At 68.3% G+C, this 56428-nt stretch carries 50 protein-coding genes and 2 riboswitches (1 of these 52 cut by a window edge); of the genes, 19 read left to right on the top strand and 31 right to left on the bottom strand.

Annotated elements, in window-relative coordinates:
• The 3 genes from AC1D1W_RS04060 to AC1D1W_RS04050 form a co-directional block, all read left to right on the top strand.
• Positions 1-225: the final stretch of a DUF1295 domain-containing protein gene (locus AC1D1W_RS04060; RefSeq protein ID WP_476943006.1), read on the top strand. The gene continues 588 nt to the left of window position 1, outside the view; 225 of the gene's 813 nt are visible here — the last part of the coding sequence; its start codon lies off the left edge, out of view; it ends in the stop codon at positions 223-225.
• Positions 226-271: 46 nt separating this feature from the next.
• Positions 272-1129, top strand: a complete 858-nt coding sequence (locus AC1D1W_RS04055) for a lysophospholipid acyltransferase family protein (protein ID WP_476943030.1) — start codon at positions 272-274, stop codon at positions 1127-1129.
• A 70-nt stretch (positions 1130-1199) separates the two neighbouring features.
• Entirely contained in the window at positions 1200-2639 is a 1440-nt protein-coding gene (locus AC1D1W_RS04050; RefSeq protein WP_476943005.1) for a short-chain fatty acid transporter, read from the top strand.
• Between the two features lie 98 nt (positions 2640-2737).
• Here AC1D1W_RS04050 and AC1D1W_RS04045 read toward each other — a convergent pair whose 3' ends face one another.
• The 3 genes from AC1D1W_RS04045 to AC1D1W_RS04035 form a co-directional block, all read right to left on the bottom strand.
• Positions 2738-3754, bottom strand: coding sequence for a GNAT family N-acetyltransferase (locus tag AC1D1W_RS04045; protein WP_243179641.1), 1017 nt, complete (start codon positions 3752-3754; stop codon positions 2738-2740).
• A gap of 2 nt (positions 3755-3756) precedes the next feature.
• Positions 3757-5142 (bottom strand): glycine--tRNA ligase, encoded by a 1386-nt coding sequence (locus AC1D1W_RS04040; RefSeq protein ID WP_028278290.1) that lies wholly within the window; start codon positions 5140-5142, stop codon positions 3757-3759.
• A gap of 150 nt (positions 5143-5292) precedes the next feature.
• Complete coding sequence (locus tag AC1D1W_RS04035) at positions 5293-6258, bottom strand: DMT family transporter (protein WP_028278291.1); 966 nt, start codon at positions 6256-6258, stop codon at positions 5293-5295.
• Positions 6259-6291: 33 nt separating this feature from the next.
• On the opposite strand from AC1D1W_RS04035, the gene AC1D1W_RS04030 reads away from it, so the two are divergent.
• Positions 6292-6528: an RNA-binding S4 domain-containing protein gene (locus tag AC1D1W_RS04030; RefSeq protein ID WP_018774572.1), complete on the top strand. Its 237-nt coding sequence runs from the start codon at positions 6292-6294 to the stop codon at positions 6526-6528.
• A gap of 45 nt (positions 6529-6573) precedes the next feature.
• Here AC1D1W_RS04030 and AC1D1W_RS04025 read toward each other — a convergent pair whose 3' ends face one another.
• Positions 6574-7230: an alpha/beta hydrolase gene (locus tag AC1D1W_RS04025; protein WP_476943004.1), complete on the bottom strand. Its 657-nt coding sequence runs from the start codon at positions 7228-7230 to the stop codon at positions 6574-6576.
• A 110-nt stretch (positions 7231-7340) separates the two neighbouring features.
• Here AC1D1W_RS04025 and AC1D1W_RS04020 point away from each other — a divergent pair, with 110 nt between their 5' ends.
• Positions 7341-8213: an SGNH/GDSL hydrolase family protein gene (locus AC1D1W_RS04020; RefSeq protein WP_043437127.1), complete on the top strand. Its 873-nt coding sequence runs from the start codon at positions 7341-7343 to the stop codon at positions 8211-8213.
• Positions 8214-8326: 113 nt separating this feature from the next.
• The gene (locus tag AC1D1W_RS04015) at positions 8327-8935 is read left to right on the top strand and encodes a hypothetical protein (protein ID WP_476943029.1); all 609 of its coding nucleotides are present in this window, start codon (positions 8327-8329) and stop codon (positions 8933-8935) included.
• On the opposite strand, the gene AC1D1W_RS04010 is transcribed toward AC1D1W_RS04015, so the two are convergent.
• The 3 genes from AC1D1W_RS04010 to mmsB form a co-directional block, all read right to left on the bottom strand.
• Complete coding sequence (locus tag AC1D1W_RS04010) at positions 8932-9498, bottom strand: isochorismatase family protein (protein ID WP_028278295.1); 567 nt, start codon at positions 9496-9498, stop codon at positions 8932-8934. The genes AC1D1W_RS04015 and AC1D1W_RS04010 overlap by 4 nt on opposite strands.
• A gap of 132 nt (positions 9499-9630) precedes the next feature.
• Positions 9631-11115 carry a CoA-acylating methylmalonate-semialdehyde dehydrogenase gene (locus AC1D1W_RS04005; protein ID WP_476943003.1) on the bottom strand — a complete coding sequence of 495 codons (1485 nt, stop codon included), beginning with the start codon at positions 11113-11115 and terminating at the stop codon, positions 9631-9633.
• Positions 11116-11198: 83 nt separating this feature from the next.
• Positions 11199-12101: a 3-hydroxyisobutyrate dehydrogenase gene (gene mmsB, locus AC1D1W_RS04000; protein WP_243179644.1), complete on the bottom strand. Its 903-nt coding sequence runs from the start codon at positions 12099-12101 to the stop codon at positions 11199-11201.
• A 200-nt stretch (positions 12102-12301) separates the two neighbouring features.
• On the opposite strand from mmsB, the gene AC1D1W_RS03995 reads away from it, so the two are divergent.
• Positions 12302-13201 (top strand): LysR family transcriptional regulator, encoded by a 900-nt coding sequence (locus AC1D1W_RS03995; RefSeq protein WP_459385970.1) that lies wholly within the window; start codon positions 12302-12304, stop codon positions 13199-13201.
• A gap of 106 nt (positions 13202-13307) precedes the next feature.
• Here AC1D1W_RS03995 and AC1D1W_RS03990 read toward each other — a convergent pair whose 3' ends face one another.
• From AC1D1W_RS03990 to AC1D1W_RS03980, 3 genes are all read right to left on the bottom strand, one after another.
• On the bottom strand, positions 13308-14687 hold the full coding sequence (locus AC1D1W_RS03990; RefSeq protein WP_476943002.1) for an MFS transporter: 1380 nt from the start codon (positions 14685-14687) through the stop codon (positions 13308-13310).
• Between the two features lie 166 nt (positions 14688-14853).
• Complete coding sequence (metX, locus tag AC1D1W_RS03985; RefSeq protein ID WP_243179646.1) at positions 14854-15993, bottom strand: homoserine O-acetyltransferase MetX; 1140 nt, start codon at positions 15991-15993, stop codon at positions 14854-14856.
• A gap of 11 nt (positions 15994-16004) precedes the next feature.
• Positions 16005-16120, bottom strand: a riboswitch (SAM riboswitch).
• 182 nt (positions 16121-16302) lie between these two features.
• Entirely contained in the window at positions 16303-17619 is a 1317-nt protein-coding gene (locus tag AC1D1W_RS03980) for a bifunctional o-acetylhomoserine/o-acetylserine sulfhydrylase (protein WP_476943001.1), read from the bottom strand.
• Between the two features lie 61 nt (positions 17620-17680).
• Positions 17681-17796, bottom strand: a riboswitch (SAM riboswitch).
• A gap of 169 nt (positions 17797-17965) precedes the next feature.
• Here AC1D1W_RS03980 and AC1D1W_RS03975 point away from each other — a divergent pair.
• Positions 17966-18604: a VOC family protein gene (locus AC1D1W_RS03975; protein ID WP_243179648.1), complete on the top strand. Its 639-nt coding sequence runs from the start codon at positions 17966-17968 to the stop codon at positions 18602-18604.
• Positions 18605-18722: 118 nt separating this feature from the next.
• Here the strand turns inward: AC1D1W_RS03975 and AC1D1W_RS03970 are convergent, their stop codons facing one another.
• Positions 18723-19490, bottom strand: a complete 768-nt coding sequence (locus AC1D1W_RS03970) for a CPBP family intramembrane glutamic endopeptidase (protein ID WP_476943000.1) — start codon at positions 19488-19490, stop codon at positions 18723-18725.
• Positions 19491-19599: 109 nt separating this feature from the next.
• On the opposite strand from AC1D1W_RS03970, the gene AC1D1W_RS03965 reads away from it, so the two are divergent.
• Complete coding sequence (locus AC1D1W_RS03965; RefSeq protein ID WP_028278302.1) at positions 19600-20280, top strand: histidine phosphatase family protein; 681 nt, start codon at positions 19600-19602, stop codon at positions 20278-20280.
• Positions 20281-20282: 2 nt separating this feature from the next.
• On the opposite strand, the gene AC1D1W_RS03960 is transcribed toward AC1D1W_RS03965, so the two are convergent.
• The 4 genes from AC1D1W_RS03960 to tdh form a co-directional block, all read right to left on the bottom strand.
• On the bottom strand, positions 20283-21515 hold the full coding sequence (locus AC1D1W_RS03960) for an amidohydrolase family protein (RefSeq protein ID WP_476942999.1): 1233 nt from the start codon (positions 21513-21515) through the stop codon (positions 20283-20285).
• A gap of 11 nt (positions 21516-21526) precedes the next feature.
• Positions 21527-22675 (bottom strand): NAD(P)/FAD-dependent oxidoreductase, encoded by a 1149-nt coding sequence (locus tag AC1D1W_RS03955; protein WP_476942998.1) that lies wholly within the window; start codon positions 22673-22675, stop codon positions 21527-21529.
• An 802-nt stretch (positions 22676-23477) separates the two neighbouring features.
• Positions 23478-24689 carry a glycine C-acetyltransferase gene (locus AC1D1W_RS03950; RefSeq protein ID WP_243179652.1) on the bottom strand — a complete coding sequence of 404 codons (1212 nt, stop codon included), beginning with the start codon at positions 24687-24689 and terminating at the stop codon, positions 23478-23480.
• A 98-nt stretch (positions 24690-24787) separates the two neighbouring features.
• Positions 24788-25834 (bottom strand): L-threonine 3-dehydrogenase, encoded by a 1047-nt coding sequence (tdh, locus tag AC1D1W_RS03945; RefSeq protein WP_476942997.1) that lies wholly within the window; start codon positions 25832-25834, stop codon positions 24788-24790.
• A gap of 180 nt (positions 25835-26014) precedes the next feature.
• Between tdh and AC1D1W_RS03940 the strand changes: the two genes are divergently transcribed.
• Positions 26015-26923 (top strand): LysR family transcriptional regulator, encoded by a 909-nt coding sequence (locus AC1D1W_RS03940; protein ID WP_028278307.1) that lies wholly within the window; start codon positions 26015-26017, stop codon positions 26921-26923.
• A gap of 3 nt (positions 26924-26926) precedes the next feature.
• Here AC1D1W_RS03940 and gatB read toward each other — a convergent pair whose 3' ends face one another.
• The 4 genes from gatB to AC1D1W_RS03920 form a co-directional block, all read right to left on the bottom strand.
• The gene (gene gatB, locus AC1D1W_RS03935) at positions 26927-28432 is read right to left on the bottom strand and encodes an Asp-tRNA(Asn)/Glu-tRNA(Gln) amidotransferase subunit GatB (RefSeq protein WP_476942996.1); all 1506 of its coding nucleotides are present in this window, start codon (positions 28430-28432) and stop codon (positions 26927-26929) included.
• Positions 28432-29985 (bottom strand): Asp-tRNA(Asn)/Glu-tRNA(Gln) amidotransferase subunit GatA, encoded by a 1554-nt coding sequence (gatA, locus tag AC1D1W_RS03930; protein ID WP_459384250.1) that lies wholly within the window; start codon positions 29983-29985, stop codon positions 28432-28434. Before gatA ends, gatB begins: the two co-directional genes overlap by 1 nt.
• Positions 29986-29989: 4 nt before the next feature.
• Positions 29990-30286, bottom strand: coding sequence for an Asp-tRNA(Asn)/Glu-tRNA(Gln) amidotransferase subunit GatC (gene gatC / locus AC1D1W_RS03925; RefSeq protein WP_026537696.1), 297 nt, complete (start codon positions 30284-30286; stop codon positions 29990-29992).
• Between the two features lie 174 nt (positions 30287-30460).
• Positions 30461-31942 carry a CitMHS family transporter gene (locus tag AC1D1W_RS03920; RefSeq protein ID WP_243179655.1) on the bottom strand — a complete coding sequence of 494 codons (1482 nt, stop codon included), beginning with the start codon at positions 31940-31942 and terminating at the stop codon, positions 30461-30463.
• A gap of 169 nt (positions 31943-32111) precedes the next feature.
• Here AC1D1W_RS03920 and AC1D1W_RS03915 point away from each other — a divergent pair, with 169 nt between their 5' ends.
• Positions 32112-33836, top strand: a complete 1725-nt coding sequence (locus AC1D1W_RS03915) for a sensor histidine kinase (RefSeq protein ID WP_476942995.1) — start codon at positions 32112-32114, stop codon at positions 33834-33836.
• Complete coding sequence (locus tag AC1D1W_RS03910) at positions 33829-34500, top strand: response regulator (protein ID WP_223914086.1); 672 nt, start codon at positions 33829-33831, stop codon at positions 34498-34500. The genes AC1D1W_RS03915 and AC1D1W_RS03910 overlap by 8 nt, the downstream gene beginning before the upstream one ends.
• Positions 34501-34519: 19 nt before the next feature.
• Here AC1D1W_RS03910 and AC1D1W_RS03905 read toward each other — a convergent pair whose 3' ends face one another.
• From AC1D1W_RS03905 to AC1D1W_RS03860, 10 genes are all read right to left on the bottom strand, one after another.
• Positions 34520-36235, bottom strand: a complete 1716-nt coding sequence (locus tag AC1D1W_RS03905; RefSeq protein ID WP_476942994.1) for a SulP family inorganic anion transporter — start codon at positions 36233-36235, stop codon at positions 34520-34522.
• Positions 36236-36317: 82 nt separating this feature from the next.
• The gene (locus AC1D1W_RS03900) at positions 36318-36701 is read right to left on the bottom strand and encodes a RidA family protein (RefSeq protein WP_243179658.1); all 384 of its coding nucleotides are present in this window, start codon (positions 36699-36701) and stop codon (positions 36318-36320) included.
• 114 nt (positions 36702-36815) lie between these two features.
• A complete protein-coding gene (locus tag AC1D1W_RS03895; protein ID WP_243179659.1) occupies positions 36816-37319 on the bottom strand; it encodes a GNAT family N-acetyltransferase in 504 nt (167 codons plus the stop codon).
• 112 nt (positions 37320-37431) lie between these two features.
• On the bottom strand, positions 37432-38268 hold the full coding sequence (locus tag AC1D1W_RS03890; RefSeq protein WP_243179660.1) for an inositol monophosphatase family protein: 837 nt from the start codon (positions 38266-38268) through the stop codon (positions 37432-37434).
• Positions 38265-40628 (bottom strand): NAD-dependent DNA ligase LigA, encoded by a 2364-nt coding sequence (ligA, locus tag AC1D1W_RS03885; protein WP_308197236.1) that lies wholly within the window; start codon positions 40626-40628, stop codon positions 38265-38267. Before ligA ends, AC1D1W_RS03890 begins: the two co-directional genes overlap by 4 nt.
• A gap of 91 nt (positions 40629-40719) precedes the next feature.
• Positions 40720-41508 carry a PP2C family protein-serine/threonine phosphatase gene (locus tag AC1D1W_RS03880; RefSeq protein ID WP_476942993.1) on the bottom strand — a complete coding sequence of 263 codons (789 nt, stop codon included), beginning with the start codon at positions 41506-41508 and terminating at the stop codon, positions 40720-40722.
• A 153-nt stretch (positions 41509-41661) separates the two neighbouring features.
• Positions 41662-42915: an adenylate/guanylate cyclase domain-containing protein gene (locus AC1D1W_RS03875; protein ID WP_476942992.1), complete on the bottom strand. Its 1254-nt coding sequence runs from the start codon at positions 42913-42915 to the stop codon at positions 41662-41664.
• Positions 42905-43525, bottom strand: coding sequence for a PH domain-containing protein (locus tag AC1D1W_RS03870; protein WP_243179663.1), 621 nt, complete (start codon positions 43523-43525; stop codon positions 42905-42907). Before AC1D1W_RS03870 ends, AC1D1W_RS03875 begins: the two co-directional genes overlap by 11 nt.
• Positions 43518-44456, bottom strand: coding sequence for a biotin--[acetyl-CoA-carboxylase] ligase (locus AC1D1W_RS03865; protein WP_243179664.1), 939 nt, complete (start codon positions 44454-44456; stop codon positions 43518-43520). Before AC1D1W_RS03865 ends, AC1D1W_RS03870 begins: the two co-directional genes overlap by 8 nt.
• 185 nt (positions 44457-44641) lie before the next feature.
• Complete coding sequence (locus tag AC1D1W_RS03860) at positions 44642-45532, bottom strand: SDR family oxidoreductase (RefSeq protein ID WP_476942991.1); 891 nt, start codon at positions 45530-45532, stop codon at positions 44642-44644.
• Positions 45533-45736: 204 nt separating this feature from the next.
• Between AC1D1W_RS03860 and AC1D1W_RS03855 the strand changes: the two genes are divergently transcribed.
• From AC1D1W_RS03855 to AC1D1W_RS03840, 4 genes are all read left to right on the top strand, one after another.
• A complete protein-coding gene (locus AC1D1W_RS03855) occupies positions 45737-47320 on the top strand; it encodes an acyl-CoA carboxylase subunit beta (protein WP_079551557.1) in 1584 nt (527 codons plus the stop codon).
• A gap of 5 nt (positions 47321-47325) precedes the next feature.
• Complete coding sequence (locus tag AC1D1W_RS03850) at positions 47326-47571, top strand: acyl-CoA carboxylase subunit epsilon (protein ID WP_028278321.1); 246 nt, start codon at positions 47326-47328, stop codon at positions 47569-47571.
• 120 nt (positions 47572-47691) lie between these two features.
• Positions 47692-49392, top strand: coding sequence for a DUF885 domain-containing protein (locus AC1D1W_RS03845; RefSeq protein ID WP_439954112.1), 1701 nt, complete (start codon positions 47692-47694; stop codon positions 49390-49392).
• A 260-nt stretch (positions 49393-49652) separates the two neighbouring features.
• Complete coding sequence (locus AC1D1W_RS03840; protein ID WP_476942990.1) at positions 49653-51098, top strand: dicarboxylate/amino acid:cation symporter; 1446 nt, start codon at positions 49653-49655, stop codon at positions 51096-51098.
• 103 nt (positions 51099-51201) lie between these two features.
• On the opposite strand, the gene AC1D1W_RS03835 is transcribed toward AC1D1W_RS03840, so the two are convergent.
• A complete protein-coding gene (locus tag AC1D1W_RS03835) occupies positions 51202-51756 on the bottom strand; it encodes a hypothetical protein (RefSeq protein ID WP_476942989.1) in 555 nt (184 codons plus the stop codon).
• Between the two features lie 205 nt (positions 51757-51961).
• Here AC1D1W_RS03835 and AC1D1W_RS03830 point away from each other — a divergent pair, with 205 nt between their 5' ends.
• From AC1D1W_RS03830 to AC1D1W_RS03820, 3 genes are all read left to right on the top strand, one after another.
• Positions 51962-52087 (top strand): heavy metal-binding domain-containing protein, encoded by a 126-nt coding sequence (locus AC1D1W_RS03830; RefSeq protein WP_243179668.1) that lies wholly within the window; start codon positions 51962-51964, stop codon positions 52085-52087.
• A gap of 70 nt (positions 52088-52157) precedes the next feature.
• Positions 52158-52847, top strand: a complete 690-nt coding sequence (locus AC1D1W_RS03825) for a TetR/AcrR family transcriptional regulator (RefSeq protein ID WP_476942988.1) — start codon at positions 52158-52160, stop codon at positions 52845-52847.
• Between the two features lies 1 nt (position 52848).
• Entirely contained in the window at positions 52849-55395 is a 2547-nt protein-coding gene (locus AC1D1W_RS03820; protein WP_476942987.1) for an MMPL family transporter, read from the top strand.
• On the opposite strand, the gene AC1D1W_RS03815 is transcribed toward AC1D1W_RS03820, so the two are convergent.
• On the bottom strand, positions 55392-56428 hold a 1037-nt coding region (locus AC1D1W_RS03815), incomplete at its 5' end, for an HNH endonuclease (RefSeq protein WP_476942986.1). The genes AC1D1W_RS03820 and AC1D1W_RS03815 overlap by 4 nt on opposite strands.

Here is a 56428-nt window from a genome sequence, read left to right as displayed (position 1 = left end):
GGCGACGCCGCCGTCTGGGCAGGGCTGTTCCTGGTGGCGGCCGATTCCTGGCCGGGTGTCCTGACCGTGCTCTCCCCCGCCCTGATGATCTGGACGCTCGCCGGCAAGACCGGGAAGCCGCTGACGGAAAAGGCAATGTCCGCGCGTCCCGGGTACAAGGAATACATCGACTCCACCTCCGGCTTCCTGCCCTGGCCGCCCCGGCGGCGGGTGGGCGGACACTGACGTGCGCGGCCCGGCAGGTGCCCGGCACCGGCTGGGCTGGCGGCCCGTGAACTGGCGGCCGGAGCCCAGCGACCGGTTCTACCGTTTCATTGTCCGCACCGGGCTGGCGCTGCGCTGGCTGTTCCGGATTCGCGTCCTCGTCACGGGGCGGGAGCACCTGCCCCAGCCCGGGCCGCCCAATGCCTCAACCCGTGGCGCATCAACCCGCCTCCCGTCCCGCCCGGTGGTGCCCGGCCAGGGCGCCGTGGTCGCGATCACGCACTTCGGCTACCTCGACTTTGCCTTTGCCGAGATGCTGCTGTGGTGGCACAACCGGGCCCAGCTGCGTTTCCTCATCACGCAGGGCGCCGCCGACCACTGGTTTGCCGGCCCCGCGGTCAGCGCCGCCGGGCATGTGGTGGTCGGGTACGGATCGGGAGCACACGCCTACGACGCCGCCGTCGCCCGCCTGAGGGAGGGCGAATACGTCGCCGTCCTGCCAGAGGCCGGCGTGAGCCGCAGCTTCACGGTGCGCGAATGCAAGACCGGTGCGGTGCGGATGGCCGCCGAGGCCGGCGTGCCGATCATCCCGGTCTCCATCTGGGGCGCCCACCGGCTGATGACCCGCCACCATGCCTTCTCGCCGCGGCACGCCTGGCGCGCCCCGGTCCGCATCCACGTCGGCGAGCCGATCCTTCCGGGCTCGCTCCCGGACCCGGCCGACGACGCCCGGGCCGCGACGGCGCGCCTGGCCAAGACCCTGCAGGACGGGATCGACGCCGGCATTGCCGATTTCCCCCTGCGACCGGCCCCCGGGGCCTGGTGGATGCCGGCCGGTCTTGGCGGCGGCGCCCCGACCGAGGAGGAAAGACGCCGGCTCGACGAGGGCGACGGTCCCCGGCGCGCAGGTGCCAAGCGCCGATAAGCCCTACTTCCGCCATCGTCTTGACTAAACTCCGTGGGGTACAAAAAGCACTCAATGGAGAGGGACACCTGTGGCAAGCACAGTCGTGACCAAGAGCGGAACCGAAGAACGCGGTCTCGCACGGATAGCCCAACGAATGGCGGCGTGGACGGAGCGGTGGTTCCCGGACGCCTACATCTTCGCCCTCGCCGGCGTCGTCATCATCGCGGTGGCCGCACTCGCCATCGGCGCCACGCCCCAGGCAATCGCCGACTCGTTCGGCAACGGCTTCTGGGACCTGACGGCCTTTACCCTGCAGATGGCCATGGTGGTCCTCACCGGCTACGTCGTGGCCACCTCCCCGCCCGTGGCGAGACTGATCAACAGGCTGGCGCTCGTGCCGTCAACGGCGCGGACCGCGGTGAGCTTCGTGGCCGTGCTCGCCATGTCCGTGTCCTTCCTCAACTGGGGGCTCAGCCTGATCTTCGGCGGGCTGCTGGCCCGCGCGATTGCCCGCCGCAAGGACCTGACGGTGGATTACCGTGCCCTGGGTGCGGCGGCGTTCATGGGCCTCGGCGCCGTCTGGGCTCTGGGGCTGTCCTCCTCTGCCGCGCAGCTGCAGGCCACGGCCGCGTCGCTGCCGCCGGCGCTGCTGAAGATCACGGGCATCCTGGACTTCGGCACCACGATCTTTACCTGGCAGTCACTGCTGACGCTGGCCATCCTGATGGCCCTGACCACCGTGATTGCGCACTTCTCCGCGCCCCAGGGCGGCTCGATCCGCACCGCAGAGGACCTGGGCGTGGACCTGGACGACGAGCCGGCCGAGTCCGCGCCGCGTTCCCGGCCGGGCGAATGGCTCGAATACAGCCGGGTCCTGCCGATCCTGGCGGGCGTCCTCACGCTCGCCTGGCTCGTCTCGCAGTTCCTCACCAAGTCCTTCCTCAGCGTGGTCAGCAGCCTCAACGGCTACCTGCTCGTGTTCCTCATCCTGGGCCTGGTCCTGCACGGGACGCCGCGGAACTTCCTGCAGGCCGTGACGAAGGCCGTCCCGGCCACCGCGGGCATCCTCGTGCAGTTCCCGCTGTACGCGGCGATGGCGGCCATCCTGACCAAGGCCCCGGGAACCGGCGGCATGAGCCTCTCCACCCACCTCGCGGCGTTCTTCTCGGACATCGGCAGCGGCGGCGGCTTCGCCGTCGTCATTGCCCTCTACACGGCTGTACTGGGCATCCTGGTCCCCTCCGGGGGCGGAAAATGGCTGGTAGAGGCGCCCTACGTGATGCAGTCGGCCACCGACGTGCAGATGAACCTCGGCTGGACCGTGCAGATCTACAACATCGCCGAGGCGCTGCCGAACCTGGTCAACCCGTTCTTCATGCTGCCGCTGCTCGCGGTGCTGAGGCTGCGCGCCCGGGACCTGGTGGGCTTCACCTTCCTGCAGTTCGTCTTCCACCTGCCGGTGGTCCTGCTGCTCGTCTGGCTGCTGGGCATGACCTTCGACTTCGTGCCGCCGGTGATGCCCAAATAACTGCGCCGCACAATAACTGCATTAACGCAGACAGACCCGCAGCCGTGGCCGTTATCAAGCTTCATACGGCTACAGCTGCGGGTCAGTCTGGTTAAGACCTAGGCCGGGTCGGAGACGACGAGCGTTTCCGAGCCCTGGACATGGGCCTTGCCGCTCTCGAGCAGCGGTTCGACAACGGTGCGCAGGGCGGTCATGGCGTCGTCCAGTTCGAGCATGACCGGGTGCTGGTAAGCGATCAGGGCCAAAAGGTCCCGGACGGCGGCCTTGGCCTCGTCCGCGCCAAGCTTGGGCTCGTGCCCGAGGAACACCTCAGTAGGCTCAGTGGTCGAGGCCGCGCCGCCGGCACCGGCATCGGCGCCGCCGTCGGCCCCCGGAATTCCCTGGGCGTAGCTGATGGCGAACCCCTCCAGCCGGCCCTTGCGGCTGGCCGCGATGCCGTGCCCGAAGGCGCTGGCCTTGGGCGCCCGCAGCACGATCGCTCCGTGGGCGCCGCTGAGGTCATCGAGGAACAGGCGCTGCACCGCGGCGACGCTCAGCTCCCCCGGGCTGTCCCAGCCGTGCACGGCCGTGTAGTAGCGTCCCACGACGTCGCTGAGCTCCACCGAACCCGTGGCCAGGTCCTCGACCTGGTCGGTGGCCGCGGACTCCGAACCGTCGCCGAACACCGGCAGCTTGAGCGGAGCCGGGTCAACGACGACGAGGCGGGAACGCTGGATCGGGGCCAGGCCCGCGGCCTCGGCAAACGCCGCACCGGGTGTGCCCGGCTCCACTTTGCAGCGCAGTCTGGACACGCCCGACGGCGCCTGGGCGGCCTCGTGCCGCAGCATGGTCAGCAGCGTGGACCCCAGGCCGGCGCGGCGGTGGTCCCGGGCGACCTCGACATACGCCCAGAGCCGGTCCGGGTGCAGCGAGGCCTCGTGGACCACGGCGGCCGCCACCGGAATGGCGACACCGTCCACGACGTCCTCGGCCACGATGCAGCGGCGCCACGGGGAATTGCCCGAGGGCGACAGCGTCCCGCGGAACTGTCCGGCCTGGACGGTCTCAGGGCCGCCCCAGATTTCCAGCAGCGCGAGGTCGTCGCCTTCCCGCCATTCCCGGTATGCGATCGCCATGATCAGGCGCCGATCAGCCGTGCGGCCAGGTAACCCTCCACCTTGTCCAGGGAGACGCGTTCCTGGCTCATGGTGTCGCGTTCGCGGATGGTGACGGCCTGGTCCTCGAGCGTGTCGAAGTCCACGGTGATGCAGAACGGGGTGCCGATCTCGTCCTGGCGGCGGTAGCGGCGGCCGATGGCGCCGGCGTCGTCGAACTCGATGTTCCAGCTCTTGCGCAGCTGCGCTGCGAGGTCCTTGGCCTTCGGGGACAGGTCCTCGTTGCGGCTCAGCGGCAGCACGGCCGCCTTCACCGGCGCCAGGCGCGGATCGAGCTTGAGCACGGTGCGGATGTCCACCCCGCCCTTGGCGTTGGGGGCCTCGTCCTCGGTGTAGGCATCGATCATGAAGGCCATGAACGAACGGGTCAGGCCGGCCGCGGGCTCGATCACATACGGGGTGTAGCGTTCGTTGGTGGCCTGGTTGAAGTAGCTCAGGTCCGCGCCGGAGGCCTTGGCGTGGGTGGAGAGGTCAAAGTCGGTGCGGTTGGCGATGCCCTCGAGCTCGCCCCACTCCGAGCCCTGGAATCCGAAACGGTATTCGATGTCCGTGGTGCCCTTGGAGTAGTGGCTGAGCTTGTCCAGCGGGTGCTCGAAGAAGCGCAGGTTCTCTTCGCGGATGCCCAGGCCCGTGTACCAGGACATGCGTTCCTTCATCCAGTACTCGTGCCACTGTTCGTCGGTGCCGGGCTCGACGAAGAATTCCATCTCCATCTGCTCGAACTCGCGGGTGCGGAAGATGAAGTTGCCGGGCGTGATCTCGTTGCGGAAGGACTTGCCGATCTGGCCGATGCCGAAGGGCGGCTTCTTCCGCGAGGTGGTCAGGACGTTGGAAAAGTTCACGAAGATGCCCTGGGCCGTTTCGGGCCGCAGGTAGTGCAGGCCCTCTTCGCTGGCGACGGGGCCAAGGTAGGTCTTGAGCAGCCCGGAGAATTCATGGGGCTCGGTCCACTGGCCGCGGGTGCCGCAGTTGGCGCAGGCGATGTCCTTGAGGCCGTTCTCGGCGGGACGGCCCTTCTTCTCCTCGTACTCTTCCTCGAGGTGGTCCGCGCGGTAGCGCTTGTGGCAGGACAGGCACTCCACCAGCGGGTCGGAGAACACATCGACGTGGCCGGAGGCCTCCCACACCTGACGGGGCAGGATAACGGAGGAATCCAGGCCCACGACGTCGTCGCGGCCGCGGACCACGGACTGCCACCACTGGCGCTTGATGTTTTCCTTGAGCTCGGCGCCGAGCGGGCCGTAGTCCCAGGCAGAACGGGAGCCACCATAGATTTCACCGGCCTGGAAAACGAATCCCCGGCGCTTGGCGAGGGAAATGATCTGGTCGAGGACGGATTTTGCTGCCATGGGAACTCCAATTTTCTACAGGGCCGCTGGGTGCGGTCCGTGGTGTTGGCCCCGGGACGCCGGCTGGTTGCCGGCCGGGACGATACGAACAAAGCGATACGAACAATGCAATGCGAACAGTGCGATGCAAACTCCAAGCCTACCGGCCCGCTACCGCTTCAGCGCGCCCTTGGGCCAGGGCAGGGTGGCCAGGACGATGGCGCCGAGCGTCAGGATGGTGCCGAGGACCGTGGGGAGGGCGATCACCGTTCCGGGCACCGGCAATATAAGGTCCAGTCCGAGGGACCCCAGCAGCTGGCCGGCAATCATCCCGAGGCCGGTGACCAGCACGCCCAGGCTGCGGACCAGGAGGGCGCCGATGCCGATGAAGATGCAGCCGAGCGGGCCGCCAAGGTAGTACCACCACTGCGCCGGGAGGGGGTTGCCGGCCCCGGCCACGGCGAGTTTGATCAGCCAGGCCACCCACAGCAGGGCCGCTCCGGCGATGAAGTTCACGAGTGTCGCGGCGATGGGGGTGCCGTAGTGCACGGTGGCTGTGCCGTTCATGGCCTGCTGGAAACTCATCAGGAACCCGGCCAGGAGCGGAAGCATCACGGGAACCAGCAACTGCAGCCCGGATTCCCCGGCGCTGAATCTGGGCGACACCGCCCAGGCGACGGCGGCGACGGTGAGCACACTGCCGAGCACCCGGATGCCGGTAATGGGCCTCTTCCCCGCCGGTCCGATCCCCATCCGGTCCACCAGCAGGCCGCTGAGGGTCTGTCCCGTCACGGCGGCCACCGTGAAGAGGGCGACGCCGAGCAGTCCCACGGTGAAGGACTGGGCGAAGACGAAGAGGGCGCCGATGCAGCCGGCCAGGACGTAGTACGGCGGAAACTGCCGTTCGCGCACGGCGGGCAGGATCCGCGCCAGCCCTGCCCGGCCCCGGGGCAAGGCCAGGGAAATGACCGTCATGACCAGCAGTCCGGTGCTGAAGCTGACGACGGCGGCACCGATTCCGTCCTCCAGCGCCACCCCGAGGGCGCCGTTAATCCGGCCCTGGATCGGGATGAACAGTCCCGTCGCGACGGCCATGGGCAGGCCGACGATCAGCGGAAGACGGCGGTGATGGGTCATAGGTGCCACCTTAGGTCAGGCATTATTGCTTGTATGAGCAATCCGGAATTCGAAGACATCACTATCCGCGACAGCATGATCCGGCTGGGCCAGCTGCTGAAGCTTGCGAATCTGGTCGAGGACGGCGTGGAGGCCGCCGAACTGATCAAGAACGGGCTGGTGAAGGTCAACGGCGAAATCGACGAGCGCCGCGGCCGCCAGCTGCACGACGGCGACACCGTCACCGTGAACGGCCGGACCGTGCGGATCAGCGCGCCCCCGGCCGCCTAGCCGCCCGCCCGGCGCCGCTTCCCGGCGTACACTTCCCCGGCGCGCCTACTTCTTGGCGTTGAGCACCACGTGCGTGAGGAACTCCGAGACGTGGCCGATCTCCTGCTGGTTGATGCCGTGCCACATGCCCGTGTAGAGGACCTTGGTGAGCTTCACGTGCTTGCGCACCCAGCCGACGGTGTAGTCGATCTTGTCCTCGGTGATCACGGGGTCCTGCTGGTCCCGCCCCCAGAACAGCGGCACAGTGCCGTCCAGTTCGCCGTCGCGGAAGCTGGGGTCATCGCCGGCGTCGACGACAAAACCTGACAGCCCGACGACGGCGGCAAAGTCCGCCGGCCGCTGCCGCAGCAACGTGGTGGCCATCGCCATGCCCATCGAGAACCCCAACAGCGTCACCGACGGGTGGTTGGCTTTGACGCCGTCGAGCCAGTCCTGAACGTAGCCTGCGGCGACCTTGACGGCGTCGAGCGAGTAGCCAATGGACCCTGTCAGCGGGAACCAAGTGAAGCCCGGTCCCATGGCGATCGGGGCGCGCAACGAGGCCACCGCAAATTCCTGCGGCAGCATCCCGGCCAGGCTGAGCAGATCCTGTTCGTTGGCGCCGTAGCCGTGCAACAGGACAAGAAGCGGCTTGCCGGCCCGTTCCTGCTCCGGCTGGGACCATTGGACGACAGGGGCGGGGAAGGCGTCAGCGTGAGTCATGGAACTATTCTTGCAGTTACCCGACGGTAACAAATTACGGGGCGCAGCTAATACGGTGGCGCAGCTAAACGGGAACAGTGCAGGATAAGGGGGTGAGCAATACCTATCCCATGGAAAATTCACCGGACACCCCAGCCGAGACCACCGTTGACACCGTCACCCACCCGTGGACCCGCTATGTGGCGATGGGCGACTCATTCACGGAGGGCATCGGCGATCCGGAACCGGCCAGTCCGGGCGGCCATCGGGGCTGGGCGGACCGCGTGGCCGAGGAACTCAGCCGTGGGCACAACGACTTCGCCTACGCGAACCTGGCCGTCCGTGGCCGGCTCCTGCAGCAGATCGTGGACCAGCAAATGGCTCACTGCCTGTCCCTCAAACCGGACCTCATCACGCTCTCCGCAGGCGGCAACGACCTCATCCGCCCGGGCGGCGATCCGGACGTGCTGGCCGAAAAGCTGGATTCGGTGGTGCAGATCCTGAGCCTGGGCGGCGCCACCGTTGTCCTGTTCAACGGCCCGGATACCGGCTCCACGGTGCTGGGCCGGATCCGCAGCAAGGTGGCCATTTACAACGAGAACCTGCGCACGATCGCCGCGCGCCACGACGCCGTGATCGCGGACATGTGGTCGCTGCGCCAGCTCAATGACCCGCAGATGTGGAATGTCGACCGGCTGCATTTCTCACCGCTGGGCCACCACACGATCGCGGCCATGGTGCTGGACTCGCTGAACGTCGAGCACACGCTCCAGCCCCTCTCCCCCAAACCGCTGCCACAGCGCAGTTGGCGCGAGGCGCGCAGCGGGGACCTGGTGTGGGCCAGGGAGTATTTCGTCCCCTGGGTGGTCCGCCGGCTGCGGCACCGCTCCTCCGGCGACGGCATGACGGCCAAGCGGCCGCTGGCCGGACCGGTGTTCGGTCCCGGCGTTCCGCTTGGTTCCGGCGAAGGCCCGCCCGGAGCCGAGGACGCGGTCCGGTCCTGAGGCTTCGGGCCTGAGCCTGCGGGGCATAAGCTGGAGGAACACTTCTCCGGCCCTACAGATGAGCCCGCAGATGAGAAGGCCCAGCAGCTGAAAGGCCCAGTACCGTGAGCAGTATGTTCTTCTGGATCATCGTGTTGTCCTTCCTGGTTCCCGTGGCGATGCGCCTCTACCGCAGGTCTGCCCGCGGCCGGAACCAGGGCACGCCGGGACAGTTCGGCCGGTTCCCGGGCAGCCAGAACAACCCCGGCCAGGGTAACCAGCCGCGTGATGGCTACACCCAGCAGGACTACTTCGGCGGCTTTGGCCAGCTGGGCGCCCCGAAGCAGTCGGGTCCGGCCAACGAGCCATATCCCAACCCGCCGTACCCCAGCGCGGAGTACCCGAACGCGCAGAACCCCCGTCCCCGGTTTCCGGACCAGCCGTTCCCGAACCAGCCGTACCCCGGCCAGCAGTACCCAAACCCGGTCGGCTACCAGTCCCCCGTCCCGTACGAGGACAGCCCGGAGTACCTGAACAACCCGCCGCAACCGCAACGGCCGCAGGCATCGCAAACTCCCCCGGCGCCGGGCGCGGGACAGGCGCAGGCGCCGCAGTCTCCGCCGCCGTCGGCCGGGCAGGGCTACCGGGCCCGCAAGCTGGCCGAGCTTGACCAGCAGTACACCGACGGCAAGCTGTCCATGGAGGACTACATGGCCCAGCGCGCGGAAATCATGAAGGGCTAGGACCCTGCCGGGCCGGCGAACTCGACGTCAGCCGCGTTGACCGTTCCCGCCGTCCGCCCCGGCGCCTTGTGGTACTGCCAGTACAGATTGGTGTGCGCGACCACAAGAGCCGGCGGCGGGGCGCCGTACTCGGTCAGGTCCTCGGTGGTGTGGGCGTCGGCGACCAGCGTGACGTCGTAGCCGCGGGTGATCGCGCCGTGCAGGGTCGAGCGGATGCACTCGTCGGTCTGCGCACCGGCCAGGAAGAAGCGCCCGATGCCGCGCCCGGCCAGCACGGATTCCAGGTCGGTGGCCTCGAAGGCGTCGCTGTACTCCTTGGCCACGAGCGGCTCCGAACTGCGGCGCGCGAGCTCCGGCACGTACTGCCAGCCGTCGCTGCCGCGCGGGAGTTCCTCACCGCTGTGCTGCACCCAGACGACGTCCGCCCCGGCGTCGCGGGCCTTGTCCACGAGCGCGGCGATGGTTGCGACGACGTCGTCGCGGCGGTAGGCCTCCGCGACGACGCCGATCTGCATATCGACGACGAGCAATGCCGTGTTGGGACGGTTGACGAGCGTGGTCATGGTGCCTCCCGGATCCTGGCTGTCCCTGCGTGCCTACTCTAATCCCGGCCCCCGAAAGCAACGAGGGGTCACTTGCGGCCCCTGATCCGGTGCCGGATAAGTGACCCCGCGTCGCTTTGACGGGCAGAAGCGTCAGTCGACCTGGGGGAAGCCGAGGTCGATCACCGAGGTGGACGGGTCCGGCCAGCGGGTGGTGACCACCTTGCCGCGGGTGTAGAAACGGATGCTTTCAGGGCCGTACATGTGGGTGTCGCCGAACAGCGAATTCTTCCAGCCGCCGAAGGAGAAGGTGCCCACCGGCACCGGGATGGGCACGTTGACGCCCACCATGCCGGCCTCGACGTCGAACTCGAACTGGCGGGCGGCGCCGCCGTCGCGGGTGAAGATGGCCACGCCGTTGCCGAACTCGTTGTCGTTGACCAGCTTCACGGCGTCGGCGTAGGTCTCGACGCGGACCACGGAGAGGACGGGCCCGAAGATCTCGTCGTCGTAGACCTTCATTCCGGGCTTGACGTGGTCGATCAGGCTGACGCCGATGAAGAAGCCGTTGGAGTCGAATTCGTGTTCGCGGCCGTCCACCACCACGGTGGCGCCCTCGTTGGCCGCGCCGGCAACGTAGGAGGCCACTTTGTCGCGGTGCTCGGCCGTGATGAGCGGACCCATCTGGGAGGCCGGGTCCGTGCCCGGGCCGATCGCGAGGGCTGCCATGCGGGTGGTGATCGCCTCCACGAGGTCGTCGGCGATGCTGCCGACCGCGACGAGGACGCTGACTGCCATGCAGCGCTCCCCGGCGGAGCCGTAGGCGGCCGAGACGGCGGCATCCGCGGCCATGTTGAGGTCCGCGTCCGGCAGGACCACCATGTGGTTCTTCGCCCCGCCCAGTGCCTGGACGCGCTTGCCGTGATCGGCGGCGCGCTTGTAGATGGACTGCGCGATCGGCGTCGAGCCGACAAAGCTGATGGCCTTGACCGTCGGGTGTTCCAGCAGGACATCCACGGCTTCCTTGTCCCCGTGGACCACGTTGAGCACCCCTGCCGGCAGCCCGGCCTCAGCGAAGACCTGGGCGATGAAGATGGCGGAGGACGGGTCCTTCTCGCTCGGCTTGAGCAGCACGGTGTTTCCGCAGGCCAGGGCGCTGCCGATCATCCACAGCGGCACCATGGCGGGGAAGTTGAACGGCGTGATGCAGGCGACGACGCCGACCGGCTGGCGGACCGAGTGGACATCGACGCCGCCGGAGACCTGCTCCGAGCGTTCGCCTTTGAGCATGTGGGAGAGCCCGGTGGCGAATTCGATGTTCTCCAGGCCGCGGGTGATTTCACCTTCCGCGTCAGAGAGGACCTTGCCGTGCTCGCTGGTGAGCAGGGCCGCGAGTTCGGGCCGGCGCTGCATGAGCAGTTCACGGACCTTGAAGAAGATGGCTGTGCGCCTGGCCAGGCTCGTGGCGCGCCAGCCGGGCAGGGCGGCGCGGGCGGCCTCGATGGCCTCCTCGACGCGGGCGGCGGAGGCCAGGGCGACCTCTTTCTCCTGCTCGCCGGTGGCCGGGTTGAACACGGGGCCGAAGCGCTCGGCGTCGGCAATCAGGGCGCCGTTGATGAAGTGCGGGATGCGTTCCATGGGTGGGTCTCTTTCGTGAGGGGCAGGGCCGTTAAGGGCAGGGCCGTGAAGGGCAGGGCCGTGAAGGGCAGGGCCGTTAAGGGCTAGTTGGCGGACTCGAGGGTGCCGTCGACGAGCTTGACGATCATCGAGCAGTCCTGGCCGGACTGGCCGGAGTCGATGAGCCGCTGGAAGAGCTGCTGGACGTGCTCGCCGAGTTCCAGCGGGGTGCCGGTGTCCCGCGCGGCGCTGATGGCCAGGCCGATGTCCTTGTTGGCCAGTTCGGTGGTGAATGTCGGAGCGAAGTCGTTGTTGGACGCGGCGGTCGGCACGACGCCGGCCACGGGGTACCAGGTGCGCAGCGCCCAGCTGTCGCCGGAGGAGACCGACGCGATGTCCCAGAAGACCTGCTTGTCCAGGCCGAGCCGCTCGGCCAGGACCGCACCCTCGGCGGTGGAGGCGAGGTTGATGAAGAGCATGAGGTTGTTGCAGATCTTCGCGGCCTGGCCGGTGGTGGCGCCGCCGGTGGGGATGATGTTCGCGGCCATGGGGCGGATGTATTCGGTGGCGTCGGCGACGGCGCCGGCCTCGCCGCCGATCATGAACGTCAGTGTGGCGGCCTTCGCGCCGCTCATGCCGCCGGACACGGGTGCGTCGACGAAACGGAAGCCGGCGGCAGCGGCGGCGTCGTGCAGGGCCTGCGCGGAGGCGATGTCTATGGTGGAGGAATCCACCAGGAGGGTCCGGGTGTCCGCGTGGGCAAGGACGCCGTCCTGGCCGAGGTACACGGCGCGGGCGTGCTCACCTTTGGGGAGCATGGTGAAGACGACGTCGGCGCCGGCGACGGCCTCGGCGATGCTGCCGGCGGCCTTGACTCCCCCGGCCTCGGCTGCGGCAACGGCTGCGCTGTTGAGGTCGAAGCCACGGACTTCGTGTCCGGCGTTCGAGAGGTTGACGGACATAGATCCGCCCATGTTTCCGAGTCCGATCCAGGCGATGACTGCCATGGCTTAAGCTCCTTTGCTTGATGTGCTGCCGGGCGCCTCGACGCGCTCCGGCGTGAAAGCCGAAACTCCGGCGCCCCAGTGTCCACCATCACACCCTGTTAGAGTGCAATCAAGGTAAAAAATCACAGATGCCATGTGCACAGATGCACAATCATGGCCCTGGCTCCGCCACACTCGCTGCAAAGGGGACAAGATTGGACTTGCGCCGGCTTCCGAGCCCCGACGACCTGCTGATCCTGCTGACCGTGGCACGGCTGGGCCGGTTCAACGCCGTGGCCGAGACGCTCGGCACCACCCACACCACCATTTCCCGCCGCGTCCTGGCCCTCGACAAACAGCTCGGCGGCCGGACGCTCGAACGCAGCCCGCACGGCTGGGAGCTGACCGAACTCGGCAGCCAGGCGGTCGCGGCGGCGGAAGCCATCGAGGGCACTCTCGGTGCCCTCTCCAGCAGCATTGCCCGCTCCGGCGACGTGGTCTCCGGCTTGGTCCGGATCAGCACCCCGGACGGCTTCGGCGCCGAATTCCTGGCCCCGGCCCTCGTCCGGCTGCAGCGGGCGAATCCGTTGCTCAACGTCGAACTGCTCAGCGCCACCCGCAAGGTGAGCCAAAACCGCTCCGGCGTGGACCTGGAAGTGGTGGTGGGCAACATGGACACCACCACCGCCCGCGCGATCTTCCTGAGCAACTATTTCCTCAGGCTGTACGCCAGTCCCGGCTATGCGCAGGAGCACGGGCTTCCGGCAACGCTCGACGACGTCCGGCAGCACGGCTTTGTCTCCTACGTGGAATCGGCGCTCCAGGTCGCGGAGCTGGGCCACCGTTCAACGCAGCTGCCGGTGCCGCGGTCCAGCTTCCAGGCCACAAGCGTCTTCGCCCAGCTGGAGGCCGTCCGGCGGGGCGCCGGGATAGGCCTGCTCCCCAATTTCCTCGTGGCGGGCCGGCCGGAATTTCTGCCCGTCCTGCCGGACGACTTCCAGCGCCAGCTGCCCATCTGGGCTGTGGCCCGGCCCGAGGCGCTGCGTTCGGCCCCGGTCCGTGCCGTGCTGGAGGCGATCCGGACCGAGATTGCCGACCGCCAGGCGGTCCTGGCAGGCTGAGCGGTCCTGGCGGCTGAGCAGTCCTGGCAGGCTGAGCCAGCTTCCAAACGCCAACAGCCCGAGCCCCGCAGTGCGGGACCCGGGCTGTTGCCGTGCTAATTCGTTGTTACTTCTTGCTGGCGGCGAGGAGGTCAGCGGTGCCCTGGGCGTCGGCGGCGTCGACGTCGCGGAGCGAGATGCCGCGGGTTTCCTTAAGGAAGAACACCGCAACCAAGGTGACTACACAGGCGCCGAGGAGGTAGATGGCGACCGGGACCGAGGACTTGTACTGGCCCAGGAGCGCGACGGCGATGATCGGAGCCAGCGAACCGGCCACAATCGAGGTGACCTGGTAGCCCAGCGAGACGCCGGAGTAGCGCATCCGGGTCGGGAACATTTCGGCCATGAGCGCCGGCTGGCCGGCGTACATCAGGGAGTGGAACAGCAGGCCGATGGTGATCGCAGCGAGGATGACGAGGTCGTTCTTGGTGTCCATCATCGGGAACGCGAAGAATCCCCACGTTCCGCCGAGGATGGCGCCGGCCATGTAGACCGGCTTGCGGCCGACGTTGTCCGAGAGCCTGCCGACCATCGGGATCACGGCGAAGTGGACGATGTGCGCCACAAGCAGCAGCAGCAGGATCCGCGAGGTGTCCGTCTGGACGATGACCTTCAGGTAAGTGATCGAGAAGGTGACCACAAGGTAGTAGAGGATGTTCTCGGCGAAGCGCAGACCCATGGCGGTGAAGACGCCGCGCGGGTAGCGGCGGAAGACCTCGGCCACGCCGTAGCCCTTGTGGCCGGCCTCGACCTCCTTGCGGGCCTCCAGGAAGATGGGGGCGTCCTGGACCTTGGTGCGGATGTAGTAGCCGACCAGCACGATCACGGCGGAGAGCCAGAAGGCTACGCGCCAGCCCCAGCTGAGGAAGTCGGCGGAGGACAACGTGGCGGAAAGGGTGAACAGGACAGCTGTGGCCAGGAGGTTGCCCATCGGAACCGCCGACTGCGGCCAGCTTGCCCAGAATCCGCGGGACTTGCTCGGGCTGTGTTCGGCGACGAGAAGGACTGCGCCGCCCCATTCACCGCCAACGGCGAAGCCCTGGGCGAAGCGCAGGAAGACCAGCAGGGCCGGGGCCCAGTAGCCGATCTGCGCGAAGGTGGGCAGGCAGCCCATGGCGAAGGTGGCAACGCCGACAAGGATGATGCTCAGCTGGAGCAACTGCTTGCGGCCGAACTTGTCGCCGAAGTGGCCGAAGACGATGCCGCCGATCGGGCGGGCAATGAAGCCGACCGCGTAGGTGAGGAAAGCGGCGAGGATGCCATCCAGTTCCGAACCGGTGTTCGGGAAGAACAGCTTGCCGAACACAAGGGTGGCGGCGGAGGCGTAGAGGAAAAACTCGTACCACTCAACCACGGTGCCGGCCATGGAGGCCGCCACCACCTTCTTCAGGCCGGACGTTTTGACGTCGGTTTCTTCAGCGCGCCTTGCGGMGTTTTCCGTACTCATCGTGACTCCTTCGGCGTCTCCATCGACACCCTGTGGACCATTGGACTGAGGACGCTTGTGATTTAGGGCACAGGGCGTCATTCCCCATGAGTATGGACGCTCCGGCCCTCAGCCTCAACGGCCATTAGTGCAGAGCGCATCTGCAAAAATGCACAAGCGGGCCGGCCTAGTGGCTGAAGAAGGTCTCCCGGAGCTGCCCGCTGAGCTGGCCGATTTCGGTCAGGAAGCCGTCGTGGCCGATTGGCGCTTGAATGATATGCAGTTCCGGGCCGCCCGGCAGGGCCTCTGCCAGTTGACGGGACTGGGCCGGGAAATACAGGCGGTCCGAGTCCACGGCCGCCACCAGGAATTCTGCGGTGGCCGGGGCCAGTGCCTCCCCGAGACCTCCGCGCCCCCGGCAGACATCGTGGCTCATGAGGGCTTCGGTGATCGCGATGTAGCTGTTCGCGTCGAAACGCCGGGCCAGTTTGCTGCCCTGGTGGTCCAGGTAGCTTTCCACCTGATAGCGCCCGCGTCCGGCCAGCGATCCGGCTTCCAGGGGCGTCTCGGACTCTTGGGCGTTGCGGCCAAACCGGCCGTCCAGTTCGGCCGCTGAGCGGTAGGTGATGTGCGCGATGCGGCGGGCGAGGGCGAGCCCCGACTCGGGTTCCGGGCCGCCGTAGTAGTCCCCGCCCCTGAAGTGGGGGTCCTGGCGGATGGCCAGCGTCTGTGCCTGCGCGAAGGCAATCTGTTCGGCAGTGCTGCTGGCGCCGACGGAAATCACGGCGCAGCGCCGGACCCGGCCGGGAAACGTGACGGCCCATTCAAGGGCCCGCGCGCCGCCGAGCGAGCCGCCCAGCACCGCGTACCAGCTGCCGATGCCCAGGGCATCGGCCAGCCGCGCCTCGGCGGCGGCGGTGTCCCGCAGGGTGACCAGCGGGAACCGCGATCCCCAGGGGCGCCCGTCGGGGGCCGGGGTGGAAGGTCCGGTGGATCCGTAGCAGCCGCCCAGGATGTTGATCGAAACGACGAAGTACTTGTCCGTGTCCACGGGAGCCCCGGGTCCGGCGAGCTGTTCCCACCAGCCGGGCTCCCCGCTCTCGCCGCGGGTCACGTGTGTGTCGCCGGTCAGGGCGTGTTCAATGAGCACTGCGTTGGAGGCGTCCGCGTTCAGGGTCCCCCACGTCTCGTAGGCGAGCACCACATCCGGCAACGGAGTCCCGGATTCGAGCTGCAGATCACCGATCCTGACGAACTGGACGGTCCCGTCAGGGGTACGGGATGGTTTGGTTTCGGGAACACCCGTGCGGGTGACGGCAATCGTCATGTGAGGACCTATCTTCGCGCTTGCCCGCCGTCAGCTGACCGGCAGGCCAGGTCTTCACCCGGGGCACCCCGCCGCAAAAGGAGGGTTGCCGGCCAGCAAGCCGGGGCTGTCGCTGGCACTCATGACCTGGTACGAGTCTACGAAACAGGGTGCGGAAATCACGAAGATTATGACTTCCATGTGACAGCCGGACCCGTCAGCACCGCAGTTTCCCCACCTTTGACAGCCGTGACCGGCGGGTCGCGCCGAAGTGCCGGCGATTCCCGGCGTCATGCCAGCAAGGTGGGGAAATTCCGCGTGGGCTTCCGTCTAGGCGGTCTTGGCCGCGCGGAATCCGGCGTCGAGGTCCGCCAGGATGTCGTCAATATGCTCCAGTCCCACCGAAAGCCGCACCAGCCCGGGATTCACCCCGGCGATCACCTGCTGTTCGGGCGAGAGCTGGCTGTGGGTGGTCGACGCCGGATGGATCACCAGCGACCGGACATCGCCGATGTTCGCGACGTGCGAGTGCAGTTCGAGGGCATCGACGAACCGCTTGCCGGCCTCCGCTCCCCCGGCGATGTTGAACGCCACGACGGCGCCGGTCCCCTTGGGCCCGTACTTGCGGCCGCGCTCGTACCAGGGGCTGGACGGCAGCCCGGCGTAGGCGACCGATTCGACGTCGTCCCGCCCCTCCAGCCATTGCGCCACCTTCGTGGCGTTGGCCACGTGGCGCTCGACGCGCAGGCTCAGCGTTTCGATGCCCTGGGCGATGAGGAAGGCGTTGAACGGGGACACCGCGGAGCCGAGGTCGCGCAGGAGCTGGACCCGGGCCTTGAGGATGTAGGAGAGGTTCGCGCCCAGCGCGCCCTCGGCTCCGAGGTCGCGGGCGTAGACCAGGCCGTTGTAGGTCGGGTCCGGGGTGTTGAAGCCGGGGAACCGCTCCGGGTCCTTCCCGAAGTCGAAGTTGCCGGAGTCCACGATCACGCCGGCGATTGCGGCGCCGTGCCCGCCGAGGTACTTGGTCGCCGAATGGACCACGATGTCCGCGCCCCACTCGATCGGCCGGATCAGGTAGGGGGTGGAGAGCGTGTTGTCGACCACCAGCGGCACGCCGGCCTCGTGCGCCACGCGGGAGACGCCCTCGATGTCCAGGACGTCCTGGCGGGGGTTGGAGACCACTTCGCCGAAAAACAGCTTGGTGTTGGGCTGGACGGCGTCCCGCCACTGGTCCAGGTTGTCCGGGTCCGCCACGAAGGTCACGGAGATGCCGAACTTCTTCAGCGTGTGCGCGAGCAGGTTGTAGGTTCCGCCGTAGAGGCTGGGGCTGGCCACCACATGGTCCCCGGCCTCGGCGATGTTGAGGATCGCGAACGTCTCGGCGGCCTGGCCGGAGCTGAGCAGCAGCGCCGCGAGGCCTCCTTCCAGGCTGGCGACGCGCTGTTCGACGGCGTCCTGGGTCGGGTTGCCGATCCGGGTGTAGATGGGCGCGAGCTCGGCGAGCGCGAAGCGGTTCGCGGCGCTTTCGGCGCTGGGGAACACGAACGACGTCGTCTGGTAGATGGGCAGGGAACGCGCGCCGGTGGCGCTGTCCGGCTCCTGGCCGGCGTGGATCTGGCGGGTTTCAAAGGACCAGGCATTGGACATTGGTGCTCCTCGAGTCACTGGGCACAGCACCGGCCGGGGCTTTCGGCCCGAACCGGAACAGGCGCCGCGCTTGCCCTCCAGCGGGCGCCGGACGGCCAGGTCTTCACCCGGGGCACCCCACCGCGATACGAGGGTTGCCGGCCAGCAAGCCGGGGCTGTGCGCTGGCACTCATGACCTGGCTTCAGTGTAGGAATGGCGGCGGAGCCCTGGATAGCTTTGTGACGAAGATGAAGAGGGCTGCCGTGACGGAGCATCCGGGGCGCCGCGTTCGGCGCCCCGGGACGTCCCATGACGGTTAGGGGAGCCTAAGCTGAGAGGTCCATCACAAAGTGCCAAGATGATGGCATGCGCATGGATCACGTTTCTTACGCCTGTGAACACGATGGCTTGGCAGCCACCACTGAACGTATTGCGTCTGCCCTCGGCGTTGAAGCCGTGAAGGGTGGAGTGCACCCCCGTTTCGGGACACGCAACATGATTATCCCGCTCGCGGGACACAAGTACCTGGAAGTCGTGGAGGTCCTGAACCACCCGGCCTCCGACAAGGCCCCGTTCGGCCAGGCCGTCCGGGCACGCTCCGAGGCCGGCGGCGGCTGGATGGGCTGGTGCGTCGAGGTTGACGACCTGGCCCCGTTCGAGGAGCGGCTCGGCCGCGCCGCCGTCAACGGCAACCGGAAGTTTCCCGACGGCCGCGAACTGATCTGGAAGCAGATCGGCATCCTGGGGCTCATCGCCGACCCCCAAGTGCCGTACATGCTCAAGTGGGAGGGCGACCCGGAGTTGCACCCGTCCAACGCCTACGCGAGCGATGTCAAGATGTCCGCACTGACCATTGCCGGTTCGGCCGCGCGCGTCACGGAGTGGCTGGGCGAACCGGTTGAAAAGCCGCTGGAAGACGTCGCCGTGAACTGGATCGCGCCGCACGGGACTCCCGGCATCCTCTCTGTCACCTTCGAGACCGCCTCCGGAGCGGTCACGATCTAACGCTCCACCTGCCCCACGCTTCGGCCGCCATCTCTTAGGTGCCAACGTTGTCACCTAGGAGACGGCGGCCGAGATCATTTAAGGCCTGCCGATGGCGCCGGCTGTACGGGCAACGCCATCAGCCCAGGCCCACGGCCCTGCCGAACAGGCTGAACCCCACGAACGCCACAGTGTCCAGGATGGCGTGGGCGATCACCAGCGGCATCACCCGTTTGGTCCGCGTGTAGACGAGCGCGAAGACCACGCCCATCAGCGCGTTGCCGATGAACGGCCCGAACCCCTGGTACAGGTGATAGCTGCCGCGGAGCAGGGCGCTGGCGGCGATGGCCGCCGGCACGCTCCAGCCCAGTTTCCCGAGCCGGTCCAGCAGGTACGCCACCACAATCACTTCCTCGACCACCGCGTGCCGGATCGCGGACAGGACCAGCACCGGCACGGTCCACCAGTACGCGTCCAGGGCGCTGGGGATGATCGCCGTCGTGATCCCCAGCGCCCGGCCGGCGGCGTAGAGCCCCAGGGACGGAATGCCGATGAGCGCAGCTAGTCCGAGCCCCTGCAGGAGGTCTTTGCCGGGCCGGGCGAAGTCGAAGCCGATCCTTCGGAACGCCGAGGTTCCGCGCTCACCGGCCGGCCAGTGCTCGGTGAGGAAATAGATCACGAGGGCCACCGGGACCAGGGCGAAGATGATGTCCAGCAACTGGTAGGTGAGGTCGAAGTATTCGCGTGCGCTCTGTGAGCGGTTCAGGGTGGATGTCCCCTGGGCCAGCGGCGCCGTGGTCATCTTGTCCAGCAACTGCACCAGGGAGTAGATCGCGGACTGCCCGAGCGACAACCCCAGGACAATCAACACTTCGAACCGCAGCCGACGGCGGGAGGGAACCAACATGGTTCTATCTTGCCTGCACTTGCCGATAGTTTGCTGGTGCCCGCGTGGTACCGGCCGAACGGGGTTTTGCCTGCGGCACCTGCTTTTAGGAGCCCTATGCTTGGGGATTATGAGTGCGCCCCGGAAAATCATCATGATCCGGCACGGCCAGTCTGCCGCCAATGCCGACACCTCGATCTACAACCGTGTTCCGGACTACCGGATCCCGTTGACCGCGCTGGGCCTGGAGCAGGCCACCGCGGCCGGGGAGGAGGTCCGGCGCCAGCTGGACGGCCGCCCGGTGTGCGTCTACGTCTCCCCCTACCTGCGCGCCTACCAGACCCTCGAGGCGCTGAATCTCGGCCCGCTCGTGGAGCGGGTGATCGAGGAACCGCGGCTGCGCGAACAGGACTGGGCCAACTTTCAGATCGCCGGCGACATCGAGGACCAGAAGGAGCTCCGCAACGCCTACGGGCACTTCTTCTACCGCTTCCGCGAGGGCGAGTCCGGTTCCGATGTGTATGACAGGATTTCTTCCTTCATGGAAACCCTGCACCGGCACTGGTCCCGGCCCGGCTATGCCCCGAACGCGCTGTTCGTGACGCACGGATTGACCATGCGGCTGTTTTGCATGCGCTGGTTCCACTGGTCGGTGGAATATTTCGAGTCCCTGAATAACCCCGAGAACGCCGAGGTCCGCACCCTGCTGCGCACCTCGCACGGCAAGTACGAGCTCGACAAGCCCTTCACGCAGTGGGAGAAGAGGCGCGTGGACGAGACCGTCCTCGATGCACCGCCCATGATGTTCTAGGGCTAACGGACCGGCTGCGCTACACCGGCGCGCCACACCGCGTGCGTCAGGGGGATGCCGGGCCGGTAGGCCAGGTGCGTGGCGGAAGGGGCGTTGAGCAGGTGCAGGTCCGCGCGGTGCCCGACGGCGATCGAGCCCACCGCGCGTGCGCCGTCGGCGTCGTTCCCGGACTCCCGGCCCAGGGCCAGCGCGCCGCCGTAGGTCGCGGCGCGCACCGCCTCGTGGACGCTGAGCCGCATCTGCAGCACGGCGGTGGTGACGCAGAACGCCATGGAGCTGGTGTAGGACGTGCCGGGGTTGCAGTTGGAGGCCAGCGCCAGCTGCACACCGGCGTCGAGCAGCTCCCGGCCGGGGGCCAGCGGCTGCCGGGTGGAAAGATCGCAGGCCGGCAGGCAGGTGGCAACCGTGCCGCGCTGCCCGGATCCAGGGGTGCCGCTGCCGCCGGCGGCGTCCCAGCCGGACCAGCTCGCGGCGAGGGCGTCGACGTCCGCGGCCGACAGGTAGTTCACGTGGTCCACGCTGGCGGCGCCGACTTCCACCGCCAGCCGGACTCCGGGGCCCTCGCCGAGCTGGTTGCCGTGGACGCGCAGTCCCAGTCCGGCGGCCTTGCAGGCCAGGAGCACCCGGCGGGACTGGTCCTCGTTGAACGCGCCCTGCTCGCAAAAGACGTCGGCCCAGCGGACGTAGGGCCGGACTGCGGTGAGCATCGGCCCGCAGACCAGCTCCGTGTATTCCTCCGCGTCCATCCCGGCGGGCACAAGGTGCGCCCCCAGGTAGGTCACCTCGTCCGCCACGGTCGAGGCGATGCGGGCGCTGCGGGCCTCGTTCTCGAGGTCCAGGCCGTAGCCGGTTTTGGTCTCCAGGTAGGTGGTGCCCTGCGACACGGCCTCCGCGACGCGGCCCATCGCGAGCCGGGTCAGGTCGAAGTCGCTCGTGCTCCGGGTGGCGCCAGTGGTGACGGCGATCCCGCCGGCGCTGTAGCTCTCTCCCGCCATCCGGGCCTCGAACTCGGCAGTGCGGTCCCCCGCGAAGATCAGGTGCGTGTGGGAGTCGACCCAGCCCGGCAGGAGCGCCCGGCCACCGGCATCCACCCGTTCGTCCGCGGCCGGGGCGTCGGCCGCGGGCCCGAGCCAGGAAATCCGCTCCCCTTCGATCACCACCGCCGCGTCACGGAGGACGCGGTGTTCCGCGTCCTGGGTCATCAGTTCGGCGATATTGGTGATGAGGGTGCTCATGGATCCATTCTTCAGCGCCGGATGGACCAGCGGGTCGCGGCCAGCGCCTCCGCTGTCCGGGATGCCGGACTGGCCTCGGTGGACGGAGACATAGCCGGGGAGACACCCGGGGTCAGGGCCGGGGCGGAGCCCTGGCCGGCGAGGATCAGTCCGGCGGCCAGTTCCGCGACGCCGGATGATGTCTGGAATCCGTACCCGCCCTGACCGGCGAGCCAGAAGAATCCGGTGGCCTCGGCGTCGAACCCCACCACCGGGACGCCGTCGGCCGCCTCCGTCCGCAGCCCCGTCCAGGCGGTGCGGACGTTCCGGATCCCGAGCGTCGTGATGTCGTTGAGCCGGGCGATGACCCGTTCGACGTCGCCGGGATAGGGCCGGGCGTCCTCGGGTCCGCTCGGCACGTGCTCCGCGGGTGAGATCAGGACCTGGCCGTTATCGGGCCGGAAGTAGAAGCTGTCATCGGCCGCCGCCACCATCGGGCAGGCTTCCGGGAGCGGATTATCGACGTCGACGATCGCCGCGGTGCGCCGGTACGGCTGCAGGCCCAGCTTCTCGACGCCGCTGAGGACGGCGAGCTCGTCGGCCCAGGCACCGGCGGCGTTAACCACGACGGCGGACTGGAAGCCTTCCTGCCCGGCGCCCAGTTCCCAGCCGGTGCCCAGGCGCTGGGCCGAATGGACCCTGGCGCCGGTAATGATGTCCACGCCGCCGGCCACGGCGAGCCGCCGGTGGTCCTCGAGCAGCACGGGGGCGTTGCAGGCGAAGGATCCGGTGTCCAGCCCGGCGGCGCTGAACGAATCCGGGACCAGGGCCGGGCACAGGTCCAGTGCCTCGGCGTGGGTGATCCGCTGCATGTGTCCGCTTGCCTCCGCCCGGACGGTGGCGTCGTCCCCGATCAGCATGAAGCTGCGCGGGGTGAGCACCGGTTCCGGACGTTCGGCGTCCTGGGCCGCGATGAGGTCGAGCGTCCGGACGGTGAGCTCCTGAACCACAGGCGGGCCGTAGCTGGGAATCAGTTGCCGGGCCGAGCGGGCCGAGGTGTGGTACGCCAGGGTCTGCTCGGCTTCGATCAGGGCCACGCTGCAGTGCCCGGCCAAGGCGGAGGCAAGGGACAGGCCGGCGATCCCGCCGCCGACAATTACGACATCGTAATGAGCTGACATGATCCCATCCTTGCAGATTGTCGGGTCAGGTGATCACGTCCGGCTATACGGCGTTTGCCGCAACCTGCGCCCGGGCGAGCGGCGTCAATCGGGTCCCACAGTCATCACCAGCGGCGTTGTTGGGTGCCAGGGCGTTGACATGTCCAGTGACTCACGGTGTTCTCGGCACATGCCGTCTCCACAATTCCGAGTTTGGCGGCAACTTTCTTGGAATCCTGGTTGCTTGGATAAATTGTGCACGCCGCCCCCGGGACATGCTTTTCCGTGGTCCGCGCGGCTGGACATGTCCCCCGTTGCGGCGGGCAGACCCGGGACATGCCCCTCCTTGGTCGTGGCCATTGGACATAGTGGCATTATGTCCAGTCCTCGCTGCCGAAGCTGGACATGTCCCTCGTTGCGGCGGGCAGGCCCGGGACATGCTCTTCCGTGGTCCGCACGGCTGGACATGTCCCTCGTTGCGGCGGGCAGGCCCGGGACATGCCCCTCCGTGGTCCGCACGACTGGACATGTCCCTCCTTGCTGCGGGCCGGCCCGGGACATGCTCTTCCGTGGTCCGCACGGCTGGACATGTCCCTCGTTGCGGCGGGCAGGCCCGGGACATGCCCCTCCTTGGTCGTGGCCATTGGACATAGTGGCATTATGTCCAGCCCTCGCTGCCGGAGCTGGACATGTCCCGCGGACAAGCACGTGGAGCCAGCCTGGATGAACGAGCAAAGCCGGGCAAGGCCGGGCAGGGCCTGGCTCCTGGCGCAGGGCCGGACCCCGTGCTGAAAGCGGGGCCCAGACCTGTCGACCAGGCGCGCTAGGCTGCTGCCACTGCTGCGCGGCTGCGCACGAACGCCTGGACGCAGGCTTCGACGTCGTCGGCGCTGTGCGCGGCGGAGAGCTGGACGCGGATCCGGGCGGCGCCCTTGGGCACCACCGGGTAGCTGAACGCCGTGACGAAGACGCCGTTGTGGAGCATGGCGTCGGCCACCTTGGCCGCCATGACGGCGTCGCCGAACATTACCGGGACAATGGCGTGCTCGCCGGGGAGCAGGTCGAAGCCTTCCTCGCTCATGCGGTTCCGGAAGAGTTCAGCGTTGGCGAAGAGCTTGCCGCGCAGTTCGCCGGAGTTTTCCACGAGGTCCAGGGCCTTGAGCGTGGCCGCGACGATCGCCGGGGCCAGCGAGTTGGAGAACAGGTAGGGGCGGGCCTTCTGGCGGAGCATCGCCACGACCTCGCCGCGGCCCGAGACGTAGCCGCCGGAGGCGCCGCCGAGGGCCTTGCCGAAGGTGCCGGTGTAGATGTCCACGCGGTCCGAGACGCCGGCGTGTTCCGGCGTGCCGGCACCGGTGGCGCCCATGAAGCCCACTGCGTGGGAATCGTCCACCATGACCAGGGCGTCGTACTTATCGGCGAGGTCGCAGATCGCTTCGAGCGGGGCCAGGAAGCCGTCCATCGAGAAGACGCCGTCCGTGACGATGATCTTGCGGCGGGCCGGGTTCTCCTGCGTGGTGGCCTCGATCAGCTTCGATTCGAGGTCCGCCATGTCCTGGTTGGCGTAGCGGAAGCGCTGGGCCTTGCAGAGCCGGATGCCGTCAATGATGGACGCGTGGTTCAGGGCGTCCGAGATGACTGCGTCTTCCGGGCCGAAGAGGGACTCGAATACGCCGCCGTTGGCGTCGAAGCAGCTGGAGAACAGGATGGTGTCCTCGGTGCCGAGGAACGCCGAGACGCGCTTTTCCAGTGCCAGGTGCAGGTCCTGGGTGCCGCAGATGAAGCGGACGCTGGCCATGCCGAAGCCGCGCTCGTCCATGGCGGTCTTCGCCGCGGCGATGATGTCCGGGTGGTCGGCGAGGCCCAGGTAGTTGTTGGCGCAGAAGTTCAGCACGTCGGCGCCGGACTCGCCGATCTGCCCGGCCTTGATGCGGTTGGCCTGCGGCGAGTCGATATGCCGCTCGGTCTTGAACAGACCGGCGCTGCGGATCTCATCGAGTTCGTGCTGCAGCTGGTCCTTGATGGCTGAATACATGGGTTGGCTCCTCGGCTGGTTGGATGCGGGGGCGGAATGCTGTGCGTGGAAGGCGGCGTCTGGCAGGAGCCCGGAAGCGCGCGATCGGGGAAAGGGGCCTAGAAAACGGTCCAGTCGAGGACCACCTTGCCGCCGACGCCGGCGCGGGCCACCTCGAAACCCTTTTCCCAGTCGGTGGCCGGCAGCATGTCCGTGACCACGGCCGAGATGTTTGCGTGCAGGGCCGGGTTGGATGAGAGCATGGCGCTCATCGCGTACCAGGTCTCGAACATTTCGCGACCGTAGATGCCCTTCATGGTCAGCATGTGCGTGACCACCTTGCCCCAGTTGATGTCGATGGACTGGCTGGGAAGTCCCAGCATCGCGATCCGGCCGCCGTGGTTCATGTTGTCGATCATCTCAGGCAGCGCGGTGGGGTGTCCCGACATTTCCATGCCGATGTCGAAGCCTTCGCGCATGCCGAGTTCGCGCTGGGCGTCCTTGACCCGCATCTTCGAGACATCGATCGCGAGGTCGACGCCGAGCCTGCGGGCCAGTTCCAGCCGGGGCGCGGAGACGTCGGTGATCGCGATCTTGCGGGCGCCCGCGTGCCGGGCGACGGCGATCGCCATCAGGCCGATAGGTCCGGCGCCGGTGATCAACACGTCCTCGCCGACCAGCGGGAAGCTCAGGGCGGTGTGGACGGCGTTGCCGAAGGGGTCGAAGATGGCGCCGAGTTCCGGGGTGACGGAGGGGTCCTGGTGGACCCAGACGTTGGTCTCGGGGATCACCACGTACTCGGCAAAGGCGCCGTCGCGCTGGACGCCGACGCTGACGGTGTTGATGCACATCTGGCGGCGGCCGGCGCGGCAGTTGCGGCAGATTCCGCAGACGATGTGGCCCTCGCCGGAGACCCTGTCCCCGACCTTGACGTCCAGGACGTCCTCGCCGGTCTCCACGACCTCGCCGTAGAACTCGTGGCCGGCGATCAGGGGGGCGTTGATGATGCCCTGCGCCCAGGCGTCCCAGGCCTGGATGTGCAGGTCCGTACCGCAGATGCCGGTGGTCATGACGCGGATCTTGACGTCCCCGGGGCCGCTCTTCGGCTCGGGACGGTCGACGAGCTCGAATCCTGCGTGGGCGCCGGCTTTGTAGAGAGCCTTCATGGGCCTTCCTAACTGTGCTTTTGGGGTCCTGCTCCGCGCGTTCTGTTCCGCGTGTTCTGTTCCGCATGCGGGGCGGGCGTGTGGGTCAACTCACCCCATTAGACCCACCAGAAAGCATTAGCACAACCGAATTTTTCTCAATCGACGAATTAGCAATCACTGTTGCATAGAATGGCTGGCATGGAAATCCACCAGCTGGAGATGTTGCGCGAACTCGGAGCTCTGGGCAGCGTCAAGGCCGTCGCCGAAACCCTTCTGGTGACGCCGTCGGCGGTGTCCCAGCAACTGGCCGCGCTGCAGAAGACTGTGGAGGTGCCGCTGACCCGCAAGGAGGGCCGGAACCTGGTGCTCACGGAGGCCGGCCAGGTGCTGGCGGACGCCGGGGCCGCGGTGGTCAGCGCGATGGCGGATGCGAAGATGGCGATCGGCGCCTACCACGGCTCACCGGTGGCGCCGGTGACGCTCAGCGGTTTCCACAGCGCCGGGCAGGCATTGTTCGCGCCGCTGGCCCGGCTGCTGGACGGCCCGGGCCAGCCGCGGATCCTGCTCTCCGACGAGGACGTCGCCCAGCAGGATTTTCCCGCCCTGACGGCGCGGTACGACCTGGTCCTGGCGCACCGGATGGACCACAGCCCGCGCTGGCCCGAGGAACGCGTCGCGGTGATCCCGCTCGCGCACGAGCCGCTGGACGTGGCACTGCCCGCCGGGCACCGGCTGGCCGGCCAGCGCGCGGTGACGGCGGACGACGTCGTGGGCGAACCGTGGGTGACGAGCCGCGCCGGCTACTCCCCCGCCGACGTGCTCTCCGCCCTCGCGGCGGTCTCCAGCCGTGAGCTGAACATCGTGCACCGCATCAACGACTACTCAACTGTGGCGGCGCTCGTGGCGGCCGGCGGCGTGATCGGCCTGCTGCCGCGGCACACCGCGCGGCCTGTGCTGAACCCGGACATTGTGCTGCGGCCGCTGGAGGGCATCAGCACCCGGCGCCGGATCGACGTCCTGGCCCGGCCGGAGAACCTTAAACGCACATCGGTCATGATGGTCTGCGAAGCATTGCAGACCATCATGACCGATTTAGTGGGCGGCTAGGGGCTAGCCCTCGACGCCGAGGCGCTCGAGGATCAGCTCCTTGACGCGGCCGGCGTCGGCCTGCCCGCGGGTGGCCTTCATGACAGCGCCGACGATGGCGCCGATCGCCTGGATCTTGCCGCCGCGGATCTTGTCCGCGACGCCGGGCTGCGCGGCGAGGGCCGCGTCGATCGCTTCCAGGAGCGGGCCGTCGTCGGAGACCACGGCGAGGCCGCGCTTCTCGACGATTTCCGCCGGAGTGCCTTCGCCGGCGAGCACGCCGTCCAGGACCTCGGAGGCCATCTTGTTGTTGATCTTGCCGTCCTCCACCATCTTGTTCAGTTCCACGATGGTGGCCGGGTTGACGCCGAGCTGGCCGGGATCGACGTCGGCGTTCTTGGCGCGGCCGACGATCTCGCCCATCCACCATTTGCGGGCCACGGTGGCGGTGGCGCCGGCGGCGATGGTTTCCTCGATCTCGTCCATGACGCCGGCGTTGACGACGTCGCGGAACTCCAGGTCCGAGTAGCCCCAGTCCGCCTGCAGGCGCTTGCGGCGCGCGGCCGGCGGCTCGGGCAGGGTGGCCCGGAGCTCCTCGACCCATTCGCGGGACGCGGTGATCGGGACCAGGTCAGGTTCCGGGAAGTAGCGGTAGTCGTCGGCGTCGGACTTGGCCCGGCCCGACGTCGTGGTCCGGGTGTCCTCGTGCCAGTGGCGGGTTTCCTGGATGACCGGCTCGCCGGAGTCCAGCACGGCGGCGTGGCGCTGGATCTCGTAGCGGACCGCGTGTTCGACGGCGCGCAGCGAGTTGACGTTCTTAGTCTCCGAGCGGATGCCGAAACGTTCGCGGCCGTGCGGGCGCAGCGAGACGTTGGCGTCGCAGCGGACGTTACCGCGCTCCATCTTCGCGTCCGAGACCCCGAGGTTCTTGACGATCTCGCGGACGGCGGCCACGTAGGCCTTGGCGAGTTCGGGGGCGCGGCTGCCGGCGCCCTCGATCGGCTTGGTGACGATCTCGACCAGCGGCACGCCGGAACGGTTGTAGTCCACCAGGGAGTAGTCCGCGCCCTGGATGCGTCCGGTGGCGCCACCCATGTGGGTCAGCTTGCCGGCGTCCTCCTCCATGTGCGCGCGTTCAATCTCGACGCGGAACACGGTGCCGTCGGAGAGCTCGATGTCCAGGTAGCCGTCGTACGCGATGGGCTCGTCGTACTGGGAGGTCTGGAAGTTCTTCGGGGTGTCCGGGTAGAAGTAGTTCTTCCGGGCGAAGCGGCACTTCTCGGCGATCTTGCAGTTCAGCGCCAGGCCGATCTTGATCGAGGACTCGATCGCGGTCTTGTTCACCACCGGCAGCACGCCGGGCATGCCGAGGTCCACCTCGTTGACGTTGGTGTTCGGCTCGTCGCCGAAGACGTTCGGCGCGGAGGAGAACATCTTGGTCTTGGTGTTGAGCTCCACGTGGACCTCGAACCCCAGGACGGGATCGTATTTCTCCATCGCCTCTTCGAAGCTGAGGGTTGCGTCAGTCATTAGTGTGAGCCTCCGTGGCTTGAAACGGCAGCGTCAGTAAGGGAAGGAGCCTTGTCCAGCAGCGGGCCGCCCCACTGCGCCTCGAGCAGGGATTCCAGGACCGCGCCGACGCGGTACAGTCGGGCGTCCTGGCGGGCCGGGGCCAGGAGCTGGATGCCCACGGGCAGCCCGTCCTCGTCGGCCAGGCCGCCGGGCAGGGACAGGCCGGGGACGCCTGCCATGTTCGCCGGGATGGTGGCGACGTCGTTGAGGTACATCGCCAGCGGATCGTTGAGCTTTTCGCCGAGCTTGAACGCCGTGGTCGGCGCCGTCGGGGAAATCAGCACGTCGGCCTTTTCGAAGGCGGCGTCGAAATCGCGCTGGATCAGAGTGCGCACCTTCTGGGCCGAGCCGTAGTAGGCGTCGTAGTAGCCGGCACTCAGGGCGTAGGTGCCCAGGATGATGCGGCGCTTGACCTCGTCGCCGAAGCCGGCGGCGCGGGTGGCCCCCATGACCCGTTCGATGGTCAGCGGTCCCTGTTCGGGCAGGACCCGCAGGCCGTAGCGGACGCCGTCGAACTTGGCCAGGTTGGAGGAAGCCTCGGACGGCATGATCAGGTAGTAGGCGCCCAGGGCGTACTTGAAGTTGGGGCAGGAGACCTCGACGATCTCGGCGCCCGCGCCCTTGAGCAGTTCAAGGGATTCGTTGAAGCGGTTCTCGACGCCGGCCTGGTAGCCCTCGCCGTGGAGCTCCTTGATGATGCCGATCTTCATGCCCTCGACGTTGCCGGTCCGGGCCGCGGCCACGAGGTCCTCGAGCGGGTCCGGCAGCGAGGTGGAGTCGCGCGGATCATGCCCGCCAATCACCTGGTGCAGCAGGGCCGAGTCGAGCACGGTGCGGGACACCGGGCCGATCTGGTCCAGCGAGGAGGCCATGGCGATGGCACCGTAGCGGGAAACGCCGCCGTAGGTGGGCTTGACGCCGACCGTGCCGGTGACGGCGCCGGGCTGGCGGATGGATCCGCCGGTGTCCGTGCCGAGGGCCAGCGGGGCTTCGAAGGCCGCGACGGCGGCAGCGGAGCCGCCGCCGGAACCGCCCGGGATGCGGTCCAGGTCCCATGGGTTGTGCGTGGGCCCGTAGGCGGAGTGCTCGGTGGAGGAGCCCATCGCGAATTCGTCGAGGTTCGTCTTGCCCAGGATCGGCATCTTGGCGGCGCGCAGGCGCTCGACGACGGTGGCGTCGTAGGGGCTGTGCCAGCCTTCGAGGATCTTCGAGCCGGCCGTGGTGGGCTGGCCGATCGTGACGATGAGGTCCTTGACGGCGATCGGGACGCCCGCGAGGACGTGGAGCTCTTCGGCGGCGGCACCGCCGGCGGCGCGGATCGCATCCACTTCGGCGGCGACGGCGAGCGCCTCGTCGGCGTTGACGTGGAGGAAGGCGTGGACCTTGCCGTCGACGGCGGCGATGCGGTCCAGGTAGGCCTGGGTGACCTCGACGGCGGTGATCTCGCGGGCGGCCAGCTTCTCGGCGAGCGCGGCGGCGGAGAGGCGGATCAGTTCGTTGTTCTCAGTCATGGTCTTAGTCCTCATCCAGGATTGCCGGGACCTTGAAACGGCCTTCGTACGCGTCGGGGGCACCGGAGAGGGACTGCTCGGCCGTAAACGTGTGGCCCACGACGTCCTCGCGGAACACATTGGTCAGCGGAATCGGGTGGGACGTGGCCGGGACGTCATCACCGGCGGCTTCACTGACGGACTTCACTGAATCCACGATGACGGCGAGTTCGCCGGCCATCCTGTCCAGCTCTTCAGCACTCATCTCGATGTGCGCGAGTTGCGCGAGATGCGCGACGTCGTCGCGGTTGATCGCAGCCATGGATCTCCCCTGCAAGGTATGGATAATTTTCCGTCCCAGTCTACGTGTCTGAACTCCCTGCCGCCGTCCGGCGCCAGGCCGGACGAGCCTCCCTCACCAAACGGGACTGTCGGGTCCGGAAAATCTCCGAACCCGACAGCCTCGCTATCAATATTTGTGGTGCTCCTTGGTTTGTTAGCCGATGCCGATGGCTCCGGTGAGCACTCCTACTCCGAGCATCACCAGGGAGATCACGGCCGTGCGCCACAGGACCTTCTTGTGGTGGTCGCCCAGGTCCACCTTCGCGAGGGAGACCAGGAGCAGGATGGCGGGGACCAGGGGGCTCTGCAGGTGGAAGGGCTGGCCGGTGATGGAAGCGCGGGCCATGTCGGCGGCGCTGACGCCGTAGTGGGCCGCCGTTTCGCTCAGGACCGGCAGGACGCCGAAGTAGAAGGCGTCGTTGCTCATGAAGAACGTCATCGGGATGCTCAGGACACCGGTGATCACGGCCATCAGCGGACCCATGTCCGACGGGATGATCTGGACCAGCCATTCCGACATGGCCTTGACCATGCCCGTGCCGTTGAGGACGCCGGTCAGGACCGAGGCGGCCATGACCATGCTGACGACCGCGACAATCGAGGGAGCGTGCGCGATCAGCTGGGCGCTCTGGTCCTTGACCTTGGGGAAGTTGACCAGCAGGGCGATGGCGGCGCCGACCATGAAGACGAACGGGAGCGGAATGACGTTGGCGACGAGCGTCGCCATGACCGCGACCGTGAGGCCGAGGTTGAACCAGAACAGCTTGGGACGGAGGGTCTTGCGGTTGGGGTCCAGGGCGGTGTCGGCCATGGCGGAGTCGCGGTCGTCAACGAAGGAATCGGCGCGCTCCAGCACTGCAACGGACGATCCTTCCGGGGAGAGCCCGGCGGGCGAGGCTCCGGGGCCCTTGCGGCCGCGGCGGATTCCGGTACCGCCGGCCGCGGTGCCGCCGGCTGCGCCGTCTGCATCGCCGTCGAAGGCTGCAGCTGTGTCCGGGACGCCCCAGATCTCGGGGGCGACGGCGCGGAGACGGTTGCGTTCCTGCAGGCCGAGCAGCCAGGAGAAGACCAGCACGACGATGAGCCCTGCGATGAGGGACGGGACCATGGGCACGAAGACATCGTTGACGTCGAGCTTCAGCGCGGAGGCGGCGCGGGCGGTGGGGCCGCCCCAGGGCAGGATGTTCATGGTGCCGTTGGCCAGGCCGGCCACGCAGGTCAGGACCACGGGGCTCATCTTCAGCCGCAGGTAGACCGGCAGCATCGCCGCTGTGGTGAGGATGAAGGTGGTGGAGCCGTCGCCGTCGAGGGAGACCGCTGCCGCGAGGATGGCCGTGCCCAGGACCACCTTGGCGGGGTCGTTGCCGAGCTTTCGCAGGATGAACCGGACCAGGGGGTCAAAGAGCCCGACGTCGATCATCAGCCCGAAGTAGATGATCGCGAACATCAGCAGCGCGGCGGTGGAGGTCATGGATTTCATGGAGTCCATGACCATCGGGCCGATGCCGAGGCCCGCGCCGGCGAAAAGCCCGAAGACTGTGGGAACAATGATGAGCGCCAGCACCGGCGTCAACTTCTTCGTCATGATCAGCACCATGAATACCGCGATCATGGCGAATCCTAGTAATACCAGCACGGCCGGCTCCTTCTTCGTTGAATGACACCACTCCGGTGTGATGCGCACTACAGACGTTAGAGTGGCGCCCGTCACGACTGGGCCTTTGGCTCAATTGATTGGCATACTGCTTATTGGATGCATTTTGCGCATTTTGCTCACGTCCGTACCAACCCCAGGCAGGAGCCCGATGAAGCGCCGCACAGCACTGCCGGCCCTGCGCTTTTCGACCCAGACACTGCTGCTGCAGCTCGGCGTCGTGGCGCTGGTGGTGCTGCTGAGCAGCGCCGTCCACGCCTGGCTGAGCTATGACCGGCTGGGCCGCGAGGCGGAGAACCAGGCGCTGACCCTGGCCCGGACGGTGGCCTCGGACCCCTCCGTGCGGGCTCAGGTCCAGTCCATCAGCGCCCTTCCCGCCGCTCCCCCGGCCGCCGAGCTGCTGGCCGGTCCGTTGATGGCTGCCGCGGAGGGTGCCCGCACCCGCACCGGCGCCCTGTTCGTGGTCATTACGGACGAGACCGGCATCCGGCTGGCGCACCCCGACGCGGAGCGGCTGGGCGAAAAGGTCAGTACCGACCCCTCGGACGCCCTCGCGGGCCGGGAGGTCACCACGCGGAACACGGGCACGCTGGGCCCGTCCGCCGGCGCCAAGGTCCCGGTGTACGCCCCGGACTCGACGGCGGTGGTGGGCGAGGTGAGCGTGGGCTACTCCACCGAGACGATCAGCCAAAGCCTGGCCCGGGACATCATCCCCATCGCCGTCACGGCCGCCGGCGCGCTGCTGGCCGGCGTGCTCGCCTCCTTCCTGCTGCGGCGGCGGCTGCAGCGGCTGACCCTCGGGCTCGAACCCGAGGAGATCAGCACCCTGGTGCACGACCAGGTGGCCGTGTTACAGGGGGTCGACGACGGCGTGATCGGCGTTTCGGCCGACGGCAGGGTCAGCGTTTTCAACGCCGCCGCCCAGCGGCTGCTCGGTGTCCCGGACCTCGCGGGCACGGCCTGGGCCGCCGCGCCGGTCCCGGAGCAACTCAAGGCCCTGACCCGGGCCGATGCGGCCGAGGGCGAGGCGGTGGAACTCGTGGCCGGCGGCCGGGTGCTGGTGGTGAGCGCCCGCAAGGCCCTGCACGGCCGCGAGGACCTGGGCTGGGTGGTGATGCTGCGGGACCGGACCGAGCTGCAGCAGCTGACCCGCCAGCTCGACGCCGTCGGCACCATGTCCGCGGCTTTGCGGGCACAGCGCCACGAGTTTGCCAACCAGCTGCACACGATCGCCGGGTTCATGAGCATCGGGGAGCCCCAGCAGGCCCAGGACTATCTCGCCAAACTGGCCGGCACCGGGCCGCTGGCGTTCCCGGTGGACCAGGCCGAGCTGCTCCAGGACCCCTACCTGCAGGCCTTCCTCGGTGCCAAGGGCGTCGAGGCGGACGAGCGCGGCGTGAGCCTCCGCCTCGGCCCGGAATCCGTGGTCCGCGGCCACGTCACCGAACCCCAGGACGTCACCACCGTCCTGGGGAACCTGATCGACAACGCCGTGAACGCCGCCGTCGCCGGATCCGCGGCCGAGCGCTGGGTGGAAGTCGAAGTGCTGGACGAACCGGGCATCAACGGAGGCGCCGGCACACTCCACATTGTGGTGGCCGATTCCGGCGACGGCCTGGGCGTTGGAATGACAGCCGGCGAGGCCGAGGGGGTCTTCGCGGAAGGCTACACGACCTCGGTCCGGCCCGCGCGCCCTGGCGGAGGGCAGGGCCTGGGGCTGGCGTTGTCCCGACAGCTCGCGCGCCGCCGCGGCGGCGACGTGCGGGTGCTCGAAGCCGGCTCCCCCGGCGGCCCGGGCGCCGTTTTCGTCGCCACGCTGCCGGGAACCACCGAACCTGCAATCACTGAAGCAAACCGGGAGGACAACGATGTCTGAGGATTTCAGGGTGCTGATTGTCGACGATGATTTCCACGTCGCCAAGCTGCATGCCGCCTATGTGGATTCGGTGGCCGGCTTCCTGGCGCTGCCGCCGGCCGGCTCGGCGTCCCAGGCACTCCAGGCCATCCACAGCCTCCGCCCGGACCTGGTGCTGTTGGACGTCTACCTGCCGGACGCTTCGGGCCTGGACCTGCTGCACCAGCTGGACGTCGATACCGTGATCCTCAGCGCGGCCTCGGACACGGCCTCGCTGCGGCTCGCGTTCCGCCGCGGGGCACTGGGCTACCTGCTCAAGCCCTTCACGGCCGAATCCCTTTCGCAGCAGCTGCGCTCCTATGCACGCTACCGCCGGATCCTGGCCCAGCCGGGCTCCGTCAGCCAGGAGACGGTGGAGCGCGCCAAGCGCGCCCTGATCCCGGGCGACGTCGTCGCCTCGGCACGTCCCCGCTCCGCCACCGAGGCCGCGGTGCTGGAATCCCTGGTGCCCGGCGAGCAGTATTCAGCCGCCGACGTCGCCGCCCGGGTCGGTGTGTCCCGGGCCACCGCCCAGCGGTATCTGTCCGCGCTGGCGGACGACGGCGCCGTCGACATCCAGCTGCGCTACGGCACCACCGGGCGACCCGAGCACCGCTACGGAATCCCCGCCCCGGCCGGCCACTAGGCGCCGCGACGTAAGCAGCTCAGGCGCCGTCGGGCTCCCTCTGTGCCGCCGCCTGCTCCGCCTGCACGGCCCTGTGGATGTTGCCGTGGATCATGTCCGCCCCGACGCGCTCGATCACGCCGTCCCGCTCCAGGACCGACCGGACCGCGGGCTTCAGCCGGGTCAGGCGCAGGTTGACCCCGGCCTCCCGGGCGAGGATGACGATGTCCGCCACCTTTGCCGCCCCCTGCGAGTCGACGAAGTTGATCCCGCCGCAGTCGAGCACGATCCCGGTGAGCCCCGGCGTCGACTGGATGACGTCGCGCAGGCGGTCCTCCAGTGCATCGGCCGTGGCGAAGAACAGGCCGCCGTCGAACCGGATCACGGCAATGCCGGGAACGGTCTCGTCGCCGGGGTGCTCACCGGCGTCGCGGAAGACCTGGGTCCCGGGCTCGCGGCCCAGGTCGGGCATCTCCGGATGGGTCGCCACCCGGACGAGCCAGATGAGCGAGAGCCCGATTCCAATGACGACGCCCGCCAGCACGCCGAAGATGAGGGTCCCGATGATGGCCGCGACCGCAATCCAGAAGTCGAACTTCTGCACGCGGGCCAGCCGCCGCAGCTCGGGCACGTTCATCATGCCCATGACGACGGCCTCGATGATCAGCGCCGCCAGCACGGGCTTGGGCAGGATCGAGAACAGCGGCGCCAGGAACAACAGCGTGAGCAGGACGGTGATCCCCGAGGTGAGGGAGGCCAGTCCGGTCTTCGCCCCCGAGTGGTCGTTCAGCGAGCTCGCGGACAGGCTCGTCGAGACGGGCATCCCCTTGAACAGACCCGAGGCGATGTTGGCCATTGACTGGGCAATGGATTCCTGGTTGATGTCGATCTGGTAGCGGTGTTTGGCAGCGAACGCCCTGGCATCCCCTGCGGTCTGGGAGAAGCCGATCAGGACCAGTGCCACCGCCGCGAGCGCCACGGTGCCGACGTGGTCCCACATGAGTTGGCCGTCCGGGACCTGCAGCGAGGGCAGCCCGCTGGGTACGTCGCCCACCAGGGCCACGCCTTTGGCCCCGAGACCGAAGAGCGCCTCCGCCGCCAGTCCGCCCACCACCAGGACCAGGGCGCCGGGGACTTGGGGAGCGATGGCTTTCAGCCCGAAGACCACAGCCAGCGCGATGACCCCCACCACCACGGTGGTCGGCTGTGCCTCGCCCAGGGTGCCCAGCCACGACCACAGCTCCTGGAGCGGATTCGAGCCGGTGACCTCGGTCCCGGTGAGTTTGGGGAGCTCGCCGATCACGACGTCGATCGCCGCGCCGAAAAGGAAGCCGGTGACCACGGCCTTCGAGAGGAACTGCGCAATCCAGCCCATCTTGAAGACGGCAAGAATCAGGAACAGGATGCCGGAGGCAAGGGTAATTCCGGCAACGAACGAGGCGACATCCTGCTCGCCGGTGATGCCCGCCGCGAGCACGGCACTCGCGGCCACCGCCGCCAGGCCCGAACTCGGGCCCATCGAGATCTGCCGGCACGTGCCGAAGATCGCGTAGACGATGGCGCCGGCGGCCGCGGCATACAGGCCGTTCTGCAGCGGGATCCCGGCGATGCCTGCGTACCCGAGGTTCTTCGGAACGATCAGGGCCGCGACGGTGACCCCGGCAATCAGATCGCCGCGCAGCCACGAGCGGTCATAGGAGCGGAACTGGCCGATGAGGGGGATCCTGGTGGGCCCCTGCCCGTGCGCCTTGGTCATGCGCCCTTCATACTCCAAGTCCCGACGTTCCGCCAGAGCCCGGCCGGCCCCCGCAACGCCCCGGGCAACCGTCGCTTTGGCCCTAGGTGGCGCTCTTCTGGGCGACGAGTTCGATCTCGACGAGCATCTTGGGATCCAGGAACGGCAGCACGTGAACGAGGGAGAGCGTGGGGCGGATGTCGCCGAAGACCTCGCCGTGGGCCCGGCCGGCCTCTTCCCACTGGCTGATGTCCGTCAGGTACAGCTTGGACTGCACCACGTCCTCGAAGCCGAAGCCGGCCTCGGCCAGCACGGCGCCGAGCTTCTGCAGGATGTAGCTGGTCTGGGTATAGAAGTCCTCGCCCATGATTCCGTCCTCGCCGCTGGCGGCGGTCGCGGAGATGTAGAGGGTGTTGTCCACCTGGACAGCCCGGGAATAGCCGAGGGTCTGTTCCCAGGTGGAGCCGGTACCGAAGGTCTTGCGCATGGTGGGCCTTTCGCAGTTGCCGCAGGGATCGGCACAACTGTAGGGCGCCGGACGGCCGGGCCGCCAAACCGGGTTGCTTTGTGTCGGCGGACCTGCGCGGGGCCACCGCCCCGGCTAGAGTTCCTGGCGGTAAACGAGCAGTTTGATGTCCGTGCCCGGCACGAGCCAGTCGCGCTCCGGCGCCCGGACGAAGCCGGTCTTCAGGTAGAGGCCGTGGGCGCTTTCCCAGCTCTCGCCCGTGGTGAGGGCCACGGCGTGGATGCCGGGCAGGGCCCTGGCGTGCTCGATGATGGCCTGGACCATGGCCTTGCCGGCACCGCTGCGCTGCACGGAGGGGTCCACCACGAGCATCCTGAACTCGAGCTCATCGCTGAAGGCGATGTCCGCGTAGGGCTCGCCGGCGACCGCCAGCGTCACGGAGCCGAGGATCCGGCCCCCACGCTCGGCGACCCAAACCGTCGCGGCCGCCGCGCGCTGCCCGACGTTCTGGATCTGCTGCATGTAGGGGTGGTCGGCGCTCTCAAAGTAGCCCGCCGCCAGGTAGGCGTCCCGGGTGATGCGCGCTATGGCGTCGAAGTCGGCCGGAACGGCGGGGCGAATAAGGATCTGCGAAGGCACCTGTCAATGGTACGGGCGCCCGGCCCCGGCCGTGCCCGGAAAGGCCGTTTCCGTGACTGAACTATCACTCAGGCGCATCTGACAGTCGTAGAGCCTGCCCGGCGAGACGACGTTAGAGCGGGAACTTGCCGGAGAGTTCCAGCGGCCCGGCGCACGTCCATGCTGTGAGGCGCTCGTCGTCGGAGGGGCCGCCGGCCAGGGGGCTGGTGAGCCGCGGCCGGCGCACCCAGCAGCCTGCCTCCTCGGCGATCAGGGCCCCGGCGGCGAAGTCGTGTTCGTTGAGCCCGCGCTCACCGTAGGCGTCGTGCGTGCCGTCCGCCACGAGGCACAGGTCCAGTGCCGCGGACCCGAGCCGGCGCATGTCGGCGAAGCCGTCCATCAGGGTGCCGAGGCCTGCGGCCTGTTCCGCCCGCACGCCGGGATCGTAGCTGAAGCCCGTGGCCAGGATCTGGCCGGTCCGTCCGGGGACCGGGCCGAACAGGGCGGTCACCTGGCCCTGCTCCTGGAGCCAGGCGCCCTCGCCGCGGGACGCGTAGTAGGTGCGTCCCAGCGCCGGTGCGCTGACGACGCCGGCCAGCCAGACGCCGTCGGCGTCGGCCACCGCCACGGAGGTGGCGTAGTAGACGATGTTGCGGATGAAATTGGTGGTGCCATCGAGCGGGTCGATGGACCAGCGGTAGCCGCTGGGCTCCGCCGGCAGGACGGTGCCGCCCTCCTCGCCAGTGATGATGTCCCACGGCCGGGCGGCGGTGATGACGTCCCGGACGGCGGCTTCGGCGGCGAGGTCGAAGGCGGTCACCCAGTCTCCTGAGTCGCCCTTGTTGCTGACGTCCAGGGCCGCGGTCTTCCGGGTGGCCAGGACGGCGGCGCCCGCCGCGGCGGCCGACTTGGCCAGTTCGAGCAGCTCCGGAATGCCAGGTGCGGGAGGACCCGCGGAGTGGGAACTCATTCGGCCGCAGCAACCTCGACGCCGGGGGCCCCGCCGCCGTCGGCCGGGTCCGGGAGGCCGTCCGCGCCGCTGCCCGGCACCCTCTCCGCGCTGCCGTCCGCGCCGGTGCCGGCCGGCCCGTTCGCCAGCAGGGCACGGAAACCGTCCTCATCCAGGACCGGGACGCCGAGCTGTTCGGCCTTGTCCAGCTTGGTGCCGGCGTTCTCGCCCGCCACCACGTAGCTGGTGTTCTTCGACACCGATCCGGCCGCCTTGCCGCCGCGGATCAGGATGGCTTCCTTGGCCTCATCGCGGCTGAAGCCCTCGAGGCTCCCGGTCACCACCACGGTCAGCCCCTCCAGCGTCCTGGGCGTCGACTCGTCGCGTTCGTCCGCCATCCGGACGCCGGCGTCCGCCCAGCGGTCCACGATGTCGCGGTGCCAGTCCTCGGCGAACCATTCAGTCAGCGCCTGGGCGATGACCGGGCCCACGCCGTCCACGTGGGCGAGCTCCTCCTCGGAGGCCTGCCGGATGGCGTCCATGCTGCCGAACGCGGTGGCGAGGGCGCGCGAGGCCCGCGGGCCGACGTGCCGGATGGACAAGGCGACCAGGATCCGCCACAGCGGCTGGGATTTCGCTTTTTCCAGCTCCCGGAAGAGCTTGTCCGTCGTGGCCGTGGGCTTGGACGGGGTCTTGGTGGTGGCCTTGGTGAAGAAGTAGGGCACCAGCTCGAATTCCCCGGTGCCGACACCCTTGGAGCGCTTCTCCCGGCGGACACGGACGTCCGCGAGCTGCTCCGGAGTGAGGTCGAACAGTGTCGCCTCGGTGGTCAGCGGCGGCTCCGCGGGCTCGGCCGGCTGGGTCAGTGCGATGGCGGCTTCCCAACCGAGGGCCTCGATGTCGAAGGCGCCGCGGCCGGCAAGGTGGAAGACGCGTTCACGCAGCTGCGCCGGGCAGGACCGGGAGTTGGGGCAGCGGATGTCCACGTCCCCTTCCTTCCCGGGGGCCAATGGCGTGCCGCACGCGGGGCATTCGGTGGGCATGATGAAGTCGCGGACGGGAGGGTCCTGCTGGTCCCGCAGCGCCAGCACCGGGCCCACAATTTCCGGAATCACGTCTCCGGCCTTGCGCAGCACCACAATGTCGCCGATCTTCACGCCCTTGGCCTTGACCACTTCCTGGTTGTGCAGGGTGGCCATTTCCACGGTGGAGCCGGCGACTTTGACCGGTTCCATCACGCCGTACGGGGTGACCCGGCCGGTGCGGCCGACGTTGACGGCGATGTCGAGCAGCTTGGTGTGGACCTCTTCGGGCGGGTACTTGTAGGCCACGGCCCAGCGCGGCACCCGGGTGGTGTAGCCCAGGGCCCGCTGGGTGGCGAAGTCGTCCACCTTGATCACAATGCCGTCGATCTCGTGGGTGAGGCTGTGCCGCTTGTCGCCGTAGCGCTTGATGAATTCGAGCACGTCGGAAAGCCCGGCCAGGACCTCGAAATACGGGCTCGTGGGCAGTCCCCACTCGGCCAGCTTGCGGTAGGTCTCGGACTGGCTGGCGGTGTCGAGACCCTCGCGGGCGCCGATGCCGTGGACGTACATCCGCAGCGGCCGCTTGGCGGTTTCCGCGGGGTCCTTCTGCCGCAGCGAACCTGCGGCGGCGTTGCGGGGGTTGGCCAGCGGCGCCTTGCCGGCCTCGATCAGGGCTTCGTTGAATTCCGCGAAGGCCTGCGACGGGATGAAGACTTCGCCGCGGACTTCCACCTCCGCCGGGAAGCCGGTGCCGCTGAGCTGCTTCGGGATTTCCTTGATGGTCAGGACGTTATGCGTGATGTCCTCGCCGGTGGTGCCGTCCCCGCGGGTTGCGGCCCGGACCAGGGCGCCGTCGCGGTAGAGCAGGTTGACGGCCAGGCCGTCGATCTTCAGTTCGGTGAGCCACGACGGCGGGTTCCCGCCGTTGCCGAGCTTGGCGACGCCCGCCTCGGCCTTGACCATCCAGGCCTCCAGCTCCTCGAGCGAGAAGACATCCTCCAGACTGTACATGCGCTGCAAATGCTGCACGGCGGCAAACGCCGCTGACACCTCGCCGCCGACTTCCTGCGTGGGCGAATCGTTGGCCACCAGTTCCGGATGCATGGCTTCGAGCGTTTCCAGCCGCCGGTAGAGCTCGTCGAACTCGGCGTCGGAGATGATCGGCGCGTCCTGCTGGTAGTAGGCAAAGCGGTGCTTGCGGACCTGCTCAACAAGGTCTTCATATTCCGCGCGGATGTCCCCGGAGGGGACCTGCTCCCCCGCGGGGCCTTGCGGGTCCGTGACGTGCCCGGGGGCTGCTTCGGCTGCTTCTTCAGTCCCTGCTGCGGTCTCTGCTGCGGTCTTCCCTGTGCTCACAGACCTATCCTGCCCTAGATCCCCGACATTGTCCGGTCCAGGGTCCGGTCTGGGGTCCGCTTCCGAATTTGGACTGACGCTGACCGCAAGGTCAGGCGGGCTCGTCCACGTTTGCAGTCCGGGCGTCGACCACGATCGCCGTGATGTTGTCCCGGCCGCCGCTGCGCAAGGCCGCCTGGATCAGTTCGTCCACGGCCGCCTGGGGGTCGGCCTCGGCCGCGAGGATGCCGGCGATCTTCTCATCGCTGAGTTCGCCGTTGAGGCCGTCGGAGCAGACCAGTATCCGGTCGCCGTCTTCAAGGGGAACCAGCCAGAAGTCGGCCTCGGAGTCATCCCCGGTTCCCAGCGCCCGGGTCACCACGTGCCTGCGGGGGTACACGGCGGCCTCGGCCTCGGTGATCTGGCCGGTGTCAAGGAGTTCCTGGACTTCGGAATGGTCCACGCTGATCTGTGCGAGCTGGCCGTGGCTGTACCGGTAGGTGCGGGAGTCTCCGATGTTGAGGACAAGCCAGTACGGAACGTCCTGTTGTTCCACCACCACGACGCCGGACAGGGTGGTTCCGGCTCGCGATCCGGTGGCGTGACGGATGCCCGCATCTGCCATGAGCAGGTACTCCTGCAGGATGTCCGCCGTCGCATCCCGGCTGCCGGTCTTGGACTGTGGCAGCTCGGCCAGGGTGCGCACGCAGATGCTGCTGGCAACTTCGCCGGCCTCGTGCCCGCCCATGCCATCCGCTACGGCGAAGACGGGGTCCGCGGCAAGGAAGGCGTCCTCGTTCGCCTCGCGGCGCAGTCCCCGGTCCGTGCCGTACCCGCAGCGCAGTAGCGGTCCCCGTTTTCCGTCCGACGGCGGGATGGGGGCGTCTGGTGATGGGTTCATGGCGGTCCTCAATACAGTGGTGCGCGGCTTCACTGGTGCGCGGGGTTGACGGCGTTCGCAACCCGGCCGGATAGCAACTGCCGGTCCGACTATCGCATATGCGCCGCTCAGCTGAGAAGCCCGCCACGGCCTACCGCCGGGCTGATCCGGCGTTCAGTCCAGGATCAGGCCCCGGCCGCTGCCGGGCTGCAGCTGCACCGGATGGATTTCACCGAACCCTCGGACGTCCTCGGCCGGCCGGGGCACCAGGACGAAGCGTTCGTCCTGCTCCAGCGCGGCCGCGGTCATCGAATCCACCAGCACTGTTCCAGGGTCCGCGAGAGCCGTCAGTCGGGCGGCGAGGTTGACGGTGGGTCCGTAGATGTCGCCGAGGCGGGAGAGGATGCGGCCCCACACCATGGCCACGCGGGCCTGGGGCAGGATCTCGTCGTCGGTGAAGGCGCGGGACAGGGCCAGGGAAATCTCGGCGCCGGCCGCCGGAGTCTCGGCAATGTACAGGACTTCGTCGCCGACGGTCTTGACCAGCCGGCCGCCGCCGACCGAGATGATTTCGGCGCACTTGTTCTCGAAGCGCTGCACCAGCTGGGCCAGTGTCTTCTCGTTCATCCGGCGGGACAGGCTGGTGTAGGAGACAAGGTCAGCGAAGCCAACCGCCCGGGCCAACGGCAGGGGCGCATCGTCCTCGTCGCCTTCGCGGCCCTCTTCGCTGGACTGCAGCCCGGCTTCGGCCCGGACGGCCAGGCGCTGCACACCGGCGTTGAGCTGGCGGCGCCAGGAGTAGGCGAGCATCTCCTCGAGGGGGTCGATCAGGTTCGGCAACTCGCTGACGAGCCGCTTGCGGGCGACGGCGTCGGTCACGCCATGTTCCTGGACCATGTCCTCCACGAGGGCCTCGATCTGCCACACCACCATCCGGTCGGTCATCTGGCCGATGGCCCGGGTGATGGAGATTGCGGCTTCCTCGGTGAGCTTGCCGTCGCGCACCAGGTCCACGATGGTGGACAGGGCGGCCTGGTCACGCTCGGTGAAGGCGACATCTTCATCCCCGAGGTTGGGAAAACCCAGGGCGCGCCAAAGTTTCCGGGCAGAGAGCAGCGAGAGCCCTGCACCGGCAGCTACTTCACGACGCCGAAGCTTGCGTTCTCCGCCCAGCAGCCGCGCTTCCAGGGCCTTGGCGGCGAGCCGTTCAGCGGACATCGTGCCGGTGGGCGGGGCCACGGGTTCAGCTTCGTCGGGTTCGGGTTCGGGTTCGGGTTCGGCGGCGGGTTCGATGAGCGCGCCGGCTTCGCTGCCGAAGGCGGTCCCGGCGTCGCTGTCGGCGGCAGCCGAACCGGCGGCGTCCTCGGGCTCCCGGGGCAAATCCGGGGCAGCGAGATCGATGTCCTGGTGGACGTTCTCAGCGTTCATCTCTTCCACCTTCTCTCGTCTCCCACGGCCAGGCCTCGCCCGGGTTGTAGGTCATGCCATCGGCGTTGTCGGTCATGCCATCGGCGCCGGACGCCTCGCCCTGCGGGAGGTCGTCGATGGCGTCCAGCAGGAAATTACGGAATGTCGCGACCTCCGGGACATCGGGGACCACCGTTCCAAGGGGGTACCCGGTTTCCAAGGATATATTCCCGGAGTGCAATAGGCGCTGCAACAAGGATTGCTCAATGGCCACATGGCGGACGGCGGCGAGGGGGACCTGTTCATCGCGCCGCCGTAACATGCCGTATCGGGCAACTATGCGCTGACTGGTGAGGATGTAACGGGTGGCGTGCCACGCAATGACCCGCGGGAGGCAATAGCCCAGCAGCACCCACGCCGCCAACGCCAGGCACACGGCGAGGAGCCAGGGGGTCCACTCTTTCGGGACGAGGGGGACGAGCCGCGCCGGGCCGCCCTTGACAACCCAGGCGCAGGCGTAGGCGGCCAAGGCCGGAACAACAATGAACATCAGCGCCGGGACAATGAGCATCCTGGGCTGGGGCCGGGTCACCACAATCACTTGCTCTCCCGGCAGGAGCACTCTACGCATAGCCGCTTTCTGCTCCGCCGCTGCCGGCGCCCTGGCCGCCGGTCCCGGCCGGGTTCCACGGCCTCAGGTGCACGACGTCGCCGGCGGTCACCACATGTTCATGGCCCGCGGCATCGACCACCAGCAGGGAGCCGTATTCGTCCAGGCGCGTGGCGTGGCCAATGATCTCGTGGTCGCCCGGGAGTTGGGCCCGGACCTGTTTGCCGAGGGTTGAGAGGAGGTGCTCCACGCGTTTGTGCAGCGACGGGCCACCGGCCATGCCGGCGGTGGGGTCGCCGTCGGCGTTGCAGAAACTCCGGTACAGGGTGGCGAAGCGGGACAGGTAGCTCTTCAGGAGCTCCGTCCGGTCCACTGTGTCCGGATTCTCCAGCAGCACGGAGGTGGCGGTGGGAACCGGGAGTTCGGGCTCCGTCAGCGTGACGTTCAGGCCGGTGCCGAGGATGACCGGCGGCGCGCCGCCGGCGCCGAGCGGGCCGAGCTGGGCCAGGATGCCGGCGATCTTCCGGCCCCGGACCAGGACGTCGTTGGGCCATTTGAGTTCCGCCGGAAGGCCTGCCGTTTCCGTCAGGGCCTCACGCAGGGCGAGGGCGGCCAGAAGGGAGAGCCAGGAGTACCTGTGGGTCGGCAGCGGCCGGCCGGCCCCGTTGACCGGCAGGAGCACCAGGGAGACAGAGACCGAGCTGCGGGCCGGCGCCTCCCACCGGCGGTCCAGCCGGCCGCGCGCGTCGCTCTGGTACTCGGCGGTCAGCACTGACAGGTCCGGCCACGCGCCGGGATCCTCGGTCACCCCGCGGAGGAGGTCGGCGTTGGTGGAGCCGGTGGACTCGAGCACCGTCAGGCGCGGAATTCCGTTGGCGGACAGGAACGCCTCATCACTGAGGGCACTCAGGTCCAGGGGCGGACGGTCCGGGGTTTCCTGCGCGGCTTCCATCCTTGAATCCTACCGAGGAAAGCGCACCGGGGCCCCGGCCGTCTGCCTCACATGCCTCCGCCGAAACTCCCCACCTTTGGCCGGGATGTCCGGCGTGTCGGCCGAACACACCGCTGATTCCGGCGCCCGGGCGCCAAATGAGGGGAAATTCCGCGGGGCAGACGGCCACAAAAGACCCAGCAAGTTCAGAGGAAGATGTCCGGGACCAGCTGGGCCTCCGGCGCGCCGAGGCTGTACGGGCTGAAGTCCGTCACCCCTGCCGCCGCGAGAACCTGCTCATCGGTATAGAAGTTGCCGCTCCGGCTGCCGTGGGCGGGGACCGCGTTGCCGCCGGTCAGCACGGCGTGGGCGGCGTCGGCCATGATTTCGGGGCTGCGGGCGCCCTTGACGATCGTGTCGCCGCCGGGCATGTTGCGGATGGCCGCGGTGTCGATCAAGGTACACGGCCAGAGTGAGTTCACGGCGACGCCGTCGGCCTTGAGTTCCTCGGCCAGCCCCAGCGTGGTCAGGCTCATGCCGTATTTGGCCATGGTGTAGGCCAGGTGCAGGCCGGCCCACTTCGGATCCAGGTTCAGGGGCGGGGAGAGGGTGAGGATGTGCCCGGCCCCAGAGGCGCGCAGGGCCGGCAGCGCCATCTTCGAGAGCAGGAACGTCCCGCGCACGTTGATGTCCTGCATGAGGTCGTAGCGCTTCATGTCCACGTCGTCGGTGGTGGAGAGGTCAATCGCGGATGCATTGTTGATGACGACGTCGATCCCGCCAAAGTGGTCCACGGCGGCGCCGACTGCACCGGCGACGTCGGCGTCGTTGCGCACGTCGCCGACCAGCGGCAGGGCCTGGCCGCCGGCGGCCTCGATCTGTTCGGCGGCGGTATACACGGTGCCCTCCAGCCTGGCGTGGGGCTGACCGGTCTTGGCCATCAGGACAATGTTGGCGCCGTCCCGGGCCGCGCGGAGCGCGATGGCCAGGCCGATGCCACGGCTGCCCCCGGAGATGAGGACAGTGCGGCCCTGGAGGGAACCGGCGGCCTGGCACGGCCCTGCGGCGGTGCCCGAAGCATCGTTGCTTGAAGTCATTCCCACACTCTAGCCGACCAATGTTACTGGCGGGTAACAAAGCGGTGAGGGAGCTTCGCGGCGGGAAAATTGTAGGTTCCCTACAGCGGCACCGGCCAATACCGTCACTAGACTTGCCAGCAGAGCCCTGCTTTTGTGGATTCCAGCCAAAGGACCCCACGCGACGGGCGCCGTACAACCTTGCGACAGAGCCGGAGAAACTTGATGAGCCACGATCTGACCACGACTGCGGGAAAGATTGCGGATTTCCGCGACCGCCAGGCCCGTGCCGAACAGCCCTCCGGCCCGGAAGCGATCGCCAAGCAGCACGCGCGCGGCAAGAACACCGCCCGCGAGCGCATCGACCTGTTGCTGGACGCCGGCTCCTTCGTCGAATTCGATGCGCTGGCCGTGCACCGCTCCACCGCGTTCGGCATGGAGAAGAAGAAGCCCCTCGGCGACGGCCTCGTCTCCGGCTACGGCACGGTGGACGGCCGCCCGGTCGCGGTCTACAGCCAGGATTTCTCCGTCTACGGCGGCTCGCTGAGCCAGGTCAACGGCGAAAAGATCGTCAAGGTCCAGGAGTTCGCGCTGCGCAACGGCTGCCCCGTGGTCGGCATCCTCGACGGCGGCGGTGCCCGCATCCAGGAGGGTGTCGCCTCCCTGGCGATGTTCGCGGACATCTTCCGCAACAACGTCCACGCCTCCGGCGTCGTCCCGCAGATCTCCCTCATCATGGGCCCGTCCGCCGGCGGCGCAGCCTACTCCCCCGCCCTGACCGACTATGTGGTCATGGTGGACAAGACCTCGCACATGTTCATCACCGGCCCGGACGTCATCAAGACGGTCACCGGCGAAGACGTGGACATGGAAACCCTCGGCGGCGCCCGGCAGCACAACGCCAACACCGGCACCTCGACTTACCTGGCCTCCGACGAGGCCGACGCCGTCGAGTTCGTCCGCGAACTGCTCGACTTCCTGCCCTCGAACAACCTCGCCGAGGCCCCGGTGCTGGAGCACCAGCAGGAACTGGAGGTCGACGACGACGATCTCGCCCTGGACGCGCTGATCCCGGACTCGGCCAACCAGCCGTACGACATGCGCAAGGTCATCGAGCAAATTGTCGACGACGCCCACTTCCTCGAGATGCAGTCCCTCTATGCCCCGAACGTGATCATCGGCTACGGCCGGGTCGAGGGCCACACGGTGGGCATCGTGGCCAACCAGCCCATGCAGTTCGCCGGCACCCTGGACATTGCGGCCTCGGAAAAGGCCGCACGCTTCGTCCGGCACTGCGATGCCTTCAACATCCCCATCATCACGCTCGTGGACGTGCCGGGCTTCCTGCCAGGCAAGGACCAGGAGTTCCAGGGCATCATCCGCCGCGGCGCCAAGCTGCTATACGCGTACGCCGAGGCCACCGTGCCCAAGCTGACCGTAATCACCCGCAAGGCCTACGGCGGGGCCTACATCGTGATGGGCTCCAAGAAGCTCGGCGCGGACCTCAACCTCGCCTGGCCCACCGCCCAGATCGGCGTCATGGGCGCCCAGGGTGCCGTGAACATCCTGTACCGCCGCGAACTCGCCGCGGTGGCGGAGGACGGCGGCGACGTCGAGGCCAAGCGCGCCGAGGTGATCCGCCAGTACGAGGAAGAGCTGCTCAACCCGTACCAGGCCGCCCAGCTCGGCTATGTGGACGCGGTTATCGCACCGTCCGAGACCCGGCTGCAGATTATCAAGGGCCTGCGCGCCCTCCGGGACAAGCGGGCCGCCCTGCCCGCCAAGAAGCACGGGAACATCCCGCTGTGAGCCCCATGGCCGAACCCGACGAACCTGCCGACGCGGTAAGCAGCGACGCCGCGCCCGGGATCCTGTTCTCTGTCGCCAAGGGTCAGCCGACGCCGGAAGAGCTGGCGGCGCTGACCGCCGTCGTGCTGTCCCTGGGGCAGACCCAGCAGGCAGCACCGGAAAGCCCCGGCGTCCGGCACTGGGTCCGCCGGCAGCAGCTTCGGCTGGCGCCGAGGCCCGGTCCGCAGGCCTGGCGCCGCAGCCTGGGCTGAGCCGACCCGGTTCAGCGTCCTGGCAGGGCCGGCCCGCAGCCGAAATCTGCACGGGAAAGTTGCACGCGAAAAAGTTCAGTGACTCTTTCATAACCACGGCGGCCGGGCTAGTCTCGTCGGGTGACTACCGAAATCATCGCCTCAGACAACACTGCCCCCGCGCGCCAGCAGACAGCCATTGACGCCGTCGCCGACGCCTACACGGACACCCTGATCCGGCTTAACCCGAGCTTCGCCACCGAACTTGGCCTGCCCGGGCACGAGACGGAGTACCAGGACTTCTCCCCCGCCGGCCACGAGGAATTCGCGGCCGCCGCCCGCGAGGCACTTGCGGCGCTGGACGGGCTGGAGCCGGCTGACGACGTCGACGCCGTCACGCTCGACGCCATGCGCGAGCGGCTGGGCCTGCAGCTGGAAATCCACGAATCGGGCTGGGCCACGGCCGATCTGAACAACATCGCCTCCCCGTCCCAGGACATCCGCGCGATCTTTGACCTCATGCCGACGGATACCGCCGGGCAGTGGGAGCACATCGCAGGCCGGGCCCACAATGTCACCGCCGCAATCGACGGCTACATCGAGTCGCTGCGTTCGGCGATGCAGGACGGCAAAGTCGCCGCGGCCCGCCAGGTTTCGATCGTGATCGAGCAGGCCACCAAGCACGCCGCGGACGACGGCTTCTTCGCCAAGCTCGCCGCCGGCGCCAAGACCGCGGACGGCCCGCTCCCGGCCGAACTGCAGTCCCGGCTCGACACCGGCGCGGCAGCTGCCCGGGTGGCGTACTCCCGGCTCGCAGGTTTCCTCGAGTCCGAGCTCCTGCCCGTCGCCCCGGCCAAGGACGCTGTGGGCCGCGCCCGCTACGCCCTGGCCTCCCGGGACTTCCTCGGCGCCACCGTGGACCTGGAGGAAACCTACGCATGGGGCGTCCAGGAACTCGACCGCCTCATCGCCGAACAGGAACGGGTGGCAGGCGAAATCCGGCCCGGCGCCACGGTCGAGGAAGCCAAAGAGATCCTCAACAACGATCCCGCCCGCCAGCTCAAGGGCACCGACGCCCTCCAGGCCTGGATGCAGGAACTGTCCGACAAAGCCGTCGCGGAGCTCGCCGGCGTCCACTTCGAGATCCCGGACGTCATGAAGACGCTGGAGTGCCGGATCGCGCCCACCGATGAAGGCGGCATCTACTACACCGGACCCTCGGAGGACTTCAGCCGCCCGGGCCGCATGTGGTGGTCCGTGCCGGCCGGTGAAGACACCTTCACCACCTGGGCCGAAACCACCACCGTGTACCACGAGGGCGTGCCCGGCCACCACCTCCAGGTCGCCACCGCCACCTACCGCCGTGAGCTGCTGAACAAGTGGCGCCGCAGTGTGTGCTGGACCTCGGGCCATGGCGAAGGCTGGGCACTCTACGCGGAGAAGCTCATGCAGGAGCTCGGCTACCTCAATGATCCCGGCGACCACATGGGCATGCTGGACATGCAGCGCATGCGTGCGGCCCGCGTGGTGTTCGACATCGGCGTGCACCTGGAACTCGAAGTCCCCGAGCGCTGGGGCAGCGGCATCTGGACCTCGGAGAAGGGCTTTGACTTCCTCCGCGCCAACCTGCCGATCAGCGAGGGGCAGCTGAAGTTCGAGTTCACCCGCTACCTGGGCTGGCCGGGACAGGCCCCGTCCTACAAGGTGGGCCAGCGCCTCTGGGAGCAGATCCGGGAAGAGCTGGAATCCCGCCCCGGCTTCGATCTCAAGGCGTTCCACACGAAGGCCCTGAACATCGGCTCGGTGGGCCTGGACACCCTCAAGCGCGCGCTCCTGGGGTAAACCCCCCAAGGCCGTTGAGATGGCAGTTCGCGGCAGTGTTTCTCCAGAGCATTGCCGCGAACTGTCATCTCGCGCCTCACAGGGCGGTACGGGCCGTCCGGCGACGAGACAATCGCCACACCGCTCGCCGGAATAACTTCACAAAAGCCCCTGCCGGCGCGGCAATCCCGGGCATTCCGAGGCGCGGGGCCACCTGTGGCGCCGTAACATTTCTCAACATCCGTTCGTCATGCTATCGGCAACGGTCCTAGCGTGTTCCGGTGACCACTCAGACAAGCACCCCCGCACCCGCTGGAAAGACCGGGTTCCAGCTGCCCAAATGGGCCGGCTCGTTCGGCTTCCAGATCATTGCCGCCCTGATCGTCGGCCTGGGCCTTGGCCTGCTGGCCAAGTACACCGGCAGCAACAAGGCCAACCCCAACGCCCTAGGCACCACGCTGCAGACCATCGGCTCGAGCTACGTCTCGCTGCTGCAGACCGCCGTGGTCCCCCTGATCTTCACCGCCGTCGTCAGCTCAATCTCCAACCTGCGCGCCGTTTCCAACGCCGCCCGGCTGGCCTGGAACACGTTGCTCTGGTTCGCGATCACCTCGCTGATCGCCGTGCTGATCGGCATCGGCCTGGGCGTGCTGCTGCAGCCCGGCGCCGGAACCGGCATCAGCCAGGAAGCGAAGTACGCCGGCAAGTCCGGTGACTGGTGGGCCTTCCTGACCGGGCTGTTCCCGAAGAACTTCCTGGGCCTCGGCGCGACCACCACCGTCACTGACGGCGTCGCCACCACCGCCGTGAGCTTCAACGTCCTCCAGATCCTGGTAATCGCGATCGCCGTCGGCATCGCCGCGCTGAAAGTGGGCAAGGCGGCCGAACCGTTCCTGGCCCTGAACGCCTCCGCCCTCGCCGTCATCCAGAAGGTCCTCTGGTGGATCATCCGGATCGCGCCGCTGGGCACGATCGGCCTGATCGGCAACGCCGTGGCCGTCTACGGCTGGGACACCATCGGCTCGCTCGGCAAGTTCACCGTGGCGATCTACATCGGCCTGGCGCTCGTGCTGTTCGTGGTCTACCCCGTGCTGATCCGCGGCCACGGACTGTCCATCAAGCAGTACTACTCCGGCGTGTGGCCGGCCGTGCAGCTGGCCTTCGTCTCCCGCTCCTCGATCGGCACCCTGCCGCTGACCCAGCGCGTCACCGAACGAAGCCTGGGTGTCCCCCGCGCCTACGCCTCCTTCGCCGTGCCGCTCGGCGCGACCACCAAGATGGACGGCTGCGCGGCGATCTACCCGGCCGTGGCGGCGATTTTCGTGGCCCAGTTCTTCGGCATCCAGCTCGACTTCACCCAGTACCTGCTGATCGCGCTGGTGTCGGTCCTCGGCTCGGCCGCGACCGCCGGCACCACCGGCGCCGTCGTGATGCTGACGCTGACGCTCTCCACGCTGGGACTGCCGCTGGCCGGCGTCGGCCTGCTGCTGGCCATCGACCCGATCCTGGACATGGGACGCACCGCCGTCAACGTGGCCGGGCAGGCATTGATCCCGGCGATTGTGGCCAAGCGCCAGGGCATCCTGGACGAAAGGCTGTACAACGCGCCGCGGAACGGCGATCCGTTTAGCGACGACGTCGATGGCACCGCCGCCGTCGACCCCTCCGCCGCCGCCACTCCCGCGGCAGGACGGGACGAGCGGGAACTGGCTGACGCCAGGGCGTAACAACAGAACGAGTGTTCACCAAAGAAGTCCCCGGGAATCCCCGGGGACTTCTCTGGTTTTCCGGCTTCGGCTTTAACCGGCCTCGGCCCGGGTCCGCACGGGCCTAGTGTCCGCCGATCACACCCTTTTCGGCGGCCTTGGTAACTGCGTCCGCTTCTGCCCGGGTCAGGGTGCCGTCCTTGACGGCCTGGTCCAGCCGGGGCTTCAGTGCCGCGGCGTGATTGGCCTGTTCCGCGGTACGCAATTCCTCCAGGGCAGCGGTGACCTTGGCTTCATCGAGGCCGAGCGACTTCGCCAGGGAAGCGGCCAGGGCCTTCTCCATTGCGGCGCGGTCCGGCTTCTGCCCTGGGGACGGCGGGGTGGCCGGCCTGTTGGCTTCGCGGAAAGTCTTCAGGGCGTCGGTGACCTCCGCCTCGTCGACGCCGAGCTTGGCGGCGAGTTCTTTGGCGCGGGCGCCGAACTCCGCACCGCCGTGGCCGCGGTGTCCGCCGCGCATGCCGTAGCCGTCGGCGAAGTTGTTCCCGGGAGCACTCGAGCTGGGTGTCGGGGTGGGCGTCGGCGTCGTGGTGGCGGAGGCCATCCCGGCGACCCCGAGCCCTGCACCCAGTGCAACGGCCGCCGCCCCGAGGCCGAGTGCGATTTTCGTCGTGCGTGACATCTGCTGTCTCCTGGATCTGCCGCGCGGTGACGGCGCTTGAAGCTGATGGTTCGTCCGGGGAAGGCTGCTCCACGAGCATCTCCAGTCTGCACCTGCCCCAGCAGAGATAGCTGTTTCCCAGCTTTCACTTTCCTGTGAATCCGGCAGAGACGCCCAGAGGGCAAAAAGTGGGCAAAATGGCGGCAGAGGTGGATAGGCTCTGGGCATGCTGATCGTCACTTCGAATGACATCCCGGGCCACCGGATCGACGCCGTCCTCGGCGAAGTCATGGGCCTGACCGTCCGCCCCCTGACCAATTCCGGCAACGCGGCAGCCCAGCTCAAGCCTTGAGCGCAAACCCTGCCAGCCCCACTCTGGAAAATACTTGCCCAGAGTGCAAACATGCACGTAGTGTAAGCGCGTGTCCCCATCGCCCTTCGCCTCCGCCGCATCCGGCGACCCCGGTGTCCCCTCGCGCCGCGAACTGAACAAGGCCGCTACCCGGCAGGCCATCACGGACGCCGCCATGGACCTGCTCCGCACGCGGGGACCCGGAAACTTCACGGTGGAGGACATCGCCGACGCCGCCGGGATCTCCCGCCGCACGTTCTTCAACTACTTCGGCAGCACCGAGGCGGCGCTCGCCTCGGTGACGTTCGGCTTCCTGGACACGGCACTTCAGCAGTTCCGGCTCCGCCCGGCCGGCGAGCCAATCCTGGAATCGGCCCGCGCAGCCCTCGTTGAACTGGCCGATCCCATGACCGTCGCACCGGTGGCCGAGCTCTACAGCCTGGGCCAGACCAACCCCCAGCTCAGCCGCTCCGAGCTGGAAGCCTGGGACCACTGCACCGAACAGATCATCGACGCCGCCCGCGAACGCTTTGCGCTGACGGCGGCCGGCGACGTCGACGAGCTCTACCTCCGCGCCCTCGCCGGCTCCGTCATCTCGTGCGGAAAAGCTGCCATGGATGTCTGGTTCGCCCGCTGCGGCGGCGACCTGGCCCCCGAGTCCCTGTCCGTCCTGCGCCAGCTCCTGATCGATTCGATGGGCCTCCTCGGCTCCGGATTCGCGTCCCACTCCCCCGCCACCCCTTCCCCAGATCGGCACTGACATGGCCCTGTTGCTCTACCGTCTCGGCAAGTTCTCCTACCGCCACCGCTGGCTCGTCATCTCCCTCTGGCTCGCCGTCCTGGTGGCCGTCGGCGGCGCGGCTGCGGCCTTCCACGGCACCATGTCCAACAACTTCCAGATCCCCGGCACTGAAACCCAGCAGATGGCGGACAAGTTGAAGCAGGAGCTGCCCAAGTCCTCCGGCGGCTCGGCAGGCATCGTGTTCGAGTCGCAGAACGGCCAGTTCACGCAGGCCGGCAAGGACGCGGTCTCGGCTGCGCTGACCAAGCTGAAAGCCCTCCCCGATGTTCAGGGCACCGTGGACCCGTTCGCCACGCAGGCCCAGCTGGACAAGGCCGTCACGGACCTTGCCGCCGGCGAGCAGCAGGCATCCGCAGGACAGGCGCAGCTGGATGCGTCGGCCGCCCGGCTGGCCGCCGGCAAGGCCCAGCTGTCCGCCGCCGAGCAGCAGATGACCGCGGCCGGCATGTCCGCCGAGGCCATCGACGCCCAGCTTGGCCAGCAGAAAGCTGCCCTCGCCGCGGGCCAGGAGAAGCTCGACGCCGGGACCAAGGAACTCCAGGCCGGCGCGGCCAAGCTCGCCCTGGCCAAACGCCAGCTCGAGGCCTCGCAGGGCATGCGGTTCGTGTCCGAGGACGGCACCGCGGCAATCGCCCAGGTCCAGTTCAAGACCTCGATCAACGGTCTGGCCCCCGCCGTGCGCCAGCAGGTCCAGGACATCGCCCACGAAGTCTCCTCTGCCGGCGTGACCGCCCTGGCCAGCAAGGAAATCACGGAGGACGTCTCCGAGCTGTTCGGCATCTCGGAGATCCTCGGCATCGCCATCGCGGCGCTGGTGCTCATCGTCATGCTGGGAACCCTGATCGCCGCCGGACTCCCCCTGCTGATGGCCCTGGTCGGTGTGGCAGTGGGCGTCGGCGGCACCTTCGCCCTCAGCGGCGCCGTCGACATGAGTTCCATCTCCCCGATGCTGGCGCTCATGCTGGGCCTCGCCGTCGGCATCGATTACTCGCTGTTTATCGTCAACCGGCACCGCGGCCAGCTCCTGGCCGGCATGGACGGCGAGGAATCCGTCGCCCTCGCCACCGGCACCTCCGGCAACGCGGTGCTGTTCGCGGGCCTGACCGTCATCATCGCCCTCGCGGCCCTCGTGATTCCGGGCCTGCCCTTCCTGGCCGTGATGGGCCTGTCCGCCGCCGCAACGGTGGCCGTCGCCGTCGTCGTCGCCCTGACCCTCACCCCTGCCATGCTGTCCCTGATCGGGCCCCGACTCATTTCCCGCCGCGTCTGGGCCAAGGCGGAGAAGCACAATGCCGCCCCCGGCCACGAGAGCGCAGACCGTGCCCGCGACGAACGCCGCAGCAAACAGGGCTGGGGCGGACTCGTCACCCGGCACCCGGTTCTGGCACTGCTGGCCGGTGTCCTGCTGCTGGGCATCGTGGCGCTGCCGGCCAGCCAGTTGCGGCTCGCGCTGCCCGACGGCGGGTCCGAGCCCGTGGAGTCGCAGGCGTTCAAGGCCTATGACGTCACCGGCCGCAGCTTCGGCGAAGGCATGACAGGCCCGATCGTGGTGGTGGGCGACTTCCCGGCCGGCCTGAGCGCGGAGGAAGCCACAGCCAAGCAGCTCGCCGTCGCCGACATCCTCCGCGGTACTGGCAACGTCACCGCCGCCATTCCGGTGGCGCTGAGCGAGGACCGCCGCACCGCGGTGTTCCAGGTCATCCCCCGGGAGGGCCCGGCCAGCGCGAGCACTGTCCAGGTGGTCTCCGAGCTGCGCGCCGAAAAGGACCGCATCAAGGATTCCACTGGGGTCAGCATCGGCCTCACGGGGCAGACTGCCGGCAACGTCGACGTCTCCGCCAAACTCGGCGATGCCCTGCCCCCGTACCTGGCCATCGTCGTCGGGCTGTCCCTGATCCTGCTGTTGCTCGTGTTCCGCTCGATCGTGGTGCCGCTGCTGGCCACAGGCGGTTTCCTGCTCTCGCTCGCGGCCGCCTTCGGAGCCGTCGTCGCGGTCTACCAGTGGGGCTGGCTGGGAACGGTGTTCGGCGTCGAAAACCCGGGCGCCGTGCTGAGCTTCCTGCCAATCATCCTGATCGGCGTCCTGTTCGGGCTGGCCATGGACTACCAGGTGTTCATCACCTCGGGCATGCGTGAGTCCTTCATGCATGGCGAATCGGCCCGGCATGCGGTCCGCACCGGCTTCAGCCATGCCGCGTCCGTGGTCACCGCCGCGGCCATCATCATGGTCAGCGTGTTCGCCGGCTTCATCTTCTCGCACCTGAATATGGTCCGGCCGCTGGGCTTCGCGATGGCCTTCGGTGTCCTGGTGGACGCGTTTGTAGTCCGCATGACGATCGTTCCGGCCGTGATGTACCTGCTCGGCGACAAGGCGTGGTGGCTGCCCCGCTGGCTGGACCGGATCCTGCCGGACGTCGACGTCGAGGGCGCCAAGCTCCGGCCCGCGGCTTCGGCCTCAGCTTCGGCCGACAGCGAGCCCGAGCCGGAGGAGATCGGCGCGCGCTAAAGGCCGCCGACGAGTTGCCCTAAAGCCGCCCGCTGATCGTTTCGATCGGCGGGCGGCTTTTTCGTGCATGCAGCTCGGGAAGGCTTGTGGCCCGTTCGCCGCTCAGGCCGCCAGTCAGCCTGAGGGCCGCATACCCTTGAGCGTCTTCGCGCGGTGGCGCTCATCACGGCCCGGCGGCGGGAATCCACGCTCGCTTCGCCGGCAGGCGATCCGGGCAGGGGCGGCGCGGTGGAACGGTACGTGTGGCCGGTGGGGGTGGTGAGTTCGATGGTGTGCCGAGCGCCAATGCTCGAGGCGGATCCGGGTGCGGCTCCGGGGCTGGGGCGTGCTTTCCAGCCGGGGGTTTCTTTGGTGTGGTTGCAGGCTTCGCAGAGTCCGGCGGCGTTGTCCGTGGTGGTCGGGCCGCCGGTGTGCCAGGGAATGATGTGGTCCAGGTGGCGGATGGGCGCGTCGCAGTAGGGAGTTCGGCAGGTGTCGTCTCTGGCCTGGATGAAGCGGCGGTGCCCGGGCGGGAAGAGCCGGGCGCGGGAGTCCATCCCCACAAGCTCGCCGGTGCCGGGGTGGGTGTAGAGCCGCCGGAGCCAGGTCTTGAAGTCCCGGTCCTTGGCGTCCGTCCCGGCGCCGGCGCGTTCCCGGGCCCAGCCGGCGGGGACGGTGCCGTAGCCGGGGAGCCGGGCCGGTTCGGCACCGGCCTGGAAGAGGGCGCGGTCGGTCATGATGACCTGGATCTCGACGCCTCTGATCCCGCCCGGGGTTCCGGTGGTGCGTTCGACCAGGGCATCGGCCATGAGCTGCCCGCGGCCCCTCGGGTCCCCGGCGGCGCGGAGGGTGTCGGCGTGCCCGTTCAGCGCCTTGTAGACGGCGACGCCGGCGCTCACGGGCAGCAGGGCGGTCAGATGGCACATGGTGTCGGGGGCCGGGCGGAGGCTGACGTGCCGCTCGGTGGCGGCGTGCGCGGCGCGTTCGGTCACCGAGCGGGGGTCACACCGGTACGCGGCGGCCCGGGCCGCGGCCACCAGGGACCGGTCACCGG

This window comes from Arthrobacter sp. P1_B4, from assembly GCF_056406555.1.
The sequence above is the reverse complement of the archived record's forward strand: the minus strand, read 5'-3'. Positions and strand labels throughout refer to the sequence as shown.

Coding starts and splice junctions, on each gene's coding strand:
- AC1D1W_RS04045 (WP_243179641.1), bottom strand. CDS start 3,754: ATGGCGATCGCATACCGGGAATGGCGGGAAGGCGACGACCTCGCGCTG.
- AC1D1W_RS04040 (WP_028278290.1), bottom strand. CDS start 5,142: ATGGCAGCAAAATCCGTCCTCGACCAGATCATTTCCCTCGCCAAGCGC.
- AC1D1W_RS04035 (WP_028278291.1), bottom strand. CDS start 6,258: ATGACCCATCACCGCCGTCTTCCGCTGATCGTCGGCCTGCCCATGGCC.
- AC1D1W_RS04030 (WP_018774572.1), top strand. CDS start 6,292: ATGAGCAATCCGGAATTCGAAGACATCACTATCCGCGACAGCATGATC.
- AC1D1W_RS04025 (WP_476943004.1), bottom strand. CDS start 7,230: ATGACTCACGCTGACGCCTTCCCCGCCCCTGTCGTCCAATGGTCCCAG.
- AC1D1W_RS04020 (WP_043437127.1), top strand. CDS start 7,341: ATGGAAAATTCACCGGACACCCCAGCCGAGACCACCGTTGACACCGTC.
- AC1D1W_RS04015 (WP_476943029.1), top strand. CDS start 8,327: ATGTTCTTCTGGATCATCGTGTTGTCCTTCCTGGTTCCCGTGGCGATG.
- AC1D1W_RS04010 (WP_028278295.1), bottom strand. CDS start 9,498: ATGACCACGCTCGTCAACCGTCCCAACACGGCATTGCTCGTCGTCGAT.
- AC1D1W_RS04005 (WP_476943003.1), bottom strand. CDS start 11,115: ATGGAACGCATCCCGCACTTCATCAACGGCGCCCTGATTGCCGACGCC.
- mmsB (WP_243179644.1), bottom strand. CDS start 12,101: ATGGCAGTCATCGCCTGGATCGGACTCGGAAACATGGGCGGATCTATG.
- metX (WP_243179646.1), bottom strand. CDS start 15,993: ATGACGATTGCCGTCACCCGCACGGGTGTTCCCGAAACCAAACCATCC.
- AC1D1W_RS03980 (WP_476943001.1), bottom strand. CDS start 17,619: ATGTCCAATGCCTGGTCCTTTGAAACCCGCCAGATCCACGCCGGCCAG.
- AC1D1W_RS03975 (WP_243179648.1), top strand. CDS start 17,966: ATGCGCATGGATCACGTTTCTTACGCCTGTGAACACGATGGCTTGGCA.
- AC1D1W_RS03970 (WP_476943000.1), bottom strand. CDS start 19,490: ATGTTGGTTCCCTCCCGCCGTCGGCTGCGGTTCGAAGTGTTGATTGTC.
- AC1D1W_RS03965 (WP_028278302.1), top strand. CDS start 19,600: ATGAGTGCGCCCCGGAAAATCATCATGATCCGGCACGGCCAGTCTGCC.
- AC1D1W_RS03960 (WP_476942999.1), bottom strand. CDS start 21,515: ATGAGCACCCTCATCACCAATATCGCCGAACTGATGACCCAGGACGCG.
- AC1D1W_RS03955 (WP_476942998.1), bottom strand. CDS start 22,675: ATGTCAGCTCATTACGATGTCGTAATTGTCGGCGGCGGGATCGCCGGC.
- AC1D1W_RS03950 (WP_243179652.1), bottom strand. CDS start 24,689: ATGTATTCAGCCATCAAGGACCAGCTGCAGCACGAACTCGATGAGATC.
- tdh (WP_476942997.1), bottom strand. CDS start 25,834: ATGAAGGCTCTCTACAAAGCCGGCGCCCACGCAGGATTCGAGCTCGTC.
- AC1D1W_RS03940 (WP_028278307.1), top strand. CDS start 26,015: ATGGAAATCCACCAGCTGGAGATGTTGCGCGAACTCGGAGCTCTGGGC.
- gatB (WP_476942996.1), bottom strand. CDS start 28,432: ATGACTGACGCAACCCTCAGCTTCGAAGAGGCGATGGAGAAATACGAT.
- gatA (WP_459384250.1), bottom strand. CDS start 29,985: ATGACTGAGAACAACGAACTGATCCGCCTCTCCGCCGCCGCGCTCGCC.
- gatC (WP_026537696.1), bottom strand. CDS start 30,286: ATGGCTGCGATCAACCGCGACGACGTCGCGCATCTCGCGCAACTCGCG.
- AC1D1W_RS03915 (WP_476942995.1), top strand. CDS start 32,112: ATGAAGCGCCGCACAGCACTGCCGGCCCTGCGCTTTTCGACCCAGACA.
- AC1D1W_RS03910 (WP_223914086.1), top strand. CDS start 33,829: ATGTCTGAGGATTTCAGGGTGCTGATTGTCGACGATGATTTCCACGTC.
- AC1D1W_RS03905 (WP_476942994.1), bottom strand. CDS start 36,235: ATGACCAAGGCGCACGGGCAGGGGCCCACCAGGATCCCCCTCATCGGC.
- AC1D1W_RS03900 (WP_243179658.1), bottom strand. CDS start 36,701: ATGCGCAAGACCTTCGGTACCGGCTCCACCTGGGAACAGACCCTCGGC.
- AC1D1W_RS03890 (WP_243179660.1), bottom strand. CDS start 38,268: ATGAGTTCCCACTCCGCGGGTCCTCCCGCACCTGGCATTCCGGAGCTG.
- AC1D1W_RS03880 (WP_476942993.1), bottom strand. CDS start 41,508: ATGAACCCATCACCAGACGCCCCCATCCCGCCGTCGGACGGAAAACGG.
- AC1D1W_RS03875 (WP_476942992.1), bottom strand. CDS start 42,915: ATGAACGCTGAGAACGTCCACCAGGACATCGATCTCGCTGCCCCGGAT.
- AC1D1W_RS03870 (WP_243179663.1), bottom strand. CDS start 43,525: ATGCGTAGAGTGCTCCTGCCGGGAGAGCAAGTGATTGTGGTGACCCGG.
- AC1D1W_RS03865 (WP_243179664.1), bottom strand. CDS start 44,456: ATGGAAGCCGCGCAGGAAACCCCGGACCGTCCGCCCCTGGACCTGAGT.
- AC1D1W_RS03860 (WP_476942991.1), bottom strand. CDS start 45,532: ATGACTTCAAGCAACGATGCTTCGGGCACCGCCGCAGGGCCGTGCCAG.
- AC1D1W_RS03855 (WP_079551557.1), top strand. CDS start 45,737: ATGAGCCACGATCTGACCACGACTGCGGGAAAGATTGCGGATTTCCGC.
- AC1D1W_RS03850 (WP_028278321.1), top strand. CDS start 47,326: ATGGCCGAACCCGACGAACCTGCCGACGCGGTAAGCAGCGACGCCGCG.
- AC1D1W_RS03835 (WP_476942989.1), bottom strand. CDS start 51,756: ATGTCACGCACGACGAAAATCGCACTCGGCCTCGGGGCGGCGGCCGTT.
- AC1D1W_RS03830 (WP_243179668.1), top strand. CDS start 51,962: ATGCTGATCGTCACTTCGAATGACATCCCGGGCCACCGGATCGACGCC.
- AC1D1W_RS03820 (WP_476942987.1), top strand. CDS start 52,849: ATGGCCCTGTTGCTCTACCGTCTCGGCAAGTTCTCCTACCGCCACCGC.